Below are 56,161 nucleotides of genomic sequence, written 5' to 3'. Positions count from 1 at the left end.
TGCCGCGCAGGTCGTAGACGGTCGCACCCATCGCGTACGAGTCGCGCAGCATGCGCCACTGCATGGCGTTGGAGGGCCGGACCTCGCGTCCGATGTTGTCGGAGGCTCCGTAGGAGTACCAGACGTGTCCGCCGACGACGAGCATGGTCGCGGCCGAGAGGTTGACCCCGTTGTGGCGGGCGAAGTACAGCCGCATCCGGTTGGGGTCCTCGGAGTTGAGGACGGACCACATGCGCTGGAAGTACGAGAGGGGGCGCGGGCGGAAGTGGTCGCGCACGGCCGTGATCTCGTACAGCCGCTGCCACTCCGCGAGGTCCTCGTAGCCGCCCTGGACGACCTCGACACCCGCCTTGTCGGCCTTCTTGATGTTGCGGCGCCACAGCTGGTTGAAGCCCTTGAGGACGTCCTCAAGGGAGCGGTTCGCCAGCGGTACCTGGAAGACGAAACGGGGCTGCACGTCACCGAAGCCGGCGCCGCCGTCCTCGCCCTGCTGCCAGCCCATCTTGCGCAGCCGGTCCGCGACCTCGAACGCCCGCGGCTCGATGACCGTCGCCTCGACGTCCCGCAGACGCTTCACGTCCGGGTCCTGGATGCCGGCCTTGATGGCGGTGGAGTCCCACCGGCGGATCACGACCGGGGGACCCATCTTCACGGAGAAGGCGCCCTGCTGCTTGAGGTGGGCGAGCATCGGCTGGAGCCACTCGTCCAGGTTGGGCGCGTACCAGTTGATGACCGGGCCCTCGGGGAGGTAGGCGAGGTACCGCTTGATCTTGGGGAGCTGTCGGTACAGCACCAGTCCGGCGCCGACGATCTGACCGGTCTTGTCGAACCAGCCGAGGCTCTCCGACCGCCACTCCGTCTTCACGTCAGCCCACGCCGGGACCTGGCAGTGACTGGCCGCGGGCAGGCTCTGGATGTACGCCAGATGCTGCTCGCGGCTGATGGTCCTCAGGGTCAGGCTCATGCGGGGCGCTCCTCGGCAGGTGTGTCCCCATCGGTCAGGGGCTCCGGCTCTCGCGCCGAAGCCTACTGTGAGCGGGGAGCGCCCGTTCTGGCCCGTACGGCACTTGGCCGCGAGCCGGTGTCGCGAGGGCCCCGGCGGGGTTGCCGCCGGGGCCCTGACGGGAACGCCGTGGACCGGCCGAGGACCGGAACGCGGTGGTCAGCTGATCACGCCGCCGAACAGCCCTCCGTGGGCCATTCCGAGGTAGAAGCCGACCGCGGAGGAGCCGATCCCCATGATCAGGGCGAACCGCTCCCAGGTCGTCCGGGAGATCCACATCCCGTAGCCGCCGACCAGGATGCCGATGAGCCCGGCCCACGAGCTGAGCAGGTGCAGGTTGTGGAACATGGCCGTCACGAAGGCGAGGACGCCGAGGACCCCGGTCACCACCATCAGGGTGTCCTGGAGGGGATGGGGCCTGCCGTCCGTGGCGAAGAGGGAGCCGGTGGGGCGGTTCCGCGGGCGGGTGTGCGCTACCTGGGCCATGAAATGCCTCCTGCCGAAGGGGCGGCGCGCTGAGACGCCGCTCACATCCGATATGTACAGATTGCGCATCCTTGGCCCTGGATTTCAACCCGGGGGTCCATGGCAGGTAGTCTGTACGGTCTGCACCGGTGTCTGCCTTGAGGCTGCCCGGCGGCGCTCTCCCCGAGAAGCCCGCCGAGCCCCTGTTTCGCCCGACGGACACCGATGCGTACGCATCACGACCCTCCTGCCACGGAACGACCGTGGCCGCTGAGTCCAAAGGAGGTGGGTTCCACATGCGTCACTACGAGGTGATGGTCATCCTCGACCCCGATCTGGAGGAGCGCGCTGTCTCTCCCCTGATCGAGAACTTCCTCTCCGTCGTCCGCGAGGGCAACGGAAAGGTTGAGAAGGTCGACACCTGGGGCCGTCGTCGGCTCGCTTACGAGATCAAGAAGAAGCCCGAGGGCATCTACTCGGTCCTCGACCTGCAGGCCGAGCCTGCGGTCGTCAAGGAGCTCGACCGCCAGATGAACCTGAACGAGTCGGTCCTCCGGACCAAGGTCCTCCGTCCCGAGACCCACTGAGCATCTAGCTCAGCGGTCATCGGGTCCGAGTAGCAAGCAGCAAGCAATCCCCGCCGAGAGGTTCATCCATGGCAGGCGAGACCGTCATCACGGTCGTCGGCAATCTCGTCGACGACCCCGAGCTGCGCTTCACCTCGTCCGGTGCGGCGGTCGCGAAGTTCCGTGTCGCGTCCACACCCCGCATCTTCGACCGGCAGACCAATGAGTGGAAGGACGGCGAAGGCCTGTTCCTCACCTGCTCGGTCTGGCGTCAGGCGGCGGAGAACGTCGCGGAGTCGCTTCAGCGAGGCATGCGCGTCATTGTGCAGGGCCGGCTGAAGCAGCGGTCCTACGAGGACCGTGAGGGCATCAAGCGCACGGTCTACGAGCTGGATGTCGACGAGGTCGGCCCCAGCCTGAAGAGCGCCACGGCCAAGGTCACCAAGACCGCTGGTCGAGGCGGCCAGGGCGGCCAGGGTGGATACGGCGGCGGCCAGCAGGGCGGCGGCAACTGGGGCGGCGGTCCCGGTGGCGGTGGCCAGCAGGGCGGCGGCGGCGCTCCCGACGCCGACCCGTGGGCGACCGGCGCACCCTCCGGCGGCCAGCAGGGCGGGGGCCAGGGCGGCTGGGGCGGAAGCTCCGGCGGTTCCAGCGGCGGCGGCTACTCGGACGAGCCTCCTTTCTAGGTCCGGCTCGTACCCCCACTTCTTGATCACACAGGAGAAACACCATGGCGAAGCCGCCTGTGCGCAAGCCTAAGAAGAAGGTCTGCGCGTTCTGCAAGGACAAGACCCAGTACGTGGACTACAAGGACACGAACATGCTGCGGAAGTTCATTTCCGACCGCGGCAAGATCCGTGCCCGCCGCGTTACCGGCAACTGCACGCAGCACCAGCGTGACGTCGCCACGGCAGTCAAGAACAGCCGTGAGATGGCGCTGCTGCCCTACACGTCCACCGCGCGATAAGGGAAGGGTGACGCAAACATGAAGATCATCCTCACCCACGAGGTCACTGGCCTCGGTGCCGCCGGCGACGTCGTCGACGTCAAGGACGGATACGCTCGCAACTACCTGGTCCCGCGTGGCTTTGCCATCCGCTGGACCAAGGGCGGCGAGAAGGACGTGGCGCAGATCCGCCGCGCCCGCAAGATCCACGAGATCGCGACGATCGAGCAGGCCAACGAGATCAAGGCCAAGCTCGAGTCCGTGAAGGTCCGTCTGGCTGTTCGCTCCGGCGACGCCGGCCGCCTCTTCGGCTCCGTCACCCCGGCCGACGTCGCCTCGGCGATCAAGGCTGCCGGTGGCCCGGAGGTCGACAAGCGTCGTGTCGAGTTCGGTTCGCCGATCAAGACCCTTGGCGGACACCAGGTGTCCGTGCGCCTGCACCCTGAGGTTGCGGCGCAGCTCGGCGTCGAGGTTGTCGCTGCCTGAGGCAGTGCTCGTACGAGTTAGGTGAAGGGCCGTACCCTGCGGGGTACGGCCCTTCGTCGTTTCCATGAGGTCGATTCCATGAGGTCGCTTCACGTGGAGTCGCTTCACATGGAGTCGTTCCGTGGAGGCGCTCCGTGCGGTCGTTCCGTGGGGGCGTTGCCACGGGGCTGTTTCACGTGAAACATGGCCTTCTGTGGAAGGTCCGGCTGTTTCACGTGAAACATGCCTTTCGAGACTGAGCCCCTGGGCTCTGAGCCATGCTCCGGGCAGCCCGGCGCCCCGAGTCCCGGATCAGCGGGTGGCGCCGGTGACGACCCAGCGTCCCGAGCGGGCGCGCAGCCAGAGGGTGATCAGGCGGACGGCCATCATCAGGTTCATGGCCCACCAGAGTGCGGTGAGCCCGCCGCCGAGGGTGGGGATCAGCAGGGCGACCGGGGCGAAGACGGCCAGGGTGACGAGCATGGCCAACGCCAGGTAGCGCCCGTCACCGGCGCCCATGAGCACGCCGTCCAGGATGAAGACCACGCCCGCTACCGGCTGGGAGACCGCCACCACCAGCAGCGCGGGCAGCAGGGTGTCGCGCACGGACGAGTCGCTGGTGAAGAGGGGGATGAAGAGGGGTCGTGCGACCACGATGAGCGCGCCGAGCACCACCCCTGCGGCGAGGCCCCACTCCACCATCCGGCGGCACGCCTCCCGCGCACCCTTCGCGTCGTCGGCGCCGAGATACCGCCCGATGATCGCCTGACCAGCGATGGCGATGGCGTCCAGGGCGAAGGCGGCGAGGGTCCAGAGCGAGAGGACGATCTGGTGCGCCGCGATGTCCACGTCGCCGAGGCGGGCCGCGACCGCGGTGGCGATGACCAGCACCGCGCGCAACGAGAGCGTGCGGATCAGCAGGGGAACCCCGGCCTGGGCGCTCGCGCGGATGCCCGCCGCGTCGGGTCGGAGCGATGCCTTGTGCCGACGGGCTCCCCGGACGACCACGGTCAGGTAGGCGGCGGCCATCCCCAGCTGCGCGATCACGGTGCCCCAGGCGGACCCCGCGATGCCGAGGCCGGCGCCGTAGACCAGGACCGCGTTGAGGACGGCGTTGGCGGAGAAGCCGCCGATGGCGACGTAGAGCGGAGTGCGGGTGTCCTGCAGCCCGCGCAGCACTCCGGTCGCCGCCAGTACGACGAGCATGGCCGGTATGCCGAGCGTCGAGATGCGGAGATAGGTCGTTGCGTACGGGGCCGCCGTCGAGGACGTGCCGAAGGCATCGACGATCCATGGGGCGGTGGGGAGAACGGCGGCGACCACCAGGGCGCCGAGGAGCAGGGCGAGCCAGATGCCGTCCATGCCCTGCCGGATCGCGGAGGCGAGATCGCCCGCGCCGAGGCGGCGGGCGACAGCGGCGGTGGTGGCGTAGGCGAGGAAGACGAAGACGCTGACAGCGGTCGACAGGAGAGCGGCGGACACCCCGAGCCCGGCCAGCTGCCGGGTGCCGAGGTGGCCCACGATCGCGCTGTCCACCATGAGGAAGAGGGGCTCGGCCACGAGTGCGCCGAAGGCGGGCACGGCGAGTGTGATGATCTCTCGGTCGTGCCGTCGGCGACCGGATGCGGTTGTCGCGGGGGCCTTGGTCATGAGAGCCAATCCAATCTTCCACAGGTAATACATGCAAGCCCTTTGTGGCCCTTACTTTCCCCAGGGTTGTGCGCGGGGCCACGCCCCGTTCGCGATGATCTTGAGCGAAGCGGGAAAGTTTTTCTCCCCCACAGTCAGTGGACGGAAAAAAGCCAGGTCAGAGCCGTGTCCATGCCGAGGCTATGAGTTTGTCCACAACGCTGTCCCCCGGTCCGTGCACAGGATCGGCGGACTTCTCCACAGCATCTGGTCACTCGTCCACATGCCCTGTGGATAACCAGATTGGCTGACGGTGCGGAGCGGCCTACCGTGGACCGTCGCCCGTACTCCGACCGTGCCCGCGAACGCGTTGAAATCGAAGCGCCGGAAGCGGAGTCGGGTGTCCTGTTTGTCGGTGCCGTGCCGTAAGAAAGAGTGGCATGGCTAGGTCCGCGAAGCGGACGGGAGGAGGTGGCCCGGTGAGCATTCCCGAGCCTTTGGACGAGCCCTGGGCCGACGTCGGTCCCAGCGACCGGCTGCCTGTCTCCCGCCAGCGTCGCGGTGAGCGCGGTGAGCGCGGCGGGCGGGACGACCAGCACGACCGGGGGCGCGACAGCGGCTGGGACTCGGGTTCTCCGGGGTTCGAGCGGGTTCCCCCTCAGGACCTGGACGCCGAGCAGTCGGTGCTCGGCGGCATGCTGCTCTCCAAGGACGCCATCGCGGAGGTCGTGGAGGTCATCAAGGGGCACGACTTCTACCGCCCCGCGCACGAGACCGTCTTCACGGCCATCCTCGACCTCTATGCCAAGGGCGAGCCTGCCGACCCGATCACGGTCGCCGCCGAACTCGTCCGGCGCGGCGAGATCACCAAGGTCGGCGGTGCTCCGTACCTCCACACCCTCGTCCAGTCGGTGCCGACCGCGGCGAACGCCTCGTACTACGCCGAGATCGTCCATGAGCGTGCCGTCCTGCGGCGCCTGGTCGAAGCCGGTACGAAGATCACACAGATGGGCTACGCGGCCGACGGGGACGTCGACGAGATCGTCAACTCCGCCCAGGCCGAGATCTACGCCGTCACCGAGCAGCGCACCAGCGAGGACTACCTGCCGCTCGGCGACATCATGGAGGGGGCGCTCGACGAGATCGAGGCGATCGGCTCCCGCAGCGGGGAGATGACCGGTGTACCCACCGGATTCACCGACCTCGACGCGCTGACCAACGGTCTGCACCCCGGTCAGATGATCGTCATCGCCGCCCGTCCCGCCATGGGCAAGTCGACCCTGGCGCTGGACTTCGCCCGTGCCTGCTCGATCAAGGGCAACCTTCCCAGCGTGATCTTCTCCCTGGAAATGGGGCGGAACGAGATCGCGATGCGTCTGCTCTCGGCGGAGGCACGGGTGGCGCTGCACCACATGCGCTCGGGCACGATGACGGACGAGGACTGGACGCGGCTGGCCCGGCGGATGCCGGACGTGTCGGCGGCTCCGCTGTACATCGACGACTCGCCCAACCTCTCCATGATGGAGATCCGGGCGAAGTGCCGTCGTCTGAAGCAGCGCAACGACCTGAAGCTGGTGGTCATCGACTACCTCCAGCTGATGCAGTCCGGCGGTGCCAAGCGCGCCGAGAGCCGCCAGCAGGAGGTTTCGGACATGTCCCGAAACCTCAAGCTCCTCGCCAAGGAGCTGGAGCTCCCGGTGATCGCGCTCTCCCAGCTGAACCGAGGGCCCGAGCAGCGCACGGACAAGAAGCCGATGGTCTCCGACCTCCGTGAGTCCGGCTCCATCGAGCAGGACGCCGACATGGTCATCCTGCTGCACCGTGAGGACGCGTACGAGAAGGAATCGCCCCGCGCCGGTGAGGCGGACCTGATCGTCGCCAAGCACCGTAACGGCCCCACCGCGACGATCACGGTGGCCTTCCAGGGCCACTACTCCCGCTTCGTGGACATGGCCCAGACCTGATCCGTCGCCTGTCGGGATCCCGGGCCGGACGAGGGGCATACCGTCCTGGTGGTCCGCCGCGTCCGCTCGTTCCCGACCGGGGTACGCGCCCTGACGCCTCGGCACGGACAGGATTCGCGGGGTGGCGCTCTTCTCCACCATTCTTCGTTCCATGACGTCATGGAACGAAGAGCTGCTGCCGGCCACCCGCCGGGCCCTGCTGCACCGCACCGCCACCGCCCAGCGGGAAGGGCGCACGCCCTCGATGGTGGCCGGAGTGCGCCGGGACGGGCGGATCGGCTGGAGCGCGGGGCGCAGTTGTGTCGACGGACACGAGCCCGACAGCGACACCCAGTACCGGATCGGTTCGATCACCAAGACCTTCACGGCCGTGCTGGTGCTCCGGCTGAGGGACGAGGGGCTGCTCGATCTGGACGACCAGGTGGAGAAGCACCTGCCGGGTTCCGGTGTCGGAGGCGTCAGCATTCGTCAGCTCCTCGGCCACGGCGCCGGGATCACCGCCGAGACCCCGTCGCCGTGGTGGGAGCGGACGCCCGGGGAGACCCGGCCGGACCTGGCCGCCGTCCTCGGCGAGCAGCCCGTCCGGCACCCGGCCGGTCTCCGCCACCACTACTCGAATCCCGGATACACCGTGCTGGGTTCCCTCGTCGAGGCCGTACGCGGTGACTCCTGGGAGGTGCTGCTGCGTCGCGAGATCCTGGAGCCGCTGGGGATGCGTCGTACGAGTGTGGAGCCCCGGGCGCCGCACGCGGGAGGCTGGGCCGTACACCCGTGGGCCGACGTGATGCTGCCCGAGCCGAGCCACGATCTGGGGCTGATGGCCCCGGCCGGGCAGCTCTGGTCGACCGTGGGGGACCTGCTCACCTTCGCGGGCTTCCTCGCCGAGGGGGACGACCGGGTCCTGAGCGCTGCCTCGGTCCGGGAGATGCGGGCGCCCTCGGTGCCGCTCGAAAGCGGCGACTGGACGGGTACGTACGGGCTCGGGCTCCAGGTCGTTCGCAGGGACGGGCGCACTCTCTTCGGGCACTCCGGCTCACTGCCCGGGTTCCTGGCCTGTCTCTGGGTGTGCGCGGAGGACGACGTGGCCGCCGTGGTGCTCACCAACGCGACCTCGGGGCCGCCCATCACCGAGGTGGCGCAGGACCTCGTACGGATCGTCGCGGAGGCCGAGCCCCGCATCCCGGAGCCGTGGCGCCCGCTGCCCGAGGTCGACCAGGAACTGCTGGCCCTGACGGGGCCCTGGTACTGGGGCACCCAGCGGTACGTGGTGACGCTGCTCGACGACCGCGATCTGGAGCTGGCTCCGTTGACGGGGACCGGGCGGGGTGCGAAGTTCCGGGCGGAGCGGGACGGCGGTTGGACCGGGCTCAGCGGGTACCACGCGGGGGAGCGGCTGAGGATCGTCAGGAACGACGACGGATCGGTGGCCCATCTGGATCTGGGCTCCTTCGTCTTCACCCGTGAGCCGTACGATCCGGCGGCGGACATCCCCGGGGGTGTGGACCCGGAGGGGTGGCGAGGGCTGGCCCGCTGAGGGCCGTGTGGGATCCGCCCGTCCGGTCCGGCGTTTCACGTGAAACGCCCGACCGGACGGGGCGCGGGGGCGAGCGAGGTGTTCAGAGCGCGAGCTTGAAGCCCACGTGACTCGGGGTGAAGCCGAGACGCTCGTAGAAGCGGTGCGCGTCCGTCCGGGTCGCGTCGGAGGTCAGCTGGACCAACTGGCATTCCTGGCGCCGGGATTCGTCCACAGCCCACTGGATCAAACGGGTGCCGAGTCCGTTGCCGCGTTCCTCGCTGTGCACCCGGACGCCCTCGATGACGGAACGGGTGGCACCACGCCGCGACAGGCCGGGGATGATGGTGAGTTGGGCCGTGCCCACCACCCGGTCGCCCCGTACGGCGACCACCAGACGCTGGTTCGCGTCGTCCGCGAGCCTGCGGTACGCCTTCTCGTACGGTGAGAGGTCGTCGGGCGACTCGCGCTGCGCGCCCAGGGGATCGTCGGCGAGCATCGAGACGATGGCCGGGACGTCGGCCAAGGTCGCGGGCCGTATCAGCAGTTCCGTCATGATCGGCACCCTACGCAGGGCGTGCCACGAGGAAAATCTCTCCCCGCCCGGGCGGTACTCCTGGTCAGGCACGACCGGTGGGGCGTATGCCGAAAGTGACGCCGTCCGCCCGGGGCGGGTCGGGCGGCGTCCGGCACCAGGTGGTGTCCGGCCCGGGTCCGCCCGAGACCGCCTAAGCCGGAACCTTGAGTCCCTCGACGGCCCTGACGAGGGGCGCCAGTTCGGGCTGCTCGGCCGCTTCGTCCAGCGCGGCCCTCAGTGCGGAGTCGTTGGTGGGCCGGGCCTCGGTGAGCAGAGTGAGGCCCGCTTCGGTCACGTCGGTGTAGATGCCCCGGCGGTCCGTGTCGCAGAGATACCGGGTGAGCAGTCCCCTGTCCTCCAGACGAGTCACCAGGCGTGTGGTGGCGCTCTGGCTCAGCACGACCGCGTCGGCCACCTGCTTCATCTGGAGATGGCCGCCGGGGCCCTGGTGCTGCCGGCTCAGGACGTCGAGCAGGGAGTATTCGCGGACGCTGAGGTCGTGACCGGCCTGCAGAGCCCGCTCGATGTGCGCCTCGATCCTCCCGTGCAGCAGGGAAAGAGCGCACCACCCCTGGGCCAGGGCAGTCAGGGCGGGGTCCGTGGCGGTCATCGTCTCTCCTCCGTGCGGGAGCTGCTTGCCTCCAGGATAGGGGACGCATGCAATAGCCCGCGTTTGCAATTAACCAGCGTCTGCAATTATTGTTGACGCTTGTAAGGCGCAGACGCAATCTTCAGGAGAGGTGAACCCATGCCGCTAGCGCTCCTCGCCCTCGCCATCGGGGCTTTCGGAATCGGGACCACCGAGTTCGTGATCATGGGGCTGCTCCCCGAGGTGGCCGCGGACTTCCAGGTGTCCATCCCGACCGCGGGCTTCCTGGTCACGGGGTACGCGCTCGGTGTGGTCGTGGGCGCCCCGCTCATGACGCTGCTGGGCACCAAGGTCAGCCGCAAGCGCATGCTGATGCTGCTGATGGGCCTCTTCATCATCGGCAACGTCGTGTCGGCCCTGGCCCCGGTCTTCGGCGTCATGATCGTCGGACGGGTGATCGCCTCGCTCGCCCACGGAGCCTTCTTCGGCATCGGATCGGTCGTCGCGGCCGACCTGGTGGCCCCTCAGAAGAAGGCCGGTGCCATCGCCCTGATGTTCACCGGACTCACCGTCGCCAACGTGGTCGGTGTCCCGCTGGGCACGTACATCGGTCAGACGGCCGGCTGGCGGGTCACCTTCCTCGTCGTCGCCGCCCTCGGTGTGCTCGGCCTGCTCGGTGTGGCGAAGCTCGTGCCGGAGCAGCCCCGCCCCGAAGGCGTACGGCTCCGTCATGAGCTGGCGGCGTTCCGGAACGTCCAGGTCCTGCTGGCCATGGCCATGACGGTGCTGGGCTTCGGCGGCGTCTTCGCCGCGATCACCTACATCACCCCGATGATGACCCGGGTCGCCGGTTTCGCACCGTCCTCGGTCACCTGGCTGCTGGTTCTCTTCGGGATCGGCATGGTCGTCGGCAACCTGCTGGGCGGGAAGTTCGCGGACCGGCATCTGATGCCGATGCTCTTCGTCACGCTCGGGGCGCTCGCCGTCGTGCTGGCCCTCTTCACTCTGACCGCGCACAACAAGGGCGCCGCAGCCGTCACCGTCGTTCTCATCGGCGCCCTGGGATTCGCCACCGTGCCGCCGCTGCAGAAGCGGGTGCTGGACCAGGCATCGGGTGCTCCGACCCTGGCCTCCGCGGTCAACATCGGCGCGTTCAACCTGGGCAACGCGCTCTCCGCCTGGCTCGGCGGCATGGTGATCGCGGCCGGCTTCAGCTACACCGCACCCAACTGGGTCGGCGCCGCACTCGCGGGAGCCGCTCTGATCCTGGCCGTCGTCTCCGGTCTGCTGGAACGCAGCCAGGCACGGGACGGCCGGATCGTCGCCTCCCACACCCCCGAACGGGCCGCCGCGACCGGCGCCCGGTCCTGACTCACCCCTCCCGGCGGCCCCCACGGCCGCCCGCACCCCACCACCCACACGGATCACGCAGGAGAACTCCATGAGCACCACCACCCGCACCGCCGTCACGCCGCTCACCATCGAGGACGCGGAGGCCCTGATCGCGGCGGTCCGCACCGCCGCCGAGGCGGCCGGCGTCGCCGGCGCCGTCACCGTGCTCGACGCGGGCGGGAACCTGCTTGCCTTCCGCCGGGACGACCGCGCCGTTCTCATCGCGGGCGAGACCAGCACCCGCAAGGCCTACACCGCCCTGCAGCTGAACTCCCCCACCGCCGACCTCGTGGACGCCGTCCAGCCCGGCGGGATCTTCCACTCGCTCACCACCGCGCTCGACCGCCCGCTGCTCTTCATCGCGGGCGGCGTGCCGGTGCACCGCGACGGTCAGCTGATCGGTGCCGTGGGTGTCGGCGGCGGCGCCCCCGAGCAGGACCACGCGTTCGCCACCGGCGCCGTGGCCTCGCTGGTCTGACGGCCTTCCGAACGCCCCGACGCCACGCTGCCGGTACGGCCGCGGGGCGTCGGGGCGTTGCCGCACTCTCGGGGCGGCGGCCGGCCGGTCAGCCGGTCGCGACGGTCAGCGGCGCGAACCTGCGGGTCCAGTCGCCGGGCACGTCCTGGCACCCCCTGGTCATCACCGCCGTACGGGACACGGCAGCGAGCCCGCGTGCGGCGAGCCAGTCACGCAGCTCGGTGTGGCGGGTGTCGATCTCCGTCCGCAGCACGAGGTCCGTCTCCGAGGCGAGCGAGGCCACCAGCGCCTTCGCGGTTTCCGTGTCCGGTGCGACGAGCGGCCCGAGCACATGGCTTCCGTCGCTCGGCCAGAGCGCGGCGAACCCCACCAGCTCGCCGGCCCGCTCGGCGACCCGGAAGTGGTCCGAGAAGGCGGGCAGCCGAGCGAGCATCTGCGTCCGCTCCGCCCCGAAGACCGAGGCGTCGAGCGCCACGATCGCCGGGAGATCCCGGGCCGTCGCCCGACGCGTCGTCGGAGCGGGCGAGCCGGGCGTCCCTCCGGTGACCTGCGCCGGGGTGCTCTCCGGCAGGAACCGTCCGACGGACCGCTCCACACTCCCCACGGCGGTGAAGCCGAGCCCTTCGTAGAGGGGTCGTCCCTGGTCCGTCGCGAAGAGGGTCAGCGGGGTCTCTCCGTGTTCCGCGAGGACCTGCAGGAGCAGACGGCGGCCCAGGCCCCGCCGGGCGAACCGCTCCGCGACCAGCATCATGCCGAGCGCGGCGTGCGACGGCACGTAGGAGGTCACCACGCAGGCGGCGGCCAGCCCCTTTCCGCCGGGGTCGTCGATGCCGTACGCCGTGCCCGCCCCGAGGAGCAGGCTCCATCGGTGTTCGTCCCGGGGCCAGCCCCGGTCCTCGCTGAGATCGGCACAGGCGACCAGGTCGCCGCGGGTGAGGTGCCGGATGGGCAGGTCGTCGGGCAGGCCGCGCCGGATGCTGGGCATGGGAGCCAGGCTCTCCGACACCGAGGGGGCCCGTCCACCGTTTTGTCTCTTCCTTCGCCAAGGTTTTCCGCGCCGGTTCCGGGCGGCTCGCCGCCCGTACGCCTCCCGGCACCGAGCCGGGCGCCGGTGCGGGGAAGCGTACGGGTCCGGTGGCGAGGCGTCCGAGCCCCTGTTTCACGTGAAACATGCGCTCCGGGCGCGCCACTCTGCTGCGAACGGGCCGGAATTCCCGTTATGCGCCCGTTGTGCCGGAGGATCCGGCAGACTGCGGACCGGGGAGCCGCGCACCGTGTCGGGCCAGTCAGTCGACCGAGAACAGTTCGAGGCGAGGCACAGTCATGGACGCTCCGACCAGTAACCCGGCTGCCGGATCCCCGCAGCCGCCCACCGCACCACCGCCGCCCCGCGCGCGGCGGGCCGCCACCCGGCAGGCAGCCGGCTCCCGGGACTCAGCCCCTCCGCGGGACGGCACTCCGTCCGCCGACGCGGTCCTGATCCGGCGCAGTCTTGCGGAGATCGGCCCGAGCGCCGACCGGGCCACGGCGCACTTCTACGCGGTGCTCTTCCTGCACCGCCCCGAACTGCGCGAGATGTTCCCGGCCGCCATGGACGTACAGCGCGAGCGGCTCTTCCGCGCCCTGCTGACCGCATCGCGCCTACCCCTATCTCGCCGGGCAGTACGCGGCGGTGGAGACGCCCTGGTGGCCGCGGGTCTGGCGGCCGTACTCCTTCGCCTCCGCGCCGCGCCCCGACGGCCTGCTCACCTTCCACGTCAGGGCGGTCCGGGCGGGCTGGGTCTCCCGGGCCCTGGTCCACCGGGCGGAGCCGGGGGACGTGCTGCGGCTCGGCGCCCCGGCGGGGACGACGACGGTCGACCACACCACGCACACCGCGCTGCTCTGCCTCGGCGGCGGTACCGGGATGGCGCCCGTCAGGGCACTGGTGGAGGACGTCGCCGAACACGGCGACCGCCGACGCGTCGACGTCTTCTGCGGGGCCCGCAGCGAGCGCGACCTCTACGACCTCGACGCCATGCTCCGGCTCCAGCGGACCTACCCCTGGCTCGCCGTGCACCCGGTGGTCGCCGCCGGCCCGACCCGCGGCCGGACCGGCGAGATCCCGGAAGCGGTACGGGAGACGGGACCGTGGAACGAACGGGACGCCTATCTGGCGGGTCCGCCCGGCATGATCCGCAGCGGGGTGCGGGCCCTTCGGGACGCGGGCCTACCGCAGGAGCGCATCCACCACGACCCGGTCGAGGAGCCGGTGCTGCCCGGTCAGGGCTGAATCGGCCCAGGTCGGGCGATCAGCCCAGGTCGGGCGCGTGCATGGCCCGTACGCCCTCGATGTTGCCGTCCAGGTAGTGGCGGAGGGAGAGGGGGACGAGATGGACGGCGGCGATCCCGACCCGGCTGAAGGGGATCCGGACGATCTCGTACTCGCCGCTGGGGGCCTCGACCTCGGGGCCGTGACGTTTGGAGAGGTCCATCGAGGCCAGCCGGCAGACGAAGAAGTGCTGGACCTTCACCCCCGCCGCCCCTCCGTCCGCGATGTGCTCGACGGTGTCGACGAAACAGGGCACCACATCGACGATCTTGGCGCCCAGCTCCTCGTCGATCTCGCGGTGCAGGGCGTCGACGACGGTCGCGTCCTCGGGTTCGACCCCACCGCCGGGCGTCACCCAGTAGGGGTCCACCCCCGGCTTGGTCCGCTTGATCAGGACGAGTTGGTCGCCGTCCAGCAGGATGGCGCGTGCGGTGCGCTTGACCACAGGGCGTTCGGTCATGGCAAGAGAGTGGCCCGCCGACACCCTTCTGAAACTCCCGGCGACCCGTGGTCCGGACGGCGGGCGGCAGCATCCGCCCGCCGCCCGGACGCGCCCGCGCGGTGCCGGGAGGCACAGCGCCGACGCGCTCCCGGAGACCGAAAAGGCTCCGGTGCGCACGGAGAAGTCCCTCCACGCGCACCGGAGCCGCAGCCGGCGCGCCCCGCCGGCCGAACGGTCAGCGGGTGGCCGCGTCCAGGGCCTGAGCCACGTCGGCGAGCAGGTCCTCAGGGTCCTCGGCGCCGACCGAGAAGCGGACGAAGCCCTCGGACACCGCGTCGCCGCCCCAGCGCCCGCGCCGCTCAGCGGTGGACCGCAGACCGCCGAAGCTCGTGGCGTCGTCGACCAGCCGCAGCGCCTCCAGGAAGCGTTCGGCGGTCTCCCGGTCGGCCAGCTCGAACGAGACCACGGAGCCGAAGCGCCGCATCTGCCGTACGGCGACGGGGTACGAGGGGTCGGAGGGGAGCCCCGGGTAGCGCAGCCCGGTCACCTCGGAGCGCTTGGTGAGCGCCTCGGCCAGGGTCAGCGCGGTGGCGCACTGGCGCTCGATACGCAGCTGGAGCGTGGCGAGCGAACGGTGCGCGAGCCAGGCCTCCATGGGGCCGGGGATCGCGCCGACCACCTTGCGCCAGCGGCGGACCCCCGCGGCGAGGTCGGCGTCGCGGCAGGTCACGTGGCCGAGCAGGATGTCGCCGTGGCCGGTCATGCCCTTGGTGTCGCTGGCCACCGCGAAGTCGGCGCCCAGGTCGAGGGGCCGCTGGCCGATCGGGGTGGCGAGGGTGTTGTCGACGGCCACCAGGGTGCCGCCCGCGTGGGCCGCCTCGACCAGCTTGCGGACGTCGCAGACGTCGAGGCCCGGGTTGGACGGGGTCTCGATCCAGAGCAGCTTGGCCCCCTCGAGGGCGGCCAGCTGGGCGTCGCCGCCGGTGGGCGCGGTGCGGACCTCCACGCCGTACGCCTCAAGCTGCTCCCGTACGAGCGGCAGCGCCTGGTAGCCGTCGTTCGGGAGGACCACGATGTCGCCCGCGCGGGTCTGGGAGAACAGGACGGCCGAGATCGCGGCCATGCCCGAGGCGAAGACGGTCGTCACGACCTCCTCCCCCGGCGCTTCCAGCTCACCTATGGCCTTCTCCAGGTGCGTCCACGTCGGGTTGGTCTCCCGGCCGTAGGTGTACGGCCCGACCGGTTCCCCCGAGAGGTGGAAGTGCGCGGCGAAGACCGGTCCGGGAAGAGTGGGCTCGTACTGCTGCGGCTCGGGGAGACCCGCCCGTACCGCCCTCGTACCGTCGCCGATGGTGCTCATGCTGCGCTCCTTGTGTCCTTCCCGGGCCGTCGCCGGTGCTTGTACGCACCTTCTCAGCCCGGGAGCGAACACCGTCGGGGTGTCTCAGTCCTCGTCGGGGAGGACGACGTGCAGGGCCCAGGAGACCACGGAGACGATCAGGCCGCCGAGCACGGCCGTCCAGAAGCCGTCCACGTGGAAGCTCAGGTCGACCGCTCCGGCCAGCGAGGAAGTCAGCTTCAGCATGAGGGCGTTGACGACCAGGGTGATCAGACCCAGGGTGAGGATGAAGAGTGGCAGCGTGAGGAGCTTGACGACCGGCTTGACGAGGAAGTTGACCAGGCCGAAGAGGAGCGCGACCAGGACGAGGGTGAGGACCTTCCGACCGGTGCCCGTACCGGTCAGCGTGATGTCCTGGAGCAGCCAGATGGCCACCGCCAGAGCGGCTGCGTTGGCGGTCGTCTTGACTACGAAATTCTTCATGTGTCTGATCGTGGCAGACACCGACCACGGGGTACACCGTCCGTACGGGAACCCCGGACGACCACGAGGGGCGCACCGCGTATGAAGGCCTTCAGGCTCGACGAGCTGGAAGCGGAACGAGCCGCCAACGACGGCGCCTATCTGCAGTTCCTCCGCGAGCGGAACATGTCCGTGGGGCTGTACGCGCTGGACGCCGGGTCCCTCGATCCGCAGAGCCCGCACGGACAGGACGAGGTGTACTTCGTCGTCAGCGGGCGTGCGTCGATCACCGTCGGCATGGAGACGACCCAGGTGGGCCGGGGAAGCGTCGTGTACGTGCCGGCCGGTGTGGCCCACAAGTTCCACCACATCACCGAGGACCTGCGCGTCATGGTGGTCTTCTCCCCGCCGGAGTCCTGACCCGGACGCCCGACCCGGAGTCCTGACCCGGACGCCCGGCCCGGAGACCTGGTCCGGGGGTCCGACCCGGGGACCGACCCGGTGCGGACCCTAGGGGACCGGTCAGGGGAGACCGGGGGACGCGGACCGCCCGTCGCCCCTCCCGCCGCTCTAGCATCGGTGTGGGCGACCGGGGAGGCCGGGGACCGGGACCGGGAACCCCCGGTCCGGCGGGACAGGGACACGAGAGACGAGGTAGGACGATGGCGGTCCGGGAGATATTCGCGGGTATGCCCTGGTGGGTGAAGTGGATCGCGGTGCCGGTGATCGCGATCGCGGTGTTCGGCGGGCTGATCGCCAGCGTGGTGACCTTCGTGGTCACCCTGCTCTTCAAGCTGCTGCTGTTCGTCGTCCTCGTCGGCGGTCTGATCTTCGTCGTACGGAAGTTCTTCTCGTCCTCCTCGGACTCCCGGCGCGACTGGTAGGCGCGGCCGGTGACGTCGGTGACGTCGGTGAGCCGGCGAGCCGGTGGGGTCGTCACCTCGTCCGGCCCGTTACCCGCGAGGTGACTGCCGTGGGTCCGCCGGGGTGGCCGCCGGCGCACGATGATCACGGAGAGTGGCGTGGATTAGCCCGGCAGAGCTAAGCGGGGCCGGAAACCACCCCACGAATGGCCCCTGCGGCTACAGTGACGGTTTGCTGCCGCCGTCTGGGAAGTAACTGTCCGTCACCATCCTGACCAATGGTTCCGCGACAGTCGAGTGTGTGCCCCGGGCTCGCGGCACGCCCGTGGGGGCGGCCTCCACGGGAGGGCTGACCGCCCGTCACCATGCCTGGGGGTGACCGTGACCACGGCATCGACCACTGTCCCGACGCTGATCGGTTCGGTCCAGCGGGCCCTGAGACTGCTGGAGGCGGTGGGCGCCCATCAGGACGGCGCTCCCGCCAAGCAGCTCGCGCGGGAAGCGGGGCTGCCCCTGCCGACGACCTACCACCTGCTGCGCACCCTGGCTCACGAGGGCTACCTCCGGCGGGAGAACGGTGTCTTCGTCCTCGGTGCCGCCGTCGAGCGGATGTCCGGCCGGGCGGCCGAGGAGAGCAGGCGCGGCAGGCTCAACGACTCGCTCGCGCGCTGGTGCGACGAGCTGGGGGCCCCGGTGTACTGCGCCGTCTACCGCGAGGGCGAGATCGAGCTGATCGCCGTGGCGGACTCGGCCGAGACGCCCGCGGTCGACGAGTGGGCCCCCTTCGCCGAGACCGGGCACGCCCACGCGCTGGGCCAATGCCTGCTCGGACAGCTCGACGAGAAGGCGCGGGAGGACCATCTGCTCCGCCATCCGGTGCGTCCGCTGACCCGTTACTCAGTGCGAGATCGCCCGGTCCTACTTGAGCGATTGCGTTCGATGGAGCGCACGAAACCTGTCATTGAGCGACAGGAGTACGCACTCGGAACGGTCTGCGCCGCCATCCCCATCACCGCAGGTTCGGCCGTCGCCGCGATGGCCATTTCTCTACCCCTGGACCGGCAGGACCAGTTGCTCCCCGCAGTCGAACAACTACGTGGCGAAGTGGCGCGACTCTTGCGTTCGTTCGTGTTCTCTATCAGTATCTGAAAAATCACTCCTTGTGATCTGCTATCGCGTGCACCACGATGGCGTCAATAGGGCCATGGGGGATCATTCCTGGCCAGATTCATCTACTGCGGGGTTGAACGATGCGCGAGTCGGTTCAAGCAGAGGTCATGATGAGTTTCCTCGTCTCTGAGGAGCTCTCGTTCCGTATTCCGGTGGAGCTCCGTTACGAGGTGAGCGATCCGTACGCGATCCGCATGACCTTCCACCTGCCGGGTGATGCCCCGGTCACCTGGGCTTTTGGCCGTGAGCTTCTGCTCGACGGCCTCAACAGCCCGAGCGGCGACGGTGATGTGCACATCGGTCCCACCGAGCCCGAGGGGCTCTGCGACGTGCACATCCGGCTCCAGGTCGGGGCGGACCGAGCCTTGTTCCGGGCCGGCACGGCGCCGCTCGTCGCGTTCCTCGACCGGACGGACAAGCTGGTGCCACTGGGGCAGGAGCACACGCAGGGTGACTTCGACGGCAATCTCGAAGAGGCACTCGGAAGGATCCTCGCCGAGGAGCAGAACGCGGGCTGACAGGCTGTCAGCCCGTTGGTTTTTGGCCCTCCCGCTCGCTCACGCTCACTTCTTGCGGCGTCGGCCCCTCCCGGTCCGTACGGGTGCAGAAGCTCCGGCTTCCGCGCCGAGCCCTGTGCGGTCCGCGGACACCACCAGAGCGGCGAGCGCTGTCGTGACGGGCACGGAGGCGACCAGTCCGATCGAGCCGACGAGTGTACGGACGATCTCCTCGGCCACCAGCTCGCTGTTGGCGACCGTGCCCACACTGCTCTGCGCGATGGAGAACAGCAGCAGCAGGGGTAGCGCCGCGCCCGCGTAGGCGAGCACCAGGGTGTTGACCACCGAGGCGATGTGGTCGCGCCCGATCCTGATGCCCGCTCCGTAGAGACCGCGCGCCCCCATGGTCGGGTTCGCCTGGTGCAGTTCCCACACGGCCGACGTCTGGGTGACCGTCACGTCGTCCAGGACCCCGAGCGAACCGATGATGACACCGGCCAGGAGCAGACCGCTCATGTCGATGTCGGGATAGAGGCCATGGATCAGGCCGGTGTTGTCGTCGGTGTTGCCGGTCAGTCCCGCCCAGTCGATGAAGACCGAGCCCAGCAGCCCGATCAGCACCAGGGAGATCAGCGTGCCGATCACCGCCACCGAGGTGCGCGCCGTCACCCCGTGGCAGGTGTACAGCGCGATGAGCATGATCGCGCTCGCCCCGACCACCGCCACCAGCAGCGGGTTGGACCCCTGCAGGATCGCCGGGAGGATGAAGAGCGTCAGCACCGCGAAGGACACGGCGAGTGCCACGAGCGCCATCACCCCGCGCAGCCGCCCCACCACCACGACGGCGACGGCGAAGATCCCGGCCAGCAGCGCCATCGGCAGCTTCCGGTCCACGTCGGTGACCGAGTACTGCAGGTCGTGCGGCGCGTCCGGGGCGTACGCCAGGACCACCCCCTGACCCTCGCTCAGCTGCCGTGACGCGTCCGGCTGGACGATCTCGGCGAAGGTGCGGCCCTTGTCCTTGCCGCTGGTCACCTCGATGGTGGCCTTCTTGCAGTCGCCGGTGTCCTCGGCCGCCGCGCCCGGGCCGGAGCCGGTCGACGTACCACCTGAGGCGGGTACTTGGGCCGCGTTGACGTCCGCGCAGTTCACCCGCTCCACCTTCACCACCTCTCCCTGCTCGGTCTGCCGGTCGAAGCCCACACCGGTGCGCTCGTGCGCGGGAGTGCCGCCGGGCCAGAGCACCGCCAGGCCGACGACCACCGCTGCGGCGAAGGGGATCAGCACGCACGCGATGACCTTGCGCAGATGGGTCGAGACGGGTGCCGCGGGGCCATGACTGTGCGTATGGCCGTGGGAGGGTTCCTGAGGTTCGGGATGGTCCTGGGAGGAGGTCACCGAGCGATCATCGCAAGAACGGGGGAGGCCCCCTGGTCAGCACGGCCGGGCGGGCGCTAGCGTGATGGCACCTTTGCACACGCGGGAGCTCGGAGCACCGGGCTGAGAGGGCGCTGACCTCGTGAATCCTCACGGGAAACGCTGCGCCGACCGCCGAACCTGTTACCGGGTAATGCCGGCGTAGGGAGTAGGTCTCATGACCACATCGGACGCACGCACGCCTGCCTCCACGACGAACGAGCGCGTCGGGGCGGCCAAGTCCATCGGCTGGCACAAGGGGTACGTCGAGGGCTCGCGCCCCGGCCTCCGGGTGCCGGTCCGTCAGGTGCACCTGACCAACGGCAAGGACGTGACGCTCTACGACACGTCCGGTCCGTACACCGATCCCGCCGTCACCACCGATGTCCGCCGCGGCCTCGCCTCCGTGCGCGGCGGCTGGATCGAGGACCGGGGGGACACCGAGGAGTACGAGGGGCGACCGGTCCGTCCGGAGGACGACGGCCGCGCGCCCGCCTCGCGCGACGGGCTGCGCAACCTCGACGCGCTCTTCCCGGGCGGCGCCCGCGCCCCCCGGCGCAGCCGCGACGGACGCCCCGTCACCCAGCTCGCGTACGCCCGGCGGGGGGAGATCACCCCCGAGATGGAGTACGTCGCGATCCGCGAGAACGTCGCCCCGGAGGTCGTCGCCGAGGAGATCGCGGCCGGCCGGGCGGTGCTTCCGGCCAATGTGAACCATCCGGAGATCGAGCCGATGATCATCGGCAAGCGGTTCCTGGTGAAGGTGAACGCCAACATCGGCAACTCCGCCGTGACCTCCTCCATCGAGGAGGAGGTGGAGAAGATGACCTGGGCGACGCGGTGGGGCGCCGACACGGTCATGGACCTGTCCACCGGCCGCAACATCCACACCACCCGTGAGTGGGTGCTCCGGAACTCCCCGGTGCCCATCGGCACCGTCCCGCTCTACCAGGCCCTTGAGAAGGTCGACGGCCGCGCGGAGGAGCTGACCTGGGAGATCTACAAGGACACCGTCATCGAGCAGGCCGAGCAGGGCGTGGACTACATGACGGTGCACGCCGGTGTGCGCCTGCCGTACGTCCCGCTCACGGCCCGCCGCAAGACCGGCATCGTCTCCCGGGGCGGCTCGATCATGGCGGCCTGGTGCCTCGCGCACCACAAGGAGTCGTTCCTCTACGAGAACTTCGAGGAGCTCTGCGAACTCCTGGCGACGTACGACGTGACGTACTCGCTCGGGGACGGGCTGCGGCCCGGGTCCATCGCCGACGCCAACGACGAGGCGCAGTTCGCCGAATTGCGCACCCTCGGCGAGCTCAACACGATCGCCAAGCGGTACGGCGTGCAGACGATGATCGAGGGCCCGGGACACGTCCCGATGCACAAGATCAAGGAGAACATCGACCTCCAGCAGGAGATCTGCGAGGAGGCGCCGTTCTACACCCTCGGCCCGCTGACCACCGACGTCGCACCGGCGTACGACCACATCACCTCCGGGATCGGCGCGGCGATGATCGCCTGGTGGGGCACGGCGATGCTCTGCTACGTGACCCCCAAGGAGCACCTCGGGCTGCCCGACCGGGACGACGTGAAGACCGGGGTCATCACCTACAAGATCGCGGCCCACGCCGCCGACCTGGCCAAGGGGCACCCGGGAGCGCAGGAGTGGGACGACGCGCTGTCGGACGCCCGGTTCGAGTTCCGCTGGGAGGACCAGTTCAACCTGGCGCTCGACCCGGACACGGCCCGCGCGTTCCATGACGAGACGCTGCCCGCCGAACCGGCGAAGACGGCCCACTTCTGCTCGATGTGCGGGCCGAAGTTCTGCTCGATGAAGATCAGCCGGAGCATCACCGAACAGTTCGGCGGTGACGCGGCTGCCACTCCGGAGGAGATCGAGGCCGGGATGCTGGAGAAGTCGAAGGAGTTCGCGGCGTCCGGCGGGCGTGTCTATCTGCCGCTGGCCGACTGAACCGCCGGGCGGGACGCCCGCGCGCCTTGTCGGGGAGGCGGCGGGTGTCCCGCCCGGGGCGGTGCGGGCGGACGGGGGCCGGGTGACCGCGTCCGCGCCCGGCGGTGCCTCGTAGGGTCCTCGCATGGGAAGCGGTCTGTGGGACACGGGGCTGAGCGACTGGTACGGGCCCGCGACGCCGATGGTGCGCACGTTCCGTGGGTATCGGCCGAATCGTCGCGGAGCCGTCAGGCTCGTCCGCTGGGCGCGGGTGCTGCCTCTGCGGTTCCTCGCCTGCGTCATGGCGGCGATCGCCGTCGGGACAGCCCTGGACGAGGACACCTCGCTGCCCGTCGGGGACCGCCTCATGATGGCTGCCCTACTCCTGGCCCTCGCGTCACTGACCTGGCGGTTCTCTCTCGTCAAGGTCGTTCTGCGCCCCGGCCGGATCGTCCGCTTCGGGGCGTACCGCCATACGGTCGTACCTGTCACCGCGGTCAACCGGCTGCATCGTGAGTCCTTCCGCGGCGGACTCCGTCTGGAGACGGCCGACGGCGAGGAGATCGGTTTCCGCTGGTTCGACGGGTCGCTCTGGGACCTGCTCTACGACTTCTCCGAAGTCTGTGCCGACGCCATGCGCGCCCAGGTGCGGAGCGCTGTCCGAGAGCCCGGCGGCGCGAGCGACGGCCGGGTGGAGCGGCGGTTCACCTGGTCGGCCGGGGCCGGGCTGTTCGCCGCCGGTGCCGTCGCGTCGCTGCTCGCCGGATTCGTCGCCCTCGTGCGGGGCTGAGGCCCGCCCCGCGGGTCAGGCTCCCGTGTCGGGTTCCGGCGTGCCGGGGCCCGGACCGTCGATGCCCGGGCTCCCGAAGCCGGGACCGTCGAAGTCCGGGCTGCTGAAATCGGGGCTGCTGAAATCGGGGCTGGTGAAGGAGGGCCGGGGGCTCTGGCGCGCACCGTCCTGCGGGTTCGAGAAGTCCGGGCTGCTGTACCCGATCTTCGGGATGCGGTTCGGCGACGGCCGGGGGGTGCGGGCGGCGGGTGCGGCGGTCGGGTCGTCCAGCGCGTCGCGGAGGAACGGGAGTATGCCGCGTTCCAGCAGGGCGTGGCGCCAGGCCTCCCTGGCCCGGGCGACCTCCTCCGGCACCTCCGCGTCCTCGTCCAGGCCGTCGGCCGGATCGTCCGTGCCGTTGCGGAGCGCCGTGACCAGCAGGCCGACGGCGGCGGCGAGGATCGCCAGCGCGGTGAGCGCGGCGAAGAGCCAGCCCGCGGTGACCATCGGGCCCGCGACGGCCAGGGACGAGCTCACCGCCTGGAGGAGGTAGCCGACCACCAGGAAGATCACCGCCGCGGAGCCCGCGAGGAGCGGGGCGAGCACGGTGACGACCGCACCGACCCCCACGCGCTCGCCGGTCGCCCCCGGCGGGACCAGGACCTCGTCGGGGTCCTGGTCGGCGTCGCCGGTGGGGACGCGGAGTTCCCCGCGCGCCTTCACGTAGTGCTCGTACTCGGTGGCGGCGGCGGCGGTGATGAGCGCGGTGGCGCTCAGCGCCATGGTCCGCAGCTGCTCCCGGTTGAGCCGCTCGCCGACTCCGTCCAGATCCGGCCGCTCGTGCGCGTGGCGCAGCGCGTCGCCGAGGATTCGCTCGTACTCGGGCCCGTCTTCGGCCAGCAGGTGCGGAGCGCTTGTCATCTGCATCCCCCGATGCTCCGTGGCGCCCGGCCACCCACGCAGGACGGGGCATTCCGGACGAGACGGAGGAGAGCCTGCTACTGATACGCCGATGGTAGAGCGCCCAGGGCGAGGGGTGACAGGTTGTTTCCGGAAAAAGGCCCGCCGACCGCGAACGATCAGGTCGACGGAGCCCTACCCGGTGGACCGTCAGTCATGCAGGGGGAGTTGGGCGACCAGTAGCTTTCCGGCCATGGTCACGCCGCCGTCCATGGCGATGGCCAGCCCGTCCGCGTACACGTGCGGTCCGAGCACCACCGGCCCCGCGCCGTTCTCGCCGTCCTCCGACCCGACCTCGCCCAGGAGGTACGGAATGGGGCTGTGGCCGTGGACGACCCGCCGGCCGCCGTACGCGGCCATCAGCTCGCGCACCGCCTGTGCGCCGCCGTCGTCCCGGAACGCGAACCGCTTGGTGAGCTTGCGGAACAGGTCCCAGCACTCGTCCGCGTCGTTACGGGTGAGGATGGCGTGGACCGTGTCGTTGACGTCCTCGATGGTCGCCCCGTAGTCGAGGTACGCCGTCGTGTCGGAGTGCATCAGCAGATGCCCGTCCTCTTCCACGACCGCGTCCAGCCGGGACATCCACTGGAGGTGGACGTCCCGCAGCCGCTCCATGTCGTGCTTCTGGCCGCCGTTGAGCAGCCAGGCGGCCTGGAAGGTGGCGGTGCCCGCGCCGGAGTTCACCGGGGTGTCCGCGAACCGCTTCGCGCCGATGAGCAACAGCTCGTGGTTGCCCATCAGTGCCTTGCAGTAGCCGCCTGCGGCGGCGGCCTCGGCCGAGAGCTGCATGACCAGATCGATGACCCCGATGCCGTCGGGGCCCCGGTCCGTGAAGTCGCCGAGGAACCAGAGCCGGGCGTTGCCCGCCGACCAGTTGCCGTTGACGTCGATGAGGCCCTGGTCCGCGAGGGCGGCCTTCAGCTCGTCGAGGTAGCCGTGCACGTCGCCGACGACGTAGAGCGGGCCCAGCCCGTCCGCTCCGCCGGTGCCCGCGTCCGGTACGGGGGCCACGACGGGCACCCCGGCCGGGGTGATCACGGGCAGGTCGCGCTCGGTCGGCGTGTAGCCCTCCGGTACGCCGCCGTCGGGCAGCGCGTTGCCGGGGTGTACGTCGCCGGGATGCGCGAGGGCACCCTCCGGATGCGGCTCCGCCCCGGGCACGGGCGTTCGCGCGTACGGCGGAACGCGGAAGTCGCGCAACGTCGCCGTACGCACCACGGGTTCCTGACCGGCCCCCTGAGTCATCGACCCCTCCACCACCGTCGCGCCGCCGTACACCTGACGGGCCCTGCCTGGTAGAGGTGGTCCGCGGTGTCGTGCGCCCATCATAGGAACGCGGATCGCCCCGTGTGACGCACCAGGGGCGGTGAATCCGGGCGGGTGCGCCGTTCACCTGTCCATTGGTCCGGATTAATCCGTTCAGTCCCTGCTCGGAGAGCGTGGCGCGCTGACCGTCGTGCGGGGCGGCCGGCGCTGCGAGGAGGTCCGGACGATGAGCTCGGTCGGTATCACCTGCTCGACCGGGCCGTCGTGTTCGACGCCCTCGATCGCGTCGATGAGGAGCTGCACCACCGCCGTGCCGATACGGCGCGGCTTCAGCGAGAGCGTGGTGATGGGCGGCTCGGTGGTGGCGTAGACCGTGGACTCGCTGCAGCAGACCAGCAGCAGGTCGTCGGGGACGCGCAGGCCGTACCGGCGCGCCGCGGCCAGCAGGTCGGTGCCGTTGGGGTCGAAGAGGCCGTAGACGGCGTCCGGCCGGTCGGGGCGGGCGAGCAGCCGGTCCGCGGCGACCGCTCCGGCGCACGGGTCGTGGGCCGGATAGGACTCGTACACCGGGTCCTGGCCCACGCGCTCGCACCAGTGCAGGTACGCGGTGGTGGAGAGCCGGGTGTACGTGTCGGTCGTGGTGCCGGTGAGCAGCCCGATCCGGCGGGCGCCCGCCGCGGCGAGGTGGTCGAGGAGGTCGAGTACGGCCGCGCGGTGGTCGTTGTCGACCCAGGCGGTGACCGGGAGCGATCCGGCGGGCCGCCCGTCGGAGACCACCGGCAGGCCCTGGCGGACGAGTTCGGTGACCACCGGGTCCTGGTCCGAGGGGTCGATCACCACGGTCCCGTCCAGGGCCACGTTGGACCAGACGTCGTGGCGCGAGGTGGCGGGCAGGATCACGAGGGCGTACCCCCGGGCGAGCGCGGCCGAGGTCGCGGCCCTCGCCATCTCCGCGAAGTACGCGAACTCGGTGAAGGTGAAAGGTTCATCCCCGTACGTGGTCACGGTCAGGCCGATCAGGCCCGACTTGCCCGTGCGGAGCGTGCGGGCCGCGGCCGAGGGGCGGTAGCCCAGGCGTTCTGCGACCTCGCGGACGTGGCGGCGGGTGGCGTCCGGGAGCCTGCCCTTGCCGTTGAGCGCGTCGGAGACGGTCGTGATCGAGACCCCCGCGGCGGCGGCCACGTCGCGGATACCCGCGCGTCCTGGCCGGCCGCTGCGCCGGGGGGTCTCCGTCCGGCTCACCTGGTGCTTCCCTGCTGCTGTCATGGCGAGCCGATAGTAGGGCTCAGGAGCCCAGGTGGGCCGGGAGCATATGCACCTGTTGACAGACACGTTTCTGCAAGGTCATCGAGGAATGATTGCCTTTCAATGCAAGGAAGTTGGCGGTGACCTGCCGGATGTGTCATGTATCCATCGGGCTGAGCTCGCTCACGGAGGGGTGGCGGGAGGAGTCTTCAACTCACCACTTCGAGGGACGCGCGCTACGGCGCGAGCCACCGGCGTGTGACGAAACACGCGTGCGCCCCCCGCCTGGCGGGGAGGCCCGTGGGGAGGAGCGCGTGCTTGAGCCCCCGGGGGCCCCGCGGCCGGTGGGCGTGGGCGAGCTCCGCGGAACCTCCCGCGCGCGGGTCGCTCCGGGAGGCTCCTCCTAAGGTGGGAGGCATCCGCACGTCGATGGTCGAGGAGGACCCGTGGTGAGCGAGAAGAGCCCCAAGCTGCGTCCCCAGCTGGACGGTGTCCCCGCCTATGTGCCGGGCAGGGCGGCCTCCCAGGACGGACCGGTCGCCTTCAAGCTGTCCTCCAACGAGAACCCCTATCCGCCGCTGCCCGGCGTACTGGAATCCGCGCTGGCGGCGGCCTCGGAACTCAACCGCTACCCGGACATGTCCTGCGCGGGCCTGATGGACGAGCTGGCCGACCGGTTCGGGGTACCGCTGGAGCACCTCGCCACCGGCACCGGCTCAGTGGGCGTGGCGCAGCAGCTGCTTCAAGCCACGTCCGGCCCCGGCGACGAGGTGATCTACGCCTGGCGCTCCTTCGAGGCGTACCCGATCATCACGCAGATCAGCGGGGCGGCCTCGGTGAAGGTGCCGCTGACCGACGGGGACGCGCACGACCTGGACGCCATGGCGGACGCCGTCACGGACCGGACGCGGCTGATCTTCGTCTGCAACCCCAACAACCCGACCGGGACGGTGGTGCGCCGGGCCGAACTGGAGCGGTTCCTCGACCGGGTGCCCTCCGACGTACTGGTGGTGCTCGACGAGGCGTACAAGGAGTTCGTCCGCGACGCCGACGTGCCGGACGGCCTGGAGATCTACCGCGACCGGCCCAATGTCGCCGTGCTGCGCACCTTCTCGAAGGCGTACGGGCTGGCCGGACTGCGGGTCGGGTTCGCGGTGGCGCACGAGCCGGTGGCCGCGGCGCTGCGCAAGACGGCCGTGCCCTTCGGCGTGAGCCGGATCGCCCAGGACGCGGCGATCGCCTCGCTGCGGGCCGAGGACGAACTGCTGGGGCGGGTGGGCTCGCTGGTGGTCGAGCGGAACCGGGTGCACCGGGGGCTGGTGGCGCAGGGGTGGACGGTGCCGGAGAGCCAGGCCAACTTCGTCTGGCTGCGGCTCGGTGACCGTACGGGAGACTTCGCCGCCTTCTGCGAGCGGGCCGGGGTGGTCGTGCGGCCGTTCGCCGGTGAGGGCGTACGGGTCACGGTCGGCGAGAACGAGGCCAACGACCTCTTCCTGAAGGCGGCGGAGGCGTTCCGCGCGCAGCTGTGACGCGGCTCGCGCCGTGCGGTCCGTACGGCGCGGGTCGTGGGTGGCTCGCGCCGTGCGACCCGTGCGGTGTGGGCCTGTGCGGTCCGTGCGACCCGTGTGGCGCGCGGTGCGGCCTTTCGTGCCAGTGGCCCCTGTCCTCCGGAACTCCGCGAGGGCGGGGGCCACGCGTGTACCGAGGGGCGTGGGGGCGTGAGCGAGGTCCCGACGGCGGCGCCCCGCTGCCGGTCGTTGTCCGGAAAGCGCCGGTGCGCCGGTTCCGGCCGGCGCGGCGCGGGCAGCTTCAAGGGGGAGGACCCGGTCGCTCCCCGTCGGCCGTCGCTCCCCGGGGCCGCCGCTCCAAGGGTCGTCGCTCTCAGGGGACCCCCCGTTCGAAGATCCGGAAGCACGTGCGCCATACTCGTGCTTGTGAATGTGAACGCGTTCACAAGCGCACCCGGTTGATCCCGCAATGAGAGGGATCAAACGGGCGAACCGCGGCTGTCACTACGGCGACGTAAGGAGACGACGACGTGGAACTTGCTCTGGCGCCCGAGACGATGGCGCGCTGGCAGTTCGGCATTACGACCGTCTACCACTTCCTCTTCGTCCCCATGACGATCTCCCTCGCCGCGCTGACGGCGGGGCTGCAGACGGCATGGGTCCGGACCAACAAGGAGAAGTACCTCAAGGCCACCAAGTTCTGGGGCAAGCTCTTCCTGATCAACATCGCCATGGGCGTCGTCACCGGCATCGTCCAGGAGTTCCAGTTCGGCATGAACTGGTCCGACTATTCGCGGTTCGTCGGCGACGTCTTCGGTGCCCCGCTCGCCTTCGAGGCGCTGATCGCCTTCTTCTTCGAGTCCACCTTCATCGGGCTCTGGATCTTCGGCTGGGACAAGCTGCCCCGGAAGATCCACCTGGCCTGCATCTGGATGGTCTCGCTCGGCACGATCCTCTCCGCGTACTTCATCCTGGCGGCCAACTCCTGGATGCAGCACCCGGTCGGCTACCGCATGAACGAGAAGCGTGGTCGCGCCGAACTCACCGACTTCTGGCAGGTGCTGACGCAGAACACCGCGCTCGCCCAGTTCTTCCACACCATCACGGCCGCCTTCCTCGTCGGCGGCGCCTTCATGGTCGGGATCGCCGCCTTCCACCTGGCGCGCAAGAAGCACATCCCGGTCATGCGGACCTCGCTGCGGCTGGGACTCGTCACCGTGGTCGTCGCGGGTCTGCTGACCTCCATCAGCGGTGACGTGCTCGGCAAGGTGATGTTCAAGCAGCAGCCGATGAAGATGGCCGCCGCCGAGGCGCTCTGGGAGGGACAGGAAGGCGCGCCGTTCTCGATCTTCGCGGTGGGCGACGTCTCCGAGGGCCGCAACGACGTCGAGATCTCGGTTCCCGGCGTGCTCTCCTTCCTGGCCGACGACACCTTCAGCTCGTACATCCCGGGCATCAACGAGCTGAACCAGCAGATGCAGGAGAAGTACGGGCCCGGGGACTACCGGCCCAACATCCCGGTCGCCTTCTGGGGCTTCCGCTGGATGATCGGCTTCGGGATGGCCTCCTTCGGCCTGGGCATCCTCGGACTCTGGCTGACCCGGAAGAAGTTCATGCTGCCGCCGGCGATGCGGACCGGCGACGACGAGGTGCCGCACCTGGTCCTCTTCAAGAACAAGGCGCTCAGCCCGAAGCTCGCCAAGCTGTACTGGATGGTCGCGCTCTGGACCCTGCTCTTCCCGCTGATCGCCAACTCCTGGGGCTGGATCTTCACCGAGACCGGGCGGCAGCCCTGGGTCGTCTTCGGGGTCCTCAAGACGAAGGACGCCGTCTCCCCCGGCGTCTCGCAGGGTGAGGTCATCGCCTCCCTGATCGCCTTCACCCTGATCTACGCGATCCTCGCGGTGGTCGAGGTCAAGCTGCTCGTGAAGTACATCAAGGCCGGCCCCCCGGAGCTCAGCGAGGACGACCTCAACCCGCCCGCCACGATCGGCGGCCACGACGCCGCCGACGCCGACCGGCCGATGGCCTTCTCGTACTGAGAGGAAGGAGCGGAACGATGGAACTCCACGACGTCTGGTTCGTCCTCATCGCCGTCCTCTGGACCGGCTACTTCTTCCTGGAGGGCTTCGACTTCGGCATCGGAGTCCTGACCAAGGTGCTGGCCCGCGACCGCACGGAGCGGCGGGTCCTGATCAACACGATCGGGCCCGTCTGGGACGGCAACGAGGTCTGGCTGCTCAGCGCCGGAGGGGCCACCTTCGCGGCCTTCCCCGACTGGTACGCCACCCTCTTCTCCGGCTTCTACCTGCCGCTGCTGGTCATTCTGCTCTGCCTGATCCTGAGGGGCGTCGCCTTCGAGTACCGGGCGAAGCGGCCGGAGGAGCGCTGGCAGACCAACTGGGAACACGCGATCTTCTGGACCTCGTTGATCCCCGCCGTCCTCTGGGGCGTGGCCTTCGGCAACATCGTGCGCGGCGTCAAGATCGACGCGCACATGGAGTACGTGGGCGGGTTCTGGGACCTCCTCAACCCGTTCGCGCTGCTCGGCGGGGCGGTGACACTCACCCTCTTCACCTTCCACGGCGCCGTCTTCGCGGCGCTGAAGACGGTCGGGGAGATCCGCGTACGGGCCCGCGCGTTCGCCCTGCGGCTCGGGTTCCTCACCGCGGTCCTGGCGCTGGGCTTCCTGATCTGGACGCAGGTACGTACCGGTGACGGCTGGTCGCTGCTGGCGACGGTCGTGGCCGTCCTGGCCCTGGCCGGTGCGATCGCGGCCATCGCGGCGGGGCGTGAGGGCTGGTCGTTCGCGCTCTCGGGCCTCACCATCACGGCCGCCGTCGCGATGCTCTTCCTGGCGCTCTTCCCGGACGTCATGCCGTCCTCGCTGAACAGCGCGTGGAGCCTGACCGTCACCAACGCCTCGTCCACGCCCTACACGCTCACGATCATGACCTGGTGCGCGGGGATCGCCACGCCCCTGGTCCTGCTCTACCAGAGCTGGACGTACTGGGTGTTCCGCAAGCGCATAGGTACCCAGCACATCGCCGACGCGCACTGAGTGCCCCGCCCGGCGGCGGCCTCGACCGCGCGCCGCCGGGCACCGGGCGCCGAGCACGCGCCGCCTCCGGTCACCCGACGGAACCGGCGGCACCGACCTCAGGGGATGTTTCACGTGAAACCGATCGATCCGCGTCTCTTCCGGTACGCCCGGGCCACCCGCTTCTTCCTCGTCGCCGTGGTCGCCCTGGGCGCCGTGGGCGCGGTGCTGGTCATCGCCCAGGCGATGCTGGTGGCCGAGATCGTCGTCGGCGGGTTCGAGGACGGGCTGAGCGTCTCCGGTCTCCGTACGCCCCTGATCCTGCTGGCCGCCGTCGCGGCGGGCCGGGCGCTGGTGGTCTGGCTCACCGAACTGGCGGCGTACCGGGCGAGTGCGGCGGTCAAGTCCGAGCTGCGCGGCCGGCTCCTGGAGCGGGCCGCGCGGCTCGGGCCCGGATGGCTGGACGGACAGCGCACCGGATCGCTGGTCGCCCTCGCCACCCGCGGGGTCGACGCGCTCGACGACTACTTCTCGCGCTATCTCCCGCAGCTCGGCCTCGCGGTGGTGGTGCCCGTCGCCGTCCTCGCGCGCATCGTCACCGAGGACTGGGTGTCGGCCGCGATCATCGTGGTCACGCTGCCGCTCATCCCCGCCTTCATGGCGCTGATCGGCTGGGCCACCCAGTCCCGGATGGACCGGCAGTGGAGGCTGCTCTCGCGGCTCTCCGGCCACTTCCTGGACGTGGTCGCCGGGCTGCCCACGCTCAAGGTCTTCGGCCGGGCCAAGGCCCAGGCCGAGTCGATCCGGAAGATCACCTCGGAGTACCGGCTGGCGACCGTACGGACCCTGCGGATCGCGTTCCTCTCCTCCTTCGCGCTGGAGCTGCTGGCGACCCTCTCGGTGGCGCTGGTCGCCGTCACCATCGGCATGCGGCTGGTCCACGGCGAACTCGACCTGTACATCGGCCTGCTGGTGCTGATCCTCGCCCCCGAGGCGTACCTGCCGATCCGCCAGGTCGGCGCGCAGTTCCACGCGGCGGCGGAAGGGCTGTCGGCCGCGGAGGAGATCTTCGCGGTGCTGGAGACCGAGCTCCCGGCAGCCGGTACGGCGGACGTGCCGGAGTCGCTCCGGATCGAGCTGACCGGGGTGACCGTCCGGCACCCGGGCCGGACCGGGGCCTCCCCGGCCGGCGCCTCGCTGGTGGTCGCGCCGGGGGAGACCGTCGCCCTGGTCGGCCCGAGCGGGGCCGGCAAGTCCACGCTCCTCGACGTGGTGCTCGGGTTCAGGGCGCCGGACGAGGGGACCGTGCGGGTCGGGGGCGTGGATCTCGCGACCGTCTCCCCCGAACGCTGGCACGAGCGCATCGCCTGGGTCCCGCAGCGCCCGGTCCTCTTCGCCGGAACCGTCGCGGAGAACGTGCGCCTCGCCCGGCCGGATGCCGACGACGCCGCCGTGACCGCCGCCCTGCGCGACGCGGGCGCCCACGGGTTCGTCACCGCGCTGCCGGAGGGGGAGCGGACCCTCCTCGGAGAGGACGGCGCCGGGCTCTCCGCCGGGCAGCGCCAGCGCCTCGCGCTGGCCCGCGCCTTCCTCGCCGACCGGCCGGTGCTGCTGCTCGACGAGCCGACCGCGAGCCTGGACGGCGATACGGAGGCGGGCATCGTGGACGCCGTACGGCGGCTGGCCGAGGGCCGTACCGTCCTGCTGGTCGCCCACCGCCCCGCACTGCTGCCGCTGGCCGACCGGATCGTGACGCTGGAACCGGCCGCGACCGGACCGGATACCGGGGCGGCCAAGGCGCCCCGACGGGCCGTTCCGGAACCCGTGCGCCCGCCCGCCCCCGCCCCGGCACAGGCTCCCGCGGCGCTCCGGGAGACCGCCGCCCGTACGGGCAAGGTGCTCGCCCGTGTCCGCGAGGCGGCGGGCGCCCGCCGAGGGCGCCTCACCCTCGCCCTGCTGCTGGGCAGCCTCGCCCTGGGCTCCTCGGTGGGTCTGATGGCGGTCTCCGGCTGGCTGATCTCCCGGGCCTCCGAACAGCCCCCGGTCCTCTACCTCATGGTCGCCGTCACGGCGACCCGAGCCTTCGGCCTCGGCCGCGCCTTCTTCCGCTACGCCGAACGCCTCGTCTCCCACGACACCGTGCTCCAGCTCCTCGCCGAACTGCGGGTCGCCGTCTACCGGGGGCTCGAGCGCGTCGCGCCCGCCGGACTGCGCACCACCCGCCGGGGCGACCTGCTCACCCGGCTGGTGGCGGACGTCGACGAACTCCAGGACTACTGGCTCCGCTGGCTGCTCCCCGCCGGTACCGCCGTGGTCGTCGGCGCGGCCTCCGCCGGTTTCCTCGGGCTGCTCCTCCCAGGGGCGGGCGTGGTCCTCGCCGCCGGGCTGCTCCTCGCCGGAGCGGGTGTGCCGCTGGTCAGCGGTGCGGTCGCCCGCCGGGCGGAACGCCGGCTCGCCCCGGCCCGTGCCGACCTCGCCGTCCGGGTCACCGACCTCCTCGGCGGCACCGCAGAACTGACCGTCGCCGGTGCCCTGCCCTCGCGTACCGCGCGGGTGCGGGAGGCGGACGGGGTCCTCACCCGGATCGCTGCCCGCGCCGCCTCCGCCACGGCCCTGGGCGGCGGCCTCTCCTCGCTCCTCTGCGGGCTGACCGTGGTCGCCTCCGCGCTGGTGGCGCTGCCCGCCGTGCGCGGCGGCCGGCTCGGCGGCCTGGAACTCGCGGTCGTCCTGCTCACCCCGCTCGCCGCCTTCGAGGCCGTGAACGGGATGCCGCTCGCCGTGCGGTACCGAGGGCGCGCCCGCCGGAGCGCGGAGCGGGTGTACGAGGTGCTGGACGCCCCTGTACCGGTACGGGAACCCGCCGCCCCCGCCCCGGCCCCCGCCACCCCGTTCCCGCTGGAGGTACGGGGCCTGACGGCCCGCTACCCGGGCGCGGACCGGCCCGCTCTGGACGCGGTCGACCTGACCCTGGAGCAGGGGCGCCGGATCGCGGTCGTGGGCCCGTCCGGTTCCGGCAAGACCACCCTCGCGCAGGTCCTGCTCCGCTTCCTGGACGCGGAGAGCGGCACCTACCGGCTCGGCGGCACGGACGCCCCGGCGCTCGACGGCGACACGGTCCGTACCCACGTCGGGCTCTGTGCCCAGGACGCGCACGTCTTCGACAGCTCGGTGCGGGAGAACCTGCGGCTCGCCCGCACCGACGCCACCGAGGAGGACCTGCGGGACGCGCTCGCCGGTGCGCGGCTGCTCGACTGGGCCGACTCGCTGCCGGACGGCCTCGACACCCTGGTGGGCGAACACGGCGCCCGGCTCTCCGGCGGTCAGCGCCAGCGCCTCGCGCTGGCCCGCGCGCTCCTCGCCGACTTCCCCGTCCTCGTCCTCGACGAGCCCGCCGAACACCTTGACATCGCCACCGCCGACGCCCTGACCGAGGACCTGCTCGACGTCACCCGGGGGCGTGCCACCGTGCTCATCACCCACCGCCTGGCGGGCCTCGACGCGGTGGACGAGATCGTGGTGCTGGACGGCGGCCGGGTGGTCCAGCGCGGCGGCTACGCCGAGCTCGCCGCGGCGGACGGGCCGCTGCGCCGGATGCTGGAGCGCGAACGCGAGGCGGGCCGGCGCACGGTCCGTCCGCCGGAACCGGCCCGGACGGCACACGCCTGAGACGCTCCGGGGCCGGTCTGCCGCGCCCGAAGAACGGGACAATCCCGACTTTCCGTGCGCGTGGTCCCTTCGTACGCTCGACGCATGGCAGAGCGGCAGGGGCACCAGCGGGACGCGACGGGCCCGGGCGGGGCCGACTCGGCCGACAGGGCTGAAGGGGCCGACGGGGACGGCAGGGCTGACGCCCCCGACCGGACCGACGGGAGCGAGTCCGGGCTGAGCCGGAACGCGTGGGACCAGGAGTCGCTCGAAGCCGCCGCCCGGGCCGCCCGCGATCTGGGGGGCCTCTCCCCCGATCTGACCGCTCGCGTGCCGCAGCTGCTGGAGGCCATGCGTTCGGTCGGTACCGGGCTGGAGCTGCACTCCACGCTCGACCGGATCTGCGAGACCGCCGCCGAACTGGCCCACGCCCGGTACGCCGCGATCGGCGTCGTGGACGAGTCCGTCGAGGGGCTCCTCGACTTCATCACCCACGGCATGTCGGACGAGGAGGCCCGCACGATCGGGCGGCCCCCGAGCGGGCGGACCGGACTCCTGGGAGCGCTCATCCACGAGCCCGCTCCGGTGATGCTGACCGACCTGACCACCGATCCGCGGTACGCCGGATTCCCGCCGGGCCACCCCCCGATGCGCACCTTCCTGGGCGTCCCCATCAGCGTCCAGGGGCAGGTCTTCGGCAATCTGTACCTCGCCGAGAAGCACCACGGCGGCACGTTCAACGAGCACGACCTGCACATGGTCCGGGTACTCGCCACGGAGGCGGGCATCGCCATCGGCAACGCCCGCCTCTACGAGGCCGCCCGCCGCCGCGAACGGTGGATCGACGGGTCGGTCGCGGTCACCACGGCGCTGCTCGCCGGCGGGGACGCGGACGATGCCCTGAGCGTCGTCGCCGAACAGGCCCGCAGGCTCGCCGACTCGGCCGCCGGTGCCGTACTGCTGCCGGTGGGGAAGGACGGGGCCGACGGGCTGGAGGTCGTCGCGGTCGCCTCCGACGATCCGTCCACCTCGCTGGGCGTGATCATCGGTCCCCAGAGCCCGGTGGGTTCCGCGCTGCTGGCGGGGGAGCCCGTCTTCATCGACGACGCCGCCACCGACCCGCGCCTGATCAGCCGCGCGTCCGAGGGGTACGGCCCGAACATGCTGCTGCCGATGCGCAGTGGCGGCCGGATGCTCGGCGCCCTGTCCATGCCCCGGGCGCAGGGGCAGCGCCCGTTCAGCGCGGCGGAACGGACCCTCGCGGCGCAGTTCGCCGCGCAGGCCGCGCTCGCCCTGATGATGGCGGAGGCGCAGCGCGACCGGGAGCGGCTGGCGGTGTACGAGGACCGGGACCGGATCGCCCGGGATCTCCACGACCTGGTCATCCAGCGGCTCTACACCACCGGGATGATGCTGGAGAGCGCCCAGCGACGGTCGGAGGTGCCGGAGGTGCGGGAGGGCGTCGGCCGGGCCGTGGACGAGCTGGACACCACCATCCAGGAGATCCGCACCGCCATCTTCGCCCTCCAGCAGGAACCGGCCGAGGCCCCGTCCGGCCTGCGCGTCCGGGTGCTGCGCGAGCTCAACATGGCGGCGGTGCCCCTCGGCTTCACGCCCTCGCACCGCTTTCTCGGGGCGATCGACACCCTGGTGAGCGAGTCCACCGGGAAGAACCTGATCGCCGCCCTGCGCGAGGCCCTCTCCAACGCCTTCCGGCACGCCCAGGCCTCGGTGATCGACGTGGTCGTCGACGCCACGGCCACCCTGCCGGACGGGCGGGACGCCGTCCGGCTGACCGTCTCCGACGACGGGGTCGGCATCCCGGAGGGCGGCCGGCGGAGCGGGCTGCGCAATCTGGCCCGCCGGGCGGAGTCGCTGGGCGGGGCGAGCTGGTTCGGCCCGGGACTCGGGGAGAGCGGCGGCGGTACGTCGGTGACCTGGGAGGCCCCGCTCTGACGCACCCGGCTCCTCGGCCGGGCGGTGTACGGCCGGTGGCGGGGCCGGGCCGGTGGGCGGGCCCGGGGCAGCGGTCGGGCGGTCGGTGGGGGCCGGGTCAGCGGGTCGCGAGAAGGCGTTCGAGGACGACCGCCACGCCGTCCTCCTCGTTGGTGAGCGTCTGTCCCGAGGCGGCGGAGACCGCGGCCGGGTGGGCGTTGGCCATCGCGTACGAGGTACCGGCCCAGTTCAGCATCTCGACGTCGTTCGGCATGTCCCCGAAGGCGACGACCTCCTCGGGGAGCACCCCGCGCGCCGCGCAGTACTCCGCGAGCGTGCGGGCCTTGGAGACACCCGCGCCGCCGGCCTCCAGCAGGGCGGAGGGGCTGGAACGGGTGAAGGAGACCCGGTCTCCGGCGGCCTCGCGGGCCAGGGCGAGAAACGCGTCGGGGGCGATGGCCGTGTGGTGGGCGAGGAGCTTGAGCACCGGGGCGCCCGTGCCCGGGGTCTCCTCTTCCAGCAGCTTCTCGACGGGGGCCACCACCGCTCCGGGGTCCTGGCGGAACGGCGGGTAGAGCGGTTCGTGGTGGAAGCCGGTGGTGAACTCCACCGCGAACGTGGTGCCGGGTGCCGCGGCCCGTACCCGGTGCGCGACGTCGAGCGCCTCCGCCCGGCCGAGCGGATGGACCTCGATCAGCCGGCCCCCGGCGCTCAGGTCGACCACCGCGGCGCCGTTCGCGCAGATGGCCGTCCCGTGTCCCGGCAGATGGGACACCACCGCGTCCATCCAGCGGGGCGGGCGCCCGGTGACGAAGAGGACGTGCACGCCCGCCCGTTCGGCCGCCGCGAGGGCGGCGATCGTGCGCGAGGACAAGGTCTTGTCGTCGCGCAGCAACGTGCCGTCCAGATCGGTGGCTATCAGCCGGGGCACGGCGACAGACGGTGCTTCGGTAGGCGTGGTCACCGGTCCATTCTCCCGCATTCGGCGCACGGGCGTGCGGGAGGGCGCACATATGAGAGACGCGCGCCTCTGAGCAGGGGGATAGACCTCTGGCATATGCCAGTGCACCGGCGGGAGATCGTGGGGCCTCGGGGAGCTCGGGGCGGCGGGTGCGGTGCGGTCGCGGCCCGCCCGGCCCACGGCCGTCGGGGCGGCGCGTGGAGGGGCGGGGCGGCCGGTCGCGGGGGCAGTGGTGCGCTCGGACCGGGCGGACCGGTCGGCCTCGCCCCGGTGGGGACGGGGCGGGGGACGTACGCTCGATCCATGAGTCTGCGCCTGAGCACCGTGATCCTCCCCGTCGACCGCTGGCACGAGGGGGGCCGTGCGAAGTGGCAGCGCGCCGAAGAGCTCGGCTTCCACGCCGCTTACACCTACGACCACCTGTCCTGGCGTTCGTTCCGGGAGGAGACCTGGTTCGGGGCGCTCCCGACGCTGACGGCCGCGGCCGTGGTCACCGGGACCATGCGCCTCGGCACCCTCGTGACCTCGCCGAACTTCCGCCACCCGGTGACGCTGGCCAAGGAACTGATCTCGCTGGACGACGTCTCGGGCGGCCGGGTCACCCTCGGGATCGGGGCGGGCGGCAACGGCTTCGACGCCACGGCGCTCGGCCAGGAGCCGTGGACGCCCCGCGAGCGGGCCGACCGCTTCGGCGAGTTCGTGCCGCTGCTGGACCGGCTGCTCACCGAGGGCGCGGTCTCGCAGCAGGGCATCTTCTACACGGCGGAGGAGGCCCGGAACATCCCTGGTTGCGTCCAGTCGCCCCGGCTGCCCTTCGCCGTCGCCGCGACCGGGCCGCGCGGGCTGAAGCTGGCCGCCCGGTACGGCCAGGCCTGGGTGACCACGGGCGACCCGAAGCTCTTCGAGGACGGCACCCCGGAGCAGTCGGTCGAGGCGCTGCGCGGCCAGATCGAGAAGCTCGGCAAGGCGTGCTCGGAGACCGGGCGGGACGTCGCGGAGCTGGACAAGATCCTGCTCACCGCCTTCACCCCGGACCGCAACCGCCCGCTGGAGTCGCTGGACGCCTTCGTGGACTTCGCCGGCCGCCACCGGGAACTGGGCTTCACCGAACTGGTCGTCCACTGGCCGATCCCGGACTCGGACTTCGCCACCGACCAGGCCGTCTTCGAGCGGATCGCCACCGAGGCTCTCGCGCAGCTGGGCTGACCGTAAGCCGGTGTACGGGGCCGCGGCCCGGGGCCCCGGGTCCGTCACTCCTGGAAACGCAGGTACTCCGGGGGTACGGAGTCCGCCAGCCACACCCCGTTGGCGCTGACGCGGAAGACATGACCGGCGCGGTGCATCGCCGCCGCGTCCACAAAGAGCACCACGGGGCTGCCCCGTCGCGCCCCGACCCGGGTGGCGGTCTCCCGGTCGGGTGAGAGGTGGACGTGGTGGCGGGCCATCGGGCGCAGGCCCTCGGCCCGGATCGCCGCCAGGGACCGGGCCACCGTGCCGTGGTAGAGGAACGGCGGCGGCTCGGCCGGAGGCAGGTCCAGGTCGACGGCGACGGTGTGGCCCTGGTTGGCGCGCAGTCGATCGCCCTCCAGGGTGAAGCGCTGCTTGTCGTTCACCGCCACCACGTGTTCGAGTTCGGCTCGGGTGATCGGGAAGTGGTGGCGGGCCGTGGCCTCCAGCAACTCCGTGACGTCCACCCACCCGTTCGGGTCGAGTGTCAGCCCGATGCGTTCCGGCTGATGGCGCAGGTGCTTGGAGAGGTACTTCGACACCTTCACGGTGCGTCTGTCGTCCATCTCGCCAGAGTGCCCGGCGGCTTCCGGCGGTGCATCCGGATTTTCGGGGCGCCAGGAAACTGGTGAGTCCGTTTGTGTTTGATCCACAAGCAACTTGACTTATCCACAGGCTATTTGGCGAATCTGTGGACAACGAACTTGTGAAATAGTCCATTTGATCAACTAGAGCACCAAAAGGGATAGATGTCCCGCTCATCCCCTAAGGGGGTTTTGTGTGCGCCGACTTCCGGGTTCTCCGTCGGCGTGCGATTGCCGGCAGCGGCCCACGCGCCCACCACGGAGGGCCTCTTGCGCGCGGGATGAACCGTTCCTTCCGTGCGTCCCGCAGGTGAAACATCCCCGTCGTGAACGCCGCGTGCACGGCGGCCCGACCGGCTCGCTCCCGGTGAACAGCTCATAGGCTGAACGCCGTTCTGTCCACAGGCGGCCCCGCGCACCTGGGGAAAGCCGCGCCGGAGGATCGCTGGTTTCCCCACGCTTCCACCCGCCCGCGCGGCCGAGAGGGGCGAGCGGGCCGTGAACCGCCACAGGGAGCGCGACACCCCCTTCAGTGGTCTCCGTCCGTGAACTCGGCTCCGGCACCGCATGCGTGATCCGCCCGTGGCCCAACTCCACCGTGCGCAGCTTGCGTCGGCCGCACGCGTGAGCCTCGGCCGTCGGGCACGCCACCCGACCGCTCCGCCCGGTGGCACACCCGACTCGGCACCGCTCAGGGCCGCTTGCGGAGCGCCCCCGTCCCGGCCCGGAGCAGACGGCGCACGCCCGCCGGCCGTCCCGGGACCACCACGAGTGCCTGGTCGTGGACCACCGCCTCCAGTACCGCTTCGGCGACCTGCTCCGGCGTACGGCCGCGAGTCCGGCGTGACGGCGCGACGGCCCCCGCGCCAACTCCGGCGGGAGAGACCTCTCTTGTCGAGGCGCCCGCCGCGGTGCCGGCCGACGCGGCCGTTCCCGCACCCGCCCCGGCGCCTGCCGCCACGGTGTCGACCGTCCCTGGCCGTACCGCGCTCACCGAGACCGTACGGTGCGCCAGTTCGGCCCGCAGGCCCTGGGTGAGCGCCAGGACGGCGGCCTGGGCCGTGCCGTACGTGGAGATCCCCGGCGCACGGGACAGCGGGCCCGGGACGCTCGGGAGCACGTTGACGATGTGGCCGCCCTGCCCGCGCTCGGCCATCCGCCCGCCGAACACCCGGCAGCTGTGGACGACGCCCAGGAACCCCGCGTCGAGGAAGCCCCGCCACTCCTCGGACGGGGTCTCCAGGAAGGGCCCGGAGGGTGCCGTGCCAGCGGAGTTGACCAGAACGTCGACGGTGCCGTACTCCGCCGCCACCTTCGCGCCGAGCTTCTCCATCGCCTGCTCGTCGCCCGGCTCGGCGGTCTGTGCCCAGGCGGCCGGCGCCCCCACGAGCAGCGCCGTCTCCGCCGTACGCGCGGCGCCCGCCGCGTCCCGGTCCACGGCCACCACCCGCGCCCCGGCCTCGGCGAACGCCAGGGCGGTGGCGCGTCCGATCCCGTCGGCCGCGCCCGTCACCAGCACCAGCTGACCGGCGAACCGGTCCGCGTACCGGCCGGGCCCGACCGGGTCCTTCACCGGTGTGCGGGCCGCCTTCGCCGAGGGCTCGTTGGCGGCCACGAACTCCGAGATCCAGGAGACGAGTTGGTCGGGCCGGGTGCGCGGAACCCAGTGCTGGGCGGGCAGCCGGCGCCGGACCAGGCGCGGGGCCCACCGCTCCAGGTCGTCGTAGAGGTACTCCGACAGGAAGGCGTCACCGGTCGGCGTGATCAGCTGCACCGGTACGTGCGCGTGCGCGTCCGGGCGCGGCCTGCGCAGCCGGGTACGGACGTTGTCGCGGTAGAGCCAGGCGCCGTGCGCCGCGTCCCGGGGCAGCGAGGCGGTGGGGTAGTCGCCCGCGGGCACCTTCTCCAGGCGCTCCAGGATGCGCGGCCACCGGCGCCCCAGCGGCCCGCGCCAGGCGAGTTCGGGCAGCACGGGGGTGTGCAGGAGGTAGACGTACCAGGACTTGGCGCCCTGTCCGGCGAGCTGGACCAGCCGCCGTGGGGTCGGCCGGGTCACCCGGCCCTGGATCCAGTGGCCGAAGTGGTCCAGCGACGGCCCGGACATCGAGGTGAAGGAGGCGATCCTGCCCCTGGTCCGCTCGACCGTGGCGAACTCCCAGGACTGCACCGAACCCCAGTCGTGGCCCACCAGATGCACCGGCCGGGCGGGGCTCACCTCGTCCAGCACGGCGAGGAAGTCGTCGGTCAGCTTCTCCAGCGTGAAACCTCCGCGCAGCGGCTTCGGCGCGCTCGAACGGCCGTGGCCGCGCACGTCGTAGAGCACCACGTGCCACTGCTCGGCCAGCGCCGGAGCCACCCGCGACCACACCTCCTTGCTGTCCGGATAGCCGTGCACCAGCACCACGGTGGGCAGCTCCGGATTGCCCAGCTCGGCCACGCAGAGCTCGATGCCGCCCGTGCGGACCCAGCGCTCGCGCGCTCCCGGCAGTTGCATCCCGCCACCTCTCCCCGGTCGGGCGCCGCTCGTGCGCCACCCGTCTTCCTCGGCCCCGGCCGTCCGAACCCGGCGTCCGGACAGCGCACTTGGCGAGCTGTACGCGCCAGTAACGTGACACTGAAGAATGTGACCGGGCCCGCCGAGGGGTCAAGGGGGGCGCCCGGCCTGTGGACAACCACCTGTGGAGATCCGGTACGCAGAGAGGATCGTCGGCCCGGGTCACTCCTCCGCCGGACTCCCCTACGGGGCCCTACGACTCAAGTGTGACGTGCATGCGACCGCCAGGGCTGACGCCCAAGGACGCCCGCGCCACTACCGTCGTCGAGGTGACTGTGATCGCGCTGAAGGCCTTGAGCAAGAGATACCCCCGGGTGACCGCTCTTGACCGGCTCTCCTTGGACATCGGACCGGGCGTGACCGGCCTGGTGGGTGCCAACGGGGCCGGCAAGTCCACCCTGATCAAGATCCTGCTGGGACTCTCGCCCGCCACCGAGGGCTCCGCCTCGGTCCTCGGGCTGGATGTCGCCACGCACGGTGCCGCGATCCGGGAGCGGGTCGGGTACATGCCGGAACACGACTGCCTCCCGCCGGACGTCTCGGCGACCGAGTTCGTCGTCCACATGGCACGGATGTCCGGTCTGCCGCCGACGGCGGCCCGGGAACGCACCGCCGACACCCTGCGCCACGTCGGCCTCTACGAGGAGCGCTACCGCCCCATCGGGGGCTACTCGACCGGCATGAAGCAGCGCGTGAAGCTGGCCCAGGCGCTGGTCCACGACCCGAGGCTGGTGCTGCTCGACGAGCCGACGAACGGCCTCGACCCGGTCGGCCGCGACGAGATGCTCGGGCTCATCCGCCGGGTGCACACCGACTTCGGCATCTCCGTGCTCGTCACCTCGCACCTCCTGGGCGAGCTGGAACGCACCTGCGACCACGTCGTCGTCATCGACGGCGGCACGCTGCTCCGGTCCAGTTCCACCAGCGAGTTCACCCAGACCACCACCACCCTCGCGGTCGAGGTCACCGACAGCGACACCCATCCGGACGGCACCGACGCGCTGCGCCACAAGCTCCTCGGGGCCGGTGTGAAGCTGATCGGGAACGACGGCGTCGACACCGGCGGACTGCCGGGGGCCGGTCACATCCTGCTCGTCGAGGCGACCGGCGAGGAGACGTACGACCTGGTGCGCGACAGCGTGGCCGTTCTCGGTCTCGGGCTCGTCCGCATGGAACAGCGCCGCCACCACATCGCCGAGGTCTTCCGCGCGGGCGAGACCGCTCAGCCGGCCCCGGTGGTCGCCGCGGCGGCGTCCGGCCCGGCCCTCGGAGCCGTACCGCAGGCCCAGTCCCCGATCCCGGCACCCGGGTCCGGGTCCGTCCACCAGGTCCCGGCATCCGGGGTCGTACAGCAGAAGGGGAGCGGTCCCGATGAGCACTGAGACCAGGGCCCACGGCGCGCTGCCCGGCGACGCCTCCCGCATCCACGACATCGGCTACCGCTCCTACGACGGCCCGAGGCTGGGGCGCGCGTACGCCCGCCGCTCGCTCTACGTCCAGTCCCTCAAGGGCGCGTTCGGGCTCGGGCGGTCCGCCCGGTCCAAGGTGCTGCCGATGCTGATGCTCGCGGTGATGTGCCTGGTCGCGGCGATCCTCGTGGCGGTGTCGATGGCCGCGCCGGGCGCCACGAAGCTGGTCGTGAAGTACACCTCGTACGCGGTCTTCCTGCAGGCCGTCATCGGGCTGTTCGTGGCCTCCCAGGCACCGCAGAGCGTCTCGCGGGACCTGCGGTTCCGGACGGTTCCGCTGTACTTCTCGCGGCCGATCGCGCACGCCGACTACGTCCTGGCGAAGCTGGCGGCGATGGCGTCCGCCGTCTTCGTGCTCACCGGGACGCCGCTGCTCATCCTCTACGTGGGCTCGCTGCTCGCGAAGTTCGACTTCGGCGACCAGACCGGCTGGTTCGCCCAGGGACTGGTGTCGGTGGCCCTGTTGTCCGTGCTGTTCGCCGCGCTCGCGCTGGTGGTGGCCGCGGTGACGCCGCGCCGCGGCTTCGGGGTGGCGGCGGTGATCGCCGTGCTGACCATCTCGTACGGAGCGGTCTCCACCGTCCAGGCCATCGCGTACTCGACCGGGACCGAGGGGGCCGTCGCCTGGTTCGGTCTGTTCTCCCCGATCACGCTGATCGACGGGGTGCAGACCGCGTTCCTCGGCGCCACCTCCGCCTTCCCCGGCGGTGAGGGTCCGGGGGCCGCGCTGGGCGTGGTCTATCTGTTCGTCGTACTCGCGCTCATCGCCGGCTCGTACGCCGCCCTGCTGCGCCGCTACCGGAGGGTCGGGCTGTGACCACCATCGAGATCGACCACGCCTCCCGCTGGTTCGGGAACGTCGTCGCCGTCAACGACGTGAGTATGACGATCGGCCCGGGGGTCACCGGACTCCTCGGCCCCAATGGCGCGGGCAAGTCCACACTGATCAACTTGATGGCCGGATTTCTCGCCCCCTCCACGGGGACGGTCACGCTCGACGGGCGCCCGATCTGGCGCAACGAGTCGGTCTACCAGGAGATCGGCATCGTCCCCGAGCGGGAGGGCATGTACGACTTCCTGACCGGCCGCGAGTTCGTCGTCGCCAACGCCGAACTGCACGGCCTGGGGGATGCGCAGGCAGCGCGCGCGCTGGCCACCGTGGAGATGGAGTACGCGCAGGACCGCAAGATCCAGACGTACAGCAAGGGCATGCGCCAGCGCGTGAAGATGGCCTCGGCGCTCGTCCACGACCCCTCGGTCCTGCTGCTGGACGAACCGTTCAACGGCATGGACCCCCGCCAGCGGATGCAGCTGATGGACCTGCTGCGGCGGATGGGCGCGGAGGGGCGCACCGTGCTCTTCTCCTCCCACATCCTCGAAGAGGTCGAGCAACTCGCCTCGCACATCGAGGTGATCGTGGCCGGCCGGCACGCGGCCTCCGGCGACTTCCGGCGGATCCGCCGGCTGATGACGGACCGCCCGCACCGCTATCTCGTGCGCTCCAGCGACGACCGCGCGCTGGCGGCGGCCCTGATCGCCGACCCGTCGACGGCCGGTATCGAGGTCGACCACGGCGAGGGCGCACTGCTGATCCAGGCGGTCGATTTCGGCCGTTTCACCACGCTGCTGCCGCGGGTGGCGCAGGAGCGCGGTATCCGTCTGCTGGCCGTCTCGCCGTCCGACGAGTCCCTCGAATCGGTCTTCTCGTACCTCGTATCGGCCTGATCAGTGGCCAAGAAGGAGCTGTGAAGCGTCATGTACGACCCCACAGTCGCCCGGCTCACCTACCGGGCCCTGCTCGGCCGGCGCCGGGCCGCCATCCTGTTCGTCCTGCCCGCGCTGCTGATCGCGATCGCGCTGGCGGTAAGGGTCCTGGCGGGAGCCGACGACCAGATCACCTCGGACGTGCTCGGCGGCTTCGCCCTCGCCGCGATGGTCCCGCTGATCGGTGTCATCGCGGGCACGGGGGCCATCGGCCCCGAGATCGACGACGGTTCGATCGTCTATCTGCTGGCGAAGCCGGTGAAGCGCCCCACGATCATCTTCACCAAGCTGATCGTCGCCATCGCCGTCACGATGGTCTTCTCCGCGCTGCCCACCCTGATCGCGGGGCTCATCCTCAACGGCAACGGCCAGCAGATCGCGGTGGCGTACACCGTCGGGGCGCTGGTCGCCTCGATCGCGTACAGCGCGCTCTTCCTGCTGCTGGGCACGGTCAGCCGGCACGCGGTCGTGTTCGGCCTGGTCTACGCGCTGGTGTGGGAGACGCTCTTCGGCAGCACGATGCCCGGGGCACGCACGCTGAGCGTGCAGCAGTGGGCGCTCGCCGTCGCCGAGAAGACCGGCGCCGAGGGCGCCATCACCGCCGACGTCCAACTCCCGCTCGCCACCGTGCTGCTGGTCGTGGTGACCGTCGGCGCCACCTGGTACGCGGGCCAGAAGCTGCGGACGCTCAAGCTGGCCGGCGAGGAGTGAGGCGCCGGACCGGCCGGTGAGGCGGCCCCCTGCACGACAACCCTCGTCCGCCGGACGGGGGTTGTCGTGCGCCCGGGCCCGGCTCTCCGGCCCGGCTCTCCGGCCGGTGGGACCGCTCGGGAGGCCCGGCCCGTGAGCGAACGGCACCACCCCGCGTGACCGCGGATGCGCCGGTTCGTTGGGCCGGATGCGTGGAGGCAACTGGAATCCGTGACGACGAGCGTTCGTGAAGCAGGGAATACCGGCCCGGTGCGTGAGCACCGCAGGCGGCCGGTCATCGAGCAGGTGGCACCCGTGAGCGACCTCCGCCCCTGACGCCCGGGGAGAGGGCCGTCCCTCGCTGTTCCCTCGCGTACGAAAGGCATGCCCATGCCCACGGAAGTCGCCCTGCTCGAATCCCGCGCGCTGCGCGTCGAGCAGATGGTGCGCGTCGACATCCTCGACAAGGTGAAGAGCCTTGTCATGCTCCCGGACGGAATTCACGTTCGCACAGAGGACGTGGCTCGTTACTTCGAAGTATCCACAGCCTCTGTACGGAGGCTCACCGATCGCCATCAGGCCGAGTTCACCGACAATGGCCTGCGCACACTGCGAGGCTCTGAGCTGCAGTCCTTCCATAGCGACATGATGTCGCTATGGAAGGGGGTCGGAGCGGAAAGTTATCCACAGGCTCCCCTCCAGCTGCGCCTCTACACCCGCCGAACGGTCCTCAACGTCGCCATGCTTCTTCGCGAAAGCGACATCGCCCGCTGCGTCCGTACGTACCTCCTCGACGCCGAGACCGACCTCCGGGAGCGGTACGACTCGCTCGACTTCCGGGTCACCCGCATCGAGAGCTGCCTCGCCGGTGTCGGGTCGGCGCTCCAGGAGCTGGGGCCGGTCCTGCGCCGGATGTCGGAGCGGTTCGACAGCCTGGACCGGAAGCTGGGGGCGACCCACGAGGTCGTCGGCGCGATGAGCGTCCGGCTGGCCGACGTCGCGCACGACGTGCGGCGGGTCGACGCGCGGCTGGGCGACCTGGCGCACCGGCTCAAGGAGCTGCGGCCCGAGCCGTAAAGGACCCGAGCCGACTCCTGGACGGGGGCGGAACGCACGACTGCCCGCGGCCTTCGCGGGCCGCGGGCAGTCGGTCGTGCGGTGGTGCGTCCCTACGGAGAGGGGGGCGTTACGGAGGTGAGGCGCGCGGCGGCTACCGCGTCCCGCCGGCGAGGAGCTCCTCCAGGACCACCGCGATGCCGTCGTCGACGTTGGAGGCGGTGATCTCGTGCGCCACGGCCTTGAGCTCGTCGTGCGCGTTGGCCATGGCCACGCCGTGCCGGACCCAGCCGAACATCGGGATGTCGTTGGGCATGTCGCCGAAGGCGATGGTGTCCGCCGCCTTCACACCGAGCCGGCGCGCGGCGAGCGAGAGACCCGTCGCCTTGCTCAGGCCGAGGGGAAGGATCTCCACGACCCCGGGTCCCGCCATCACGATGTTGACGAGGCTGCCCACGACCGCCCGCGCGGCGGCGGTGAGCTGGTCGTCGTCGAGCTCGGGATGCTGGAGGTAGACCTTGGTCAGCGGAGCGGCCCACATCTCGTTCACGTCCTCGACGTGGACCACCGGCAGCGGGCCCTCGTGGGCCCGGTAACCGGGGCCCACCAGCACCTCGCCGTCGAGCCCGTCGCGGCTCGCGGCGAGCAGCAGCGGGCCCACCTCCGCCTCGATCTTGGACAGTGCGAGCCCGGCCAGCTGTCGGTCCAGCGTGAGCGAGGTGAGCAGCTTGTGCTCGCCCGCGTGGTAGACCTGCGCGCCCTGGCCGCAGACGGCGAGGCCGTCGTAGCCCAGATCGTCCAGTATCTGCCGCGTCCACGGAACCGCCCGGCCGGTGACGACGATGTGCGCGGCACCCGCCTCGGTGGCGGCGGCCAGCGCTTCGCGCGTCCGCACGGAGACCGTGTGGTCGTCGCGGAGCAGCGTGCCGTCGAGATCGGTGGCGACGAGCTTGAAGGGGAAGGTCACTTGGCGACCGGCTCCAGGACCTCGCGCCCGCCGAGGTACGGACGGAGCATCTCGGGCACGCGCACGGAGCCGTCCGCGAGCTGGTGGTTCTCCAGGATCGCCACGATCGTGCGCGGTACGGCGCAGAGCGTGCCGTTCAGGGTGGCCAGCGGCTGGACCTTCTTGCCGTCGCGCATGCGCACCGACAGGCGGCGGGCCTGGAAGCTGTCGCAGTTGGAAGCGGAGGTCAGCTCGCGGTACTTGCCCTGGGTGGGGATCCACGCCTCGCAGTCGAACTTCCGCGAGGCCGAGGCCCCGAGGTCACCGGTGGCCACGTCGATCACCTGGAAGGGCAGCTCCAGGCCGGTCAGCCACTGCTTCTCCCACTCCAGCAGCCGGCGGTGCTCGGCCTCGGCGTCGGCGGGGTCGACGTACGAGAACATCTCGACCTTGTCGAACTGGTGGACGCGGAAGATGCCCCGGGTGTCCTTGCCGTACGTACCGGCCTCGCGGCGGAAGCAGGGGGAGAAGCCGGCGTACCGCAGGGGCAGCTTGTCGGCCTCGATGATCTCGTCCATGTGATACGCGGCGAGGGGGACCTCGGAGGTGCCGACCAGGTAGAAGTCGTCCTTCTCCAGGTGGTAGACGTTCTCGGCGGCCTGGCCGAGGAAGCCGGTGCCCTCCATGGCGCGGGGGCGGACCAGCGCGGGGGTGAGCATGGGGATGAAACCGGCCTCGGTCGCCTGCGCGATGGCCGCGTTGACGAGGGCGAGCTCCAGCAGGGCGCCGATGCCCGTCAGGTAGTAGAAGCGCGAACCGGAGACCTTGGCCCCGCGCTCCATGTCGATGGCGCCGAGCGCCTCGCCGAGCTCCAGGTGGTCCTTGGGCTCGAAGCCCTCGGCGCCGAAGTCGCGGATGGTGCCGTGCGTCTCCAGGACGACGAAGTCCTCCTCGCCGCCGACCGGCACGTCCTCCTGGACGATGTTGCCGAGCTGCAGCAGCAGGCGCTTGGCCTCCGCGTCCGCCTCGTTCTGTGCGGCGTCGGCGGCACGGACGTCGGCCTTGAGCTGGTCGGCGCGCTTGAGCAGCTCCGTCCGCTCCTCGGGGGAGGCCTTGGGGATCAGCTTGCCGAGCGACTTCTGCTCGGAGCGGAGTTCGTCGAAGCGGACGCCGGACGACCTGCGCAGCTCGTCGGCGGAGAGCAGGGCGTCGACGAGCGCGACGTCCTCTCCACGGGCGCGCTGGGAGGCGCGAACACGGTCGGGGTCCTCACGGAGCAGGCGAAGGTCAATCACCCCACCAGGCTACCGGTGGGACTTCGGCTACTCGAATCGATAGTGACAAGCGTGTCACTATGCCCGAATTGCCGTGAATGGTATCTCTGATGGGAATCCTGGATTCCGCGTGGGAACCGGAACGGTGGGCGAGCGGGGCCGGGCGGGAGGGGCGTCCGGCGATATGCGCCCGGGGGGCGAACGCGGGTGCGGCGGGATTCCGCGGAGGGATTCCGGGGCGTGCGCAACTGAAGGGGGATGAGGGGGCGGAGTGCCGTCAGTCGCGTCAATCGAGGTGGGCTCATTGCCCTGAACCGGGCAGAAAGCCGCTCTGCCCTTGACGTACCGCCCTGTCTTGTCGGGGAGTTGGGGGAGCGCTCCGGCCGGGGTTGTCCACAGGATGGGTCAGTTCCGATTAGTTATCCACAAGCTGTGTGGAAAAACTGTGGATGCGCGAGGTCGACCATCAAGGAGGGGTTCCGGTGGTCCTTGGGCTCATGGATTCATCGTTCAAACCGCCTTTCGGGCACTCATTCGAGTGGTAATTCGTCATTCTGTGTCGTTGATCAAGGTAATTGGGCTGAACGGGCTAGATGAGGATCATGGGGAGCCCTGGGAGGCTTCGCGGCCCCATGAGATCACCTGGGGTGATTTGTCGATGATGTCGAGCGCCGGTGTCGACTTGTCCCCAGGTTGGGACAGGCCCCTGTGGATAACCCTGTGGGTAAACGACCATCGGTCGACGTGCCCGCGCAGATGTGCAGGTCCCGCCCGTCGCTCCGCCCGTCGCTCCGCCCGTCGCTCCGCGCGTCAGACGCGCCCGTCCTGGCTGCGGGCCAGCCAGTCCGAGGCGGCGGCGAAGTCCGGGTCCGAGGTGCCCACGCGCAGCGGGGCCACGTCCTCCGGGCCTACTCCGGCCCGGGGATAGGAGCCGAGGAAGCGCAGGTTCGGGCAGATGCGCTTCAGCCCCATCAGCGCCTCGCCCACCCGCCGGTCCGAGATGTGTCCCTCCGCGTCCACCGCGAAGCAGTAGTCGCCGATGCCCTTGCCGGTCGGGCGGGACTGGATCAGCATCAGGTTCACCCCGCGCACCGCGAACTCCTGGAGCAGTTCGAGCAGGGCGCCCGGACGGTCCTCGCCCAGCCAGAGCACCACCGAGGTCTTGTCGGCACCGGTCGGCGCGGCGGGCCGGGCCGGGCGGCCGACGAGGACGAAGCGGGTCTGCGCGTTCACCGCGTCGTGGATCTCGGTGGCGAGCGGTTCGAGCCCGTAGGTCGCCGCCGCGAACTCCCCGGCGAAGGCGGCGTCGTACTGTCCGTCCCGGACCAGCCGGGCACCGTCCGCGTTGGACGCGGCCGACTCCCACACGGCCTGCGGGAGGTGGGCGGCCAGCCAGTTGCGCACCTGTGGCTGCGCGGCCGGGTGCGCGGTGACGGATTTGATGTCCTCCAGCCGGGTACCGGGCCGCACTAGCAGCGCGAACGAGATGGAGAGCAGGACCTCGCGGTAGATCATCAGCGGCGCCCCCACCGCCAGCTCGTCGAGGGTCGCGGTGATCCCGCCCTCGACCGAGTTCTCGATCGGTACGAGGGCGGCGGCGGCCTCCCCGTTCCGTACCGCGTCCAGCGCCGCGGGTACGGAGACCATGGGGGCGAGTTCGCGGGTGGCGGCTTCCGGGAGCGTACGGAGTGCCACCTCGGTGAAGGTGCCCTCGGGGCCGAGATAGGCGTAACGCGTGGCGGACATACGGTCACTCTAGGCCGTGTCCGGCGGACCCTCGCCGGACCGGCCCGGGACGGTCAGGACTCCAGCAGCCGCTGCCCCACGTACTCCCCCTCCGCGGCGCCCCCCGGCACCGCGAAGACCCCGCTCGCCTCGTGCCGGATGAACGGCGAGAGCGCGTCCCCCCGGTCGAGCTTCCGCTGCACCGGCACGAAGCCCCGGAACGGGTCCGCCTGCCAGCACACGAAGAGCAGCCCCGCGTCCGGTGTCCCGTCCGGGGCGATGCCGTCGTGGTACGAGAACGGGCGCCGCAGCATCGCCGCCCCGCCGTTCTTCTCCGGTGAGGAGATCCGGGCGTGGGCGTTGGACGGGATCACCGGCGTGCCGTCCGCACCGAGCTTGTCCAGGTCCATCGCGGTGGTCTCGTCGCCGCCGCTGAGCGGGGCGCCCGTGTCCTTGCGCCGGCCGATGACCCGCTCCTGGCGCGCGACGGAAAGCTTCTCCCAGTCGTCCAGCAGCATCCGGATGCGGCGGACCACCGCGTAGGAGCCGCCCGCGAGCCAGTCCTGCGTCGGGTCCCCGGCGGCGGAGCCCGAGGGCTCGGGCACGAAGATCCGGGTGTCGAAGTCGCCGTCGGTGGGCTTGGGGTTGTTGGTCCCGTCCACCTGGCCCATCAGGTTGCGGGCCGTCATGGGGCGGGCGGTCGCCCCCGGCGTGCGGTTGAAGCCGTTCATCTGCCAGCGCACCCGCGCGGCCGACCCTGCGGCCCGCTGGACCGCGCGGAGGGCATGGAAGGCCACGAGCGCGTCGTCGGCGCCGATCTGCACCCAGAGGTCGCCGTTCGACCGCCCGGAGTCGAGGTGGTCGGAGGAGAACGCGGGGAGCGGGTCGAGTCCGGCCGGCCGCCGGTCCCGCAGCCCGGTCCGGTCGAAGAAGGTCCGGCCGAACCCGAAGGTGAGCGTCAGCGAGGACGGCCCGGCGTCCAGCGCGATGCCGGTGTCGCCCCCGGAACCGGCCGGGCGGCCCGCCATCAGCTCCGCGGCCAGTACCGACCAGCGCCGCATCAGCGCGACCGCCTCGGTACGCCCGGCGCCCGCCGCGAGGTCGAAGGCGACGAGATGCCCACGGGCCTGGAGCGGAGTGGTGATCCCCGGTTGATGTTTCCCGTGAAACATCGCCTCGGTCGAGCCGATCGAGGCGAGTTCCGCGGGGGCCTCGGGCCGCGTCGCGGCGTACCCGGTGGCACCGCCCGCCGCGCCCAGCACCAGACCGGCGGCACCGGCCGCCCCGGCGCCCCCGAGCAGCTTCCGCCGGGACACCCCGCCCGGGGCGGCGCTCGGGCCGGCTCCCTCGGCGGCGGCCCCGGCAGGCTCCCGGGGGCTCTGCACGTTCGTGTTGCGCTTGCTCACGCGGGTCAGCCGATCTTCACGTTCTTGGTGACGGTGGTCTCGTCGATGTCCGAGGTGCGGACGGTGACCGCGAGCTTCCACTCGCCCGCCATCGGGATCTGTACGCCGCTCGCGGCCCAGTGGCCCTCGGCGAGCCGGTCCGGGACGACCGGCAGGGGGCCGATGTCCTTCGCCTCCAGCGTCAGCGCGATCCGCACCTCGGGTACGTCCAGCGCCGTGCCCTTGCCGTCCTCCACCCACAGGTGCAGGTCGTTGGAGCCGGTACGGCCGGGAGAGAGGTCCAGCTGGACCTCTCCCTTGCCGTTGAGGCCGCCGGTGTCGAAGGGCAGGCTCACGGTGACCGGCTGGGCGACGGCCGGAGCGGCGACGGTGTTGGTGCGCGCCGCCTCCTCCTCCGTACGGCCCGGCTCGGTCGAGGAGAGGATGGTGGTCACGGCCAGCAGGATCACGGCGATGCCGGTCTCCACCAGGACCGAGCGGCGCAGCCCCGAGCGGGTGGGGTCGGCGTCGCGCGCCTTCCGCTCCTGCGTCGCCGTCAGCGCGGCCCGCTGGCGCGCGAGTTGAGCGGCCCGCCCGGGGTCAGTGACGGGCTCCTCGGCAGAAGCCGTGACAGGGTCCGCGACGGGGTCCGCCCCGGCGGCCGATTCGGCGACCGCCACCGGCACCGGGCCGGCCGCCGCCTCCACGGAGGCTGCCTGTCCGGGCACCGCCACCGGGCCGGCCGCCGCCTCCACGGGCGCCGCCTGACCGGGCACCGCCACCGGCTCCCCGCCCGGGAGCCGGCCGGTCCAGCGCCGGGAGATCCAGGCGACGCCCACGAGGACCGCGACCAGCCCGACCTTGACCAGCAGCAGCCGGCCGTACGCGGTCCCGGTCAGGGCCGACCAGGAGCCGATCTGGCGCCAGGACTGGTAGAGCCCCGTCGCGGCGAGCACCACCACGCTGGCGAACGCCGTGCGGGAGAACCGGCGTACGGCGGCGGCGGGCAGCTCCGGAACGCGGTACAGGGCGGTCAACAGGGCCGCCAGACCGCCCAGCCAGGCCGCGACCGCCAGCAGGTGCGCCATGTCGACCGGCATGGCGATGCCCGGCTGGAGACCGACGGAGGCGTGTTCGGCGAGCGACCAGGTTCCCGCGATACCGGTGGCGACGACCGCACCGCCGAGCGCGAGGCCGAAGGTGAGGTCCTTGTGCTCCTTCTCGTCCTCGCGCCGGGGGTACGTACCGAACAGCACGGCGACGAAGAGCGCGGAGGCGCCCAGCAGGAGCAGCCGGGAGACCAGCGCGGCGCCCGGCTTGGTGTCCAGCGACGCCTGGAGGCCGGAGAGGTCGAAGGCGTCGGCGAGCTTCCCGCTGCCGGTGTACGGGTACCGCAGCACCAGCATCACCAGGGTGGAAGCGGTGAGGGTGAGCCAGCCGGCGAGCACGAGCCGTTGCAGCGGGCGGGCCGACGCGCCGCCCCGCCAGCACCCGAGGACGAACGCGGAGCCGCCCGCGAGCAGGATGAACCCGGCGTACGCGGCGTAGCGCGCGATGCCGTAGAGCGTGCCCACCACACCGCCGCCCGCCGCTTGGGCGGGCAGTGCGACGGTGGTGGTGGACGGTGCGCCGATGGAGAAGGTGAAGGCGCCCGAGACCGGGTGGCTGTCGGCGGAGACCGCCTGCCAGGCCACCGTGTAGGTGCCGTCGGGAAGCCCGGAGTGGAGGGCGACGGCGTACCGGGCGGCCTTGCCCTCGCCCACCGCGCGGGGTTCACCGGTGTCGGCCCGTTCGCCGGACGGGTCGAGCACCCGGATCGCGTCGTCGCTCAGCGAGACGGACTCGGAGAAGGAGAGGGTGACGTCTCGGGGTGCGGCGTCGACCACCGCCCCGTCCTGCGGGTCGCTTCCCGTGAGGGCGGCGTGCGCGGACGCGGGGGACGCGCCCGCCAGCATCAGGCCGAGGAACAGGCCGATCAGCGTGGCGAGGAGCGCGGACGCGGTGAGCGGCCGGCCGGTCGGGACAGGCCGGAGACGACGTGCGCGCGGGGCGGTGGCTGTCATGGTGGATCAGTCCCTCACTGCTTCGCCGGGTTGTAGGTCGTCGACTCGACGGGAAGCTCGACCGTGATGGGGCCGGTCTTCTCGAAGTGCAGTTCCACGGAGATCTTCTGCCCCCGCTTCGGCTGCCGCTTGAGTTCGCTGAACATGATGTGGCTGCCGCCGCGTTCGAGGTCCAGCTCGCCGCGGGCGGGCACCTCGAAGGAAGAGACCATCCGCATGGCCTGCCCCTCGGTCTCGTGGATCGTGACGTGGTCGGAGATCGGGCTGGTCACGGAGGTCAGCCGGTCGGTCGCCCCGCCCTTGTTCTCCACGACGAGGAACGCCGCCGCGATGTCGCTGACGGGCTGCGGCATGAAGGCCCCGACGACCTTCAGCTCGGGGGAGCTGCCGGCGGAGCACCCGGCGAGGGTCAGGCCCGTGACGAGGGCCAGACCGCCGGCGAGGGCCGCCCGGCCTGTCACGGGTTCGCCCCCTCGATGAGCTTGGGAAGGTCCGCGGTGTAGTCGTCGGCGGTGGTGTCCTCGCTGTAGATGACGTATCCGGCGTCGGTCTTCGGGGAGAACGCCATGACCTGGGCGCCGTGCATGGAGACGACGGTGCCGTCCTTCTCCGTCGTCGCCGGGTCGATGCCGATGCCCATCGACCGGGCGCCCGCCTGGATGGTCTTGAAGTCGCCGGTGAGACCGATGAAGTCGGGGTCCTGGGCCTTGAGCCAGGCGCCCAGTGAGGCCGGGGTGTCCCGCTCGGGGTCGGTGGTGATGAAGACGACCTTGAGTTCGGCCTGCTCGGCGGCGGGCAGCGCGCGCTTGGCGAGCGCGATGTTGCTCATGGTCAGCGGGCAGACGTCGGGGCAGTTGGTGTAGCCGTAGTAGATGAGCGTCGGCTTGCCCTTGGTCTCCTCGCGGAGGTCGTACGTCTTGCCGTGGGTGTCCGTCAGGACGAGGTCCGGCTTGGTGAACGGCTGGTCGAGGACGGTGGCGGCCTTGGTGGTGGTGGACGTGGAGACGTCGGCCACCGGCTTGGCCGCGGAGTCGTCGGACGAGCCGCAGGCGGTCAGGGCCAGAGCCGCGGCTGCGGCGAACGCGACGGCCGTCGCCAGTTTCTTGGTGCGCATGGAGGATGTGTTCCTGGTCTGTGGTGCGGTGGGTGGCCCGGGGCGTTCCGGACCGGGCCGGGCGCGTGTGCACCCGGCCCGGCCCGGCGCGGCCGGGACGTGGGGCCTGGTCGGGTCAGACGGTACGACGGCGGGCGAGGACGCCGAACGCGACGCCCGCGATGCCGATGACGATGCCGACCACGCCGAGGACCCGCGCGGTGCTGTCGCTCGACGAGCCGGAGTCCTCGGCCGCCTCGGTGGTGTGGCCGGCCGCTTCGGTGCCGGTGCTCTTGCCGTCGGCGGAGGCGGAGGCGGAAGCGGCGGCGCCGTGGGTGTCCGCCGCCGCGTCGGTCAGGGTCAGGACCGGCGCCGGGTTGTCGGGCTCCTCGCCGCTCGCCGGGGTCTCCTCGATCCAGCGGACGATCTCCTTGTTGCTGTACGTCTGGAGCGCCTTGAAGACGAGCTGGTCGGTGTCGTCGGGGAGCTGGCCCACCGAGAGCGGGAACTGCTGGAAGTACCCGGGCTTGATCGCGCCGGAGGCGTCGGCGGTCCAGGTGACCTTGGAGACGGCCTCGGTGACCTTCTTGCCGTGGACGTCGAGCGGTTCGGCGAGCGTGGCCTTGGTGACGTCGATCTTCCAGCCCGGCACGGCCTGCGGGCTGACCGAGGAGAGCGGGTGGTCCGTGGGGAAGCTGACTTCGAGCTTCACCGTCGAGGCGTTGTCGCGCTCGTTGGGGACCTTGAAGTTGATGGTGGCGTAACCGCCCTTGGCCGCCTCGCCCTGGGGCTGCACGCTGACGTGCGCGGAGGCGGGACCGGCGAGCAGCAGAACGGTGGTCGCGGCGATGCCGCCCGCGACGGCGATACGGGAAACGTTCATGGCAGTGATCACTCCACGGAGCGCAGGAAGGTGGTCCGGCGCGCGGGTGCGCGACGGCATCGCGACACCGCCCTCCCACGCCGC

Annotated in this window: 50 protein-coding genes and 1 riboswitch (1 of these 51 running past the window's edge); of the genes, 26 read left to right on the top strand and 24 right to left on the bottom strand. The window is 71.2% G+C overall.

Annotated features, from left to right (window positions below):
* A protein-coding gene (locus ACFWEE_RS00945; RefSeq protein WP_327176794.1) for a peptidoglycan bridge formation glycyltransferase FemA/FemB family protein crosses the window boundary here: on the bottom strand, positions 1-964 show its 5' portion. 155 nt of this gene lie to the left of the window's left edge; only the first 964 of its 1,119 coding nucleotides appear in the window; the start codon lies at positions 962-964; the stop codon falls past the left edge of the window.
* A gap of 198 nt (positions 965-1,162) precedes the next feature.
* Positions 1,163-1,489 (bottom strand): hypothetical protein, encoded by a 327-nt coding sequence (locus tag ACFWEE_RS00940; protein WP_386885208.1) that lies wholly within the window; start codon positions 1,487-1,489, stop codon positions 1,163-1,165.
* Positions 1,490-1,764: 275 nt separating this feature from the next.
* Between ACFWEE_RS00940 and rpsF the strand changes: the two genes are divergently transcribed.
* From rpsF to rplI, 4 genes are all read left to right on the top strand, one after another.
* Complete coding sequence (gene rpsF / locus ACFWEE_RS00935; RefSeq protein WP_266706588.1) at positions 1,765-2,055, top strand: 30S ribosomal protein S6; 291 nt, start codon at positions 1,765-1,767, stop codon at positions 2,053-2,055.
* Positions 2,056-2,123: 68 nt separating this feature from the next.
* Positions 2,124-2,720 carry a single-stranded DNA-binding protein gene (locus tag ACFWEE_RS00930; RefSeq protein ID WP_386885206.1) on the top strand — a complete coding sequence of 199 codons (597 nt, stop codon included), beginning with the start codon at positions 2,124-2,126 and terminating at the stop codon, positions 2,718-2,720.
* Between the two features lie 44 nt (positions 2,721-2,764).
* Entirely contained in the window at positions 2,765-3,001 is a 237-nt protein-coding gene (rpsR, locus tag ACFWEE_RS00925) for a 30S ribosomal protein S18 (RefSeq protein ID WP_003967857.1), read from the top strand.
* Between the two features lie 18 nt (positions 3,002-3,019).
* Positions 3,020-3,466 carry a 50S ribosomal protein L9 gene (gene rplI, locus ACFWEE_RS00920; protein ID WP_266706586.1) on the top strand — a complete coding sequence of 149 codons (447 nt, stop codon included), beginning with the start codon at positions 3,020-3,022 and terminating at the stop codon, positions 3,464-3,466.
* A gap of 291 nt (positions 3,467-3,757) precedes the next feature.
* Here the strand turns inward: rplI and ACFWEE_RS00915 are convergent, their stop codons facing one another.
* Positions 3,758-5,095: an MATE family efflux transporter gene (locus tag ACFWEE_RS00915; RefSeq protein WP_386885204.1), complete on the bottom strand. Its 1,338-nt coding sequence runs from the start codon at positions 5,093-5,095 to the stop codon at positions 3,758-3,760.
* A gap of 476 nt (positions 5,096-5,571) precedes the next feature.
* Between ACFWEE_RS00915 and dnaB the strand changes: the two genes are divergently transcribed.
* The gene (dnaB, locus tag ACFWEE_RS00910; protein ID WP_327180066.1) at positions 5,572-7,038 is read left to right on the top strand and encodes a replicative DNA helicase; all 1,467 of its coding nucleotides are present in this window, start codon (positions 5,572-5,574) and stop codon (positions 7,036-7,038) included.
* A 151-nt stretch (positions 7,039-7,189) separates the two neighbouring features.
* A complete protein-coding gene (locus tag ACFWEE_RS00905) occupies positions 7,190-8,572 on the top strand; it encodes a serine hydrolase domain-containing protein (RefSeq protein WP_386885203.1) in 1,383 nt (460 codons plus the stop codon).
* 82 nt (positions 8,573-8,654) lie between these two features.
* Here ACFWEE_RS00905 and ACFWEE_RS00900 read toward each other — a convergent pair whose 3' ends face one another.
* Together ACFWEE_RS00900 and ACFWEE_RS00895 are read right to left on the bottom strand one after the other, a co-directional pair.
* A complete protein-coding gene (locus ACFWEE_RS00900; protein ID WP_386885201.1) occupies positions 8,655-9,107 on the bottom strand; it encodes a GNAT family N-acetyltransferase in 453 nt (150 codons plus the stop codon).
* A 172-nt stretch (positions 9,108-9,279) separates the two neighbouring features.
* Positions 9,280-9,738, bottom strand: coding sequence for a MarR family winged helix-turn-helix transcriptional regulator (locus ACFWEE_RS00895; RefSeq protein ID WP_386885199.1), 459 nt, complete (start codon positions 9,736-9,738; stop codon positions 9,280-9,282).
* Between the two features lie 138 nt (positions 9,739-9,876).
* Between ACFWEE_RS00895 and ACFWEE_RS00890 the strand changes: the two genes are divergently transcribed.
* A complete protein-coding gene (locus tag ACFWEE_RS00890) occupies positions 9,877-11,088 on the top strand; it encodes an MFS transporter (RefSeq protein ID WP_386885198.1) in 1,212 nt (403 codons plus the stop codon).
* A 70-nt stretch (positions 11,089-11,158) separates the two neighbouring features.
* Positions 11,159-11,587: a heme-binding protein gene (locus tag ACFWEE_RS00885; protein ID WP_386885197.1), complete on the top strand. Its 429-nt coding sequence runs from the start codon at positions 11,159-11,161 to the stop codon at positions 11,585-11,587.
* An 88-nt stretch (positions 11,588-11,675) separates the two neighbouring features.
* Here ACFWEE_RS00885 and ACFWEE_RS00880 read toward each other — a convergent pair whose 3' ends face one another.
* A complete protein-coding gene (locus ACFWEE_RS00880) occupies positions 11,676-12,572 on the bottom strand; it encodes a GNAT family N-acetyltransferase (RefSeq protein ID WP_386885196.1) in 897 nt (298 codons plus the stop codon).
* A 687-nt stretch (positions 12,573-13,259) separates the two neighbouring features.
* On the opposite strand from ACFWEE_RS00880, the gene ACFWEE_RS00875 reads away from it, so the two are divergent.
* Positions 13,260-13,859, top strand: a complete 600-nt coding sequence (locus ACFWEE_RS00875; RefSeq protein ID WP_386885195.1) for an FAD-binding oxidoreductase — start codon at positions 13,260-13,262, stop codon at positions 13,857-13,859.
* A 19-nt stretch (positions 13,860-13,878) separates the two neighbouring features.
* On the opposite strand, the gene ACFWEE_RS00870 is transcribed toward ACFWEE_RS00875, so the two are convergent.
* The 3 genes from ACFWEE_RS00870 to ACFWEE_RS00860 form a co-directional block, all read right to left on the bottom strand.
* The gene (locus ACFWEE_RS00870; protein ID WP_386885194.1) at positions 13,879-14,358 is read right to left on the bottom strand and encodes an NUDIX domain-containing protein; all 480 of its coding nucleotides are present in this window, start codon (positions 14,356-14,358) and stop codon (positions 13,879-13,881) included.
* A gap of 217 nt (positions 14,359-14,575) precedes the next feature.
* A complete protein-coding gene (locus ACFWEE_RS00865) occupies positions 14,576-15,700 on the bottom strand; it encodes a cystathionine gamma-lyase (protein ID WP_386885193.1) in 1,125 nt (374 codons plus the stop codon).
* A gap of 84 nt (positions 15,701-15,784) precedes the next feature.
* Positions 15,785-16,162, bottom strand: a complete 378-nt coding sequence (locus ACFWEE_RS00860; protein WP_327176782.1) for a phage holin family protein — start codon at positions 16,160-16,162, stop codon at positions 15,785-15,787.
* Positions 16,163-16,243: 81 nt separating this feature from the next.
* Between ACFWEE_RS00860 and ACFWEE_RS00855 the strand changes: the two genes are divergently transcribed.
* From ACFWEE_RS00855 to ACFWEE_RS00840, 4 genes are all read left to right on the top strand, one after another.
* Positions 16,244-16,561 carry a cupin domain-containing protein gene (locus ACFWEE_RS00855; protein WP_386885192.1) on the top strand — a complete coding sequence of 106 codons (318 nt, stop codon included), beginning with the start codon at positions 16,244-16,246 and terminating at the stop codon, positions 16,559-16,561.
* 242 nt (positions 16,562-16,803) lie between these two features.
* Complete coding sequence (locus ACFWEE_RS00850) at positions 16,804-17,025, top strand: DUF5326 family protein (protein WP_386885191.1); 222 nt, start codon at positions 16,804-16,806, stop codon at positions 17,023-17,025.
* 360 nt (positions 17,026-17,385) lie between these two features.
* Positions 17,386-18,153, top strand: a complete 768-nt coding sequence (locus tag ACFWEE_RS00845; protein WP_386885418.1) for an IclR family transcriptional regulator — start codon at positions 17,386-17,388, stop codon at positions 18,151-18,153.
* 101 nt (positions 18,154-18,254) lie between these two features.
* A complete protein-coding gene (locus ACFWEE_RS00840) occupies positions 18,255-18,692 on the top strand; it encodes an SsgA family sporulation/cell division regulator (RefSeq protein WP_266706557.1) in 438 nt (145 codons plus the stop codon).
* Positions 18,693-18,737: 45 nt separating this feature from the next.
* Here ACFWEE_RS00840 and ACFWEE_RS00835 read toward each other — a convergent pair whose 3' ends face one another.
* Positions 18,738-20,069 (bottom strand): YibE/F family protein, encoded by a 1,332-nt coding sequence (locus ACFWEE_RS00835; RefSeq protein ID WP_386885190.1) that lies wholly within the window; start codon positions 20,067-20,069, stop codon positions 18,738-18,740.
* Between the two features lie 71 nt (positions 20,070-20,140).
* Positions 20,141-20,273: riboswitch (TPP riboswitch) on the top strand.
* On the opposite strand from ACFWEE_RS00835, the gene thiC reads away from it, so the two are divergent.
* Positions 20,266-22,056, top strand: coding sequence for a phosphomethylpyrimidine synthase ThiC (thiC, locus tag ACFWEE_RS00830; RefSeq protein WP_386885189.1), 1,791 nt, complete (start codon positions 20,266-20,268; stop codon positions 22,054-22,056). (Overlaps the previous riboswitch by 8 nt.)
* A 124-nt stretch (positions 22,057-22,180) precedes the next feature.
* Positions 22,181-22,825, top strand: coding sequence for a hypothetical protein (locus tag ACFWEE_RS00825; RefSeq protein ID WP_386885188.1), 645 nt, complete (start codon positions 22,181-22,183; stop codon positions 22,823-22,825).
* A 15-nt stretch (positions 22,826-22,840) separates the two neighbouring features.
* Here ACFWEE_RS00825 and ACFWEE_RS00820 read toward each other — a convergent pair whose 3' ends face one another.
* From ACFWEE_RS00820 to ACFWEE_RS00810, 3 genes are all read right to left on the bottom strand, one after another.
* The gene (locus ACFWEE_RS00820; protein ID WP_386885187.1) at positions 22,841-23,731 is read right to left on the bottom strand and encodes a hypothetical protein; all 891 of its coding nucleotides are present in this window, start codon (positions 23,729-23,731) and stop codon (positions 22,841-22,843) included.
* Between the two features lie 183 nt (positions 23,732-23,914).
* Complete coding sequence (locus tag ACFWEE_RS00815; protein WP_386885417.1) at positions 23,915-25,024, bottom strand: metallophosphoesterase; 1,110 nt, start codon at positions 25,022-25,024, stop codon at positions 23,915-23,917.
* A gap of 159 nt (positions 25,025-25,183) precedes the next feature.
* Positions 25,184-26,296, bottom strand: a complete 1,113-nt coding sequence (locus tag ACFWEE_RS00810) for a LacI family DNA-binding transcriptional regulator (protein ID WP_327176775.1) — start codon at positions 26,294-26,296, stop codon at positions 25,184-25,186.
* Positions 26,297-26,724: 428 nt separating this feature from the next.
* On the opposite strand from ACFWEE_RS00810, the gene hisC reads away from it, so the two are divergent.
* From hisC to ACFWEE_RS00785, 5 genes are all read left to right on the top strand, one after another.
* A complete protein-coding gene (hisC, locus tag ACFWEE_RS00805) occupies positions 26,725-27,804 on the top strand; it encodes a histidinol-phosphate transaminase (protein WP_386885186.1) in 1,080 nt (359 codons plus the stop codon).
* A gap of 509 nt (positions 27,805-28,313) precedes the next feature.
* A complete protein-coding gene (locus tag ACFWEE_RS00800) occupies positions 28,314-29,825 on the top strand; it encodes a cytochrome ubiquinol oxidase subunit I (RefSeq protein WP_386885184.1) in 1,512 nt (503 codons plus the stop codon).
* 17 nt (positions 29,826-29,842) lie between these two features.
* Entirely contained in the window at positions 29,843-30,844 is a 1,002-nt protein-coding gene (gene cydB, locus ACFWEE_RS00795; RefSeq protein WP_386885183.1) for a cytochrome d ubiquinol oxidase subunit II, read from the top strand.
* Positions 30,845-30,958: 114 nt separating this feature from the next.
* Entirely contained in the window at positions 30,959-34,489 is a 3,531-nt protein-coding gene (cydD, locus tag ACFWEE_RS00790; RefSeq protein ID WP_386885182.1) for a thiol reductant ABC exporter subunit CydD, read from the top strand.
* An 84-nt stretch (positions 34,490-34,573) separates the two neighbouring features.
* Positions 34,574-36,424 carry a GAF domain-containing sensor histidine kinase gene (locus tag ACFWEE_RS00785; protein WP_386885181.1) on the top strand — a complete coding sequence of 617 codons (1,851 nt, stop codon included), beginning with the start codon at positions 34,574-34,576 and terminating at the stop codon, positions 36,422-36,424.
* A 97-nt stretch (positions 36,425-36,521) separates the two neighbouring features.
* Here ACFWEE_RS00785 and ACFWEE_RS00780 read toward each other — a convergent pair whose 3' ends face one another.
* Positions 36,522-37,385, bottom strand: a complete 864-nt coding sequence (locus tag ACFWEE_RS00780; RefSeq protein WP_386885179.1) for a Cof-type HAD-IIB family hydrolase — start codon at positions 37,383-37,385, stop codon at positions 36,522-36,524.
* Positions 37,386-37,667: 282 nt separating this feature from the next.
* Here ACFWEE_RS00780 and ACFWEE_RS00775 point away from each other — a divergent pair, with 282 nt between their 5' ends.
* On the top strand, positions 37,668-38,570 hold the full coding sequence (locus ACFWEE_RS00775) for an LLM class flavin-dependent oxidoreductase (RefSeq protein ID WP_386885177.1): 903 nt from the start codon (positions 37,668-37,670) through the stop codon (positions 38,568-38,570).
* A 44-nt stretch (positions 38,571-38,614) separates the two neighbouring features.
* Here ACFWEE_RS00775 and ACFWEE_RS00770 read toward each other — a convergent pair whose 3' ends face one another.
* The gene (locus ACFWEE_RS00770; RefSeq protein ID WP_386885175.1) at positions 38,615-39,157 is read right to left on the bottom strand and encodes an RNA 2'-phosphotransferase; all 543 of its coding nucleotides are present in this window, start codon (positions 39,155-39,157) and stop codon (positions 38,615-38,617) included.
* A gap of 709 nt (positions 39,158-39,866) precedes the next feature.
* The gene (locus tag ACFWEE_RS00765) at positions 39,867-41,669 is read right to left on the bottom strand and encodes an SDR family oxidoreductase (protein WP_386885173.1); all 1,803 of its coding nucleotides are present in this window, start codon (positions 41,667-41,669) and stop codon (positions 39,867-39,869) included.
* 374 nt (positions 41,670-42,043) lie between these two features.
* On the opposite strand from ACFWEE_RS00765, the gene ACFWEE_RS00760 reads away from it, so the two are divergent.
* From ACFWEE_RS00760 to ACFWEE_RS00740, 5 genes are all read left to right on the top strand, one after another.
* The gene (locus tag ACFWEE_RS00760) at positions 42,044-43,111 is read left to right on the top strand and encodes an ABC transporter ATP-binding protein (RefSeq protein ID WP_386885415.1); all 1,068 of its coding nucleotides are present in this window, start codon (positions 42,044-42,046) and stop codon (positions 43,109-43,111) included.
* Positions 43,101-44,015, top strand: a complete 915-nt coding sequence (locus ACFWEE_RS00755) for an ABC transporter permease (protein ID WP_386885171.1) — start codon at positions 43,101-43,103, stop codon at positions 44,013-44,015. The genes ACFWEE_RS00760 and ACFWEE_RS00755 overlap by 11 nt, the downstream gene beginning before the upstream one ends.
* Positions 44,012-44,923: an ABC transporter ATP-binding protein gene (locus tag ACFWEE_RS00750; RefSeq protein ID WP_386885169.1), complete on the top strand. Its 912-nt coding sequence runs from the start codon at positions 44,012-44,014 to the stop codon at positions 44,921-44,923. The genes ACFWEE_RS00755 and ACFWEE_RS00750 overlap by 4 nt, the downstream gene beginning before the upstream one ends.
* Before the next feature lie 30 nt (positions 44,924-44,953).
* Positions 44,954-45,673 (top strand): ABC transporter permease, encoded by a 720-nt coding sequence (locus ACFWEE_RS00745; RefSeq protein WP_386885168.1) that lies wholly within the window; start codon positions 44,954-44,956, stop codon positions 45,671-45,673.
* A gap of 369 nt (positions 45,674-46,042) precedes the next feature.
* Positions 46,043-46,729 carry a hypothetical protein gene (locus ACFWEE_RS00740; protein WP_386885167.1) on the top strand — a complete coding sequence of 229 codons (687 nt, stop codon included), beginning with the start codon at positions 46,043-46,045 and terminating at the stop codon, positions 46,727-46,729.
* A 133-nt stretch (positions 46,730-46,862) separates the two neighbouring features.
* On the opposite strand, the gene ACFWEE_RS00735 is transcribed toward ACFWEE_RS00740, so the two are convergent.
* The 8 genes from ACFWEE_RS00735 to ACFWEE_RS00700 form a co-directional block, all read right to left on the bottom strand.
* Entirely contained in the window at positions 46,863-47,675 is an 813-nt protein-coding gene (locus ACFWEE_RS00735; protein WP_386885166.1) for an HAD family hydrolase, read from the bottom strand.
* Positions 47,672-48,949: a serine--tRNA ligase gene (gene serS, locus ACFWEE_RS00730; protein ID WP_386885165.1), complete on the bottom strand. Its 1,278-nt coding sequence runs from the start codon at positions 48,947-48,949 to the stop codon at positions 47,672-47,674. Before serS ends, ACFWEE_RS00735 begins: the two co-directional genes overlap by 4 nt.
* A 789-nt stretch (positions 48,950-49,738) precedes the next feature.
* Positions 49,739-50,674 carry a prephenate dehydratase gene (pheA, locus tag ACFWEE_RS00725; RefSeq protein WP_386885164.1) on the bottom strand — a complete coding sequence of 312 codons (936 nt, stop codon included), beginning with the start codon at positions 50,672-50,674 and terminating at the stop codon, positions 49,739-49,741.
* Positions 50,675-50,727: 53 nt separating this feature from the next.
* Positions 50,728-51,969: an iron uptake transporter deferrochelatase/peroxidase subunit gene (gene efeB, locus ACFWEE_RS00720; protein WP_386885413.1), complete on the bottom strand. Its 1,242-nt coding sequence runs from the start codon at positions 51,967-51,969 to the stop codon at positions 50,728-50,730.
* A 95-nt stretch (positions 51,970-52,064) separates the two neighbouring features.
* On the bottom strand, positions 52,065-54,101 hold the full coding sequence (locus ACFWEE_RS00715) for a copper resistance CopC/CopD family protein (protein WP_386885163.1): 2,037 nt from the start codon (positions 54,099-54,101) through the stop codon (positions 52,065-52,067).
* A 14-nt stretch (positions 54,102-54,115) separates the two neighbouring features.
* Positions 54,116-54,562 (bottom strand): copper chaperone PCu(A)C, encoded by a 447-nt coding sequence (locus tag ACFWEE_RS00710; protein ID WP_386885162.1) that lies wholly within the window; start codon positions 54,560-54,562, stop codon positions 54,116-54,118.
* The gene (locus ACFWEE_RS00705; protein ID WP_386885161.1) at positions 54,559-55,215 is read right to left on the bottom strand and encodes an SCO family protein; all 657 of its coding nucleotides are present in this window, start codon (positions 55,213-55,215) and stop codon (positions 54,559-54,561) included. The genes ACFWEE_RS00710 and ACFWEE_RS00705 overlap by 4 nt, the downstream gene beginning before the upstream one ends.
* A 115-nt stretch (positions 55,216-55,330) precedes the next feature.
* Positions 55,331-56,077 carry a YcnI family protein gene (locus ACFWEE_RS00700; protein ID WP_386885159.1) on the bottom strand — a complete coding sequence of 249 codons (747 nt, stop codon included), beginning with the start codon at positions 56,075-56,077 and terminating at the stop codon, positions 55,331-55,333.
* Positions 56,078-56,161: the final 84 nt, after the last annotated feature.

It is taken from the genome of Streptomyces sp. NPDC060184, from assembly GCF_042728795.1.
Classification (GTDB): Bacteria; Actinomycetota; Actinomycetes; order Streptomycetales; family Streptomycetaceae; genus Streptomyces.
Note: the sequence above shows the minus strand (reverse complement) of the source record. Positions and strands in the feature narration are given on the sequence as shown.

Coding starts and splice junctions, on each gene's coding strand:
- ACFWEE_RS00895 (WP_386885199.1), bottom strand. CDS start 9,738: ATGACCGCCACGGACCCCGCCCTGACTGCCCTGGCCCAGGGGTGGTGC.
- rpsF (WP_266706588.1), top strand. CDS start 1,765: ATGCGTCACTACGAGGTGATGGTCATCCTCGACCCCGATCTGGAGGAG.
- ACFWEE_RS00780 (WP_386885179.1), bottom strand. CDS start 37,385: ATGCGGGAGAATGGACCGGTGACCACGCCTACCGAAGCACCGTCTGTC.
- ACFWEE_RS00700 (WP_386885159.1), bottom strand. CDS start 56,077: ATGAACGTTTCCCGTATCGCCGTCGCGGGCGGCATCGCCGCGACCACC.
- ACFWEE_RS00705 (WP_386885161.1), bottom strand. CDS start 55,215: ATGCGCACCAAGAAACTGGCGACGGCCGTCGCGTTCGCCGCAGCCGCG.
- rplI (WP_266706586.1), top strand. CDS start 3,020: ATGAAGATCATCCTCACCCACGAGGTCACTGGCCTCGGTGCCGCCGGC.
- ACFWEE_RS00880 (WP_386885196.1), bottom strand. CDS start 12,572: ATGCCCAGCATCCGGCGCGGCCTGCCCGACGACCTGCCCATCCGGCAC.
- ACFWEE_RS00810 (WP_327176775.1), bottom strand. CDS start 26,296: ATGACAGCAGCAGGGAAGCACCAGGTGAGCCGGACGGAGACCCCCCGG.
- ACFWEE_RS00905 (WP_386885203.1), top strand. CDS start 7,190: ATGACGTCATGGAACGAAGAGCTGCTGCCGGCCACCCGCCGGGCCCTG.
- ACFWEE_RS00775 (WP_386885177.1), top strand. CDS start 37,668: ATGAGTCTGCGCCTGAGCACCGTGATCCTCCCCGTCGACCGCTGGCAC.
- ACFWEE_RS00855 (WP_386885192.1), top strand. CDS start 16,244: ATGAAGGCCTTCAGGCTCGACGAGCTGGAAGCGGAACGAGCCGCCAAC.
- ACFWEE_RS00745 (WP_386885168.1), top strand. CDS start 44,954: ATGTACGACCCCACAGTCGCCCGGCTCACCTACCGGGCCCTGCTCGGC.
- rpsR (WP_003967857.1), top strand. CDS start 2,765: ATGGCGAAGCCGCCTGTGCGCAAGCCTAAGAAGAAGGTCTGCGCGTTC.
- ACFWEE_RS00850 (WP_386885191.1), top strand. CDS start 16,804: ATGGCGGTCCGGGAGATATTCGCGGGTATGCCCTGGTGGGTGAAGTGG.
- ACFWEE_RS00900 (WP_386885201.1), bottom strand. CDS start 9,107: ATGACGGAACTGCTGATACGGCCCGCGACCTTGGCCGACGTCCCGGCC.
- ACFWEE_RS00940 (WP_386885208.1), bottom strand. CDS start 1,489: ATGGCCCAGGTAGCGCACACCCGCCCGCGGAACCGCCCCACCGGCTCC.
- pheA (WP_386885164.1), bottom strand. CDS start 50,674: ATGTCCGCCACGCGTTACGCCTATCTCGGCCCCGAGGGCACCTTCACC.
- ACFWEE_RS00765 (WP_386885173.1), bottom strand. CDS start 41,669: ATGCAACTGCCGGGAGCGCGCGAGCGCTGGGTCCGCACGGGCGGCATC.
- cydB (WP_386885183.1), top strand. CDS start 29,843: ATGGAACTCCACGACGTCTGGTTCGTCCTCATCGCCGTCCTCTGGACC.
- ACFWEE_RS00885 (WP_386885197.1), top strand. CDS start 11,159: ATGAGCACCACCACCCGCACCGCCGTCACGCCGCTCACCATCGAGGAC.
- ACFWEE_RS00770 (WP_386885175.1), bottom strand. CDS start 39,157: ATGGACGACAGACGCACCGTGAAGGTGTCGAAGTACCTCTCCAAGCAC.
- ACFWEE_RS00755 (WP_386885171.1), top strand. CDS start 43,101: ATGAGCACTGAGACCAGGGCCCACGGCGCGCTGCCCGGCGACGCCTCC.
- ACFWEE_RS00825 (WP_386885188.1), top strand. CDS start 22,181: ATGGGAAGCGGTCTGTGGGACACGGGGCTGAGCGACTGGTACGGGCCC.
- ACFWEE_RS00930 (WP_386885206.1), top strand. CDS start 2,124: ATGGCAGGCGAGACCGTCATCACGGTCGTCGGCAATCTCGTCGACGAC.
- ACFWEE_RS00865 (WP_386885193.1), bottom strand. CDS start 15,700: ATGAGCACCATCGGCGACGGTACGAGGGCGGTACGGGCGGGTCTCCCC.
- ACFWEE_RS00860 (WP_327176782.1), bottom strand. CDS start 16,162: ATGAAGAATTTCGTAGTCAAGACGACCGCCAACGCAGCCGCTCTGGCG.
- ACFWEE_RS00820 (WP_386885187.1), bottom strand. CDS start 23,731: ATGCAGATGACAAGCGCTCCGCACCTGCTGGCCGAAGACGGGCCCGAG.
- ACFWEE_RS00740 (WP_386885167.1), top strand. CDS start 46,043: ATGCCCACGGAAGTCGCCCTGCTCGAATCCCGCGCGCTGCGCGTCGAG.
- ACFWEE_RS00890 (WP_386885198.1), top strand. CDS start 9,877: ATGCCGCTAGCGCTCCTCGCCCTCGCCATCGGGGCTTTCGGAATCGGG.
- ACFWEE_RS00870 (WP_386885194.1), bottom strand. CDS start 14,358: ATGACCGAACGCCCTGTGGTCAAGCGCACCGCACGCGCCATCCTGCTG.
- ACFWEE_RS00915 (WP_386885204.1), bottom strand. CDS start 5,095: ATGACCAAGGCCCCCGCGACAACCGCATCCGGTCGCCGACGGCACGAC.
- ACFWEE_RS00715 (WP_386885163.1), bottom strand. CDS start 54,101: ATGACAGCCACCGCCCCGCGCGCACGTCGTCTCCGGCCTGTCCCGACC.
- ACFWEE_RS00785 (WP_386885181.1), top strand. CDS start 34,574: ATGGCAGAGCGGCAGGGGCACCAGCGGGACGCGACGGGCCCGGGCGGG.
- ACFWEE_RS00840 (WP_266706557.1), top strand. CDS start 18,255: ATGCGCGAGTCGGTTCAAGCAGAGGTCATGATGAGTTTCCTCGTCTCT.
- thiC (WP_386885189.1), top strand. CDS start 20,266: ATGACCACATCGGACGCACGCACGCCTGCCTCCACGACGAACGAGCGC.